Origin of the sequence: Siphonobacter curvatus, assembly GCF_002943425.1 — a bacterium.
In the GTDB taxonomy this organism is placed as follows: Bacteria; Bacteroidota; Bacteroidia; order Cytophagales; family Spirosomataceae; genus Siphonobacter; species Siphonobacter curvatus.
Genome location: NZ_PTRA01000002.1, coordinates 1 through 57,671, shown reverse-complemented (window position 1 = coordinate 57,671; position 57,671 = coordinate 1). Strand labels below are relative to the sequence as shown.

Sequence of the window (57,671 nt, the reverse complement as noted above, 5' to 3'; positions counted from 1 at the left end):
AAAGTGCCGTACGGAGCTGGTTCCGCCCGAAACGTTGATGTTGGCCTGCATCATCGTAGCGGAGGGGCGCAACATTTCATCGAGCCAGTTCACATTCGGATACAAATATTCGTAGGAAGGCTTGCTGCGATCTCTGAATTTGTTGAGGTACTCGTCCGTATACATGGCTGAATTTTTGCCATCGTTATTCAGAGCCGTCCGGTACAAGGTAAGGGCATCGTAGGAATCCAGATATTTCGGTAACCGAGTAGGCATCTGTACCCCCTGCTGTACGGTAGCCGTGATGCTGGAACGGCCTTCCGTACCCCGGCGGGTGGTTACCAGCACCACCCCGTTAGCTCCCCTGACCCCGTATACGGCCGTAGAAGCCGCATCTTTCAGAATCGAAACCGTGGCGACCTCGTTGGCATCAATACTACCAAACGCCCGTTCGACCCCATCCACCAGAATTAGCGGACTCTGGTTTCCGGTAAAGGTTGCCATCCCCCGAATCCAGAGCTGCGAGCCATCGTAACCAGGTTCACCGCTGGTTTGCAGGGTGGTCAGACCGGGCAATCGTCCCGCCAGGGCATTACTGAGGTTGGCAACCGGACTTTGCGTTAATTCTTTCGTTCCTACCGAGGAGATCGCCCCAGTAAGAGCCAGTTTTTTCTGCTCACCAAACCCAACGACGACGACTTCATTGAGATCCTGTTGCTTGTCGATCAAAGTAATGATATTCCGAATTCCCAATACTACTGCTATTTCGGCTGGCTGGTAGCCAATCGCACTGACCTGTAGGGTATCGCGGTCGTTGGCCCGTAGCGTAAAATCACCGTTGGCATCGGATATGGAGCCCCGGGTCGTTCCCTTAACCCGTATGGTAGCTCCGATGACGGGCGTTTTCGTGTCTGAAACCACGTGTCCCCTTATCTCAGCAGTCTGAGCGGAACCAAATCGGGCACTCAACAAAAGGAGTGTAACAAACAGTAGATTTTTCATTCATTAGAGATTAATTGAGATGTGCATGCGATCGTGTTGAAACTCGCACGGTTTGAATGGGCAATAGGTGGATACGCTCATTCCTGAACCTGAATGAGCTAATGAATTGGTCATTCGTTTCCTGCACCGTCCGATCGCTATCGGCGGATGCGTTTTAGAAAACCAATGCTGTATTTCTTGCCGCCTGTTCAAAAAGCGGACATTTAAACTGAAATTCTAAAGGGAAGAATGTACTATCGTTCGGTTAGGTACTGTTCCGCTATAGCGACCAAAGGCGGACCAGGCTGATGTACATTTCTGAAAATGTGTGATGGGATACGGCAGCCTACTGACTCGTTGTTGAAAAAGTGTTCATAGGTAGAGTAAAATGAATGGTTTGGTGTTTGAATGGATAAATCGTGTGGCTCTGTAACGAAGCTTAAGTCAAATATAGAAGACGTCTTACCGTTTGATGCGTAGCGTTTTTGTAGCTTTTGATACAATTTTCACTTCTTCCGCTAGGCGGCCATTTTTGTATCAATTTGCGTAGGGATTATGCAAAATTTGGTAAGCTCTTACGCTTTACTTTTCTAATTCTTCAGCAAAATCACCCGCTTCTTTCAAATTAAAAAGATCATTTTTGTGCATTTAGCCATACAGTATTCTGTACAAAAGAATATGTTCCAAATGATATAGCTATTTTCTGTCGCTTCGGATATGTTAGAATTGTATTACTATTAGTGAATCTTTGAGATAGATGATTTTCGTCTTTCAACGAATTTTACCAATAGGCTTTGTTCAGAAATTGACAAAAATGAAGCTTCACTAGAACGGATACGTTCTAAAGCAGACGGAGTTCATTTGCTTGGATAACGACAATCAATATACGTTAAAGTTTCTGCGATTTAAAAGTCTTCGAGAGGTTCGTTTGCTAGGGGTTTCTGAAGCGTATGCTAGGGCAACGGTTTCCTCTTTATTTCAACGGGTGAAGACGTTTAATCGTAACGTATCAAGCAGCATGAACAAGCAGGAGAAATTTCTACAGCCCAGCTACCTCTAGTATACTACCTAAGCCATTACCGGTAAAAATACACGTGCTCTATTCCTTCACATTATATCGTTTTGATAGTTATGAAACCACTACTGTTTCGGGTACCCAGTGTGGATCAGCGGTCCTTCCGCATTCAGGTAGACGACGGCTCTGCCTTCTATGCTCAGTTGCATTTTCACCCCGAAGTACAATTGACCTTAATTGAACGGGGCGAGGGGACGCTGATCGTAGGGGATCGGATTGATCATTTTCAGCCCTATGATGTCTTGTTGCTGGGCAGTAACTTACCCCACGTACTTCGGAGCATTCCTCCTGGCGGTCAGGAACAGGATCGGGTTACTTCCACCAATCTGTTTTTTCTGACCGAGGCCATCGAGCAGCACTGGATGCAATTTCCGGAAGTCATGCATCTGCAACAACTTCTCCACGAGGCCAAGTACGGGGTGCGACTTCGCTGTCAGGAAGACAATGCTCTGCTGGAAGAATTTCGGAAGTTACCCCAACAGCGGCCCTTCCATCAGTTTTTGTTCTTACTGAAGATTCTTGATAAACTGGTCAACGACGAAGCTCGGGAGATTTTGTCACGAACTTCTTACGGACGTCCCAGTCGTCCGAATGATCATTTTCGACTGGAGCGGGTGTTTTCCTTTCTCTTACAAAACTACGCCTCGCCCATTGCCCTGGAAGACGTGGCGAATGTCGCCAACCTTACCCCAGGGGCGTTTTGCCGCTTTTTCCGCCAGCATACGCGAAAAACGTTCTCTCATTTGCTCAATGAAATCCGAATTGAGAACGCCTGCCGATTACTCCGGGAGTCCAACGAACCCATGAGTCAGATTGCCGAGTCCTGCGGGTACACCAACATGTCGAATTTCAATCGGCAGTTTAAACAAATCGTTGGTATGCCCCCGAGTCAGTACGTTCGTACGTATCGGATGTAGTGAGATTGGTACAGAGCAATAGTTTCATTAGGTTGCCTTCAACAGACTTGATTTCGTCCCGTAAATCCGGCTGGGTAGTAGTCCACGTGACTTACATACCGGTAATTCCCTTGGGTGCCTCACCAAGACTGAGTATTGCATGAGGGGCCATCCCATAACGGTAACCGCCAGATTCAGGCCACTGCGTTGCAGCTGTCAGAGGTCGTTCAGTTGCTTCATGGTATAGCCGCCCTATGGAATGACTTATAGGCGGGAGAGGTTTTCTCTTCTATCCCTAGGTGATGCTTGGGCATTTTTAGTTTTAGACCAGTTACTCTGAAGGCGGCATCCATTCTGGTTCTATTCTATGCCCGGCATGAGATGCGTATGGTCTCAAAGAACAGCAGCGTCTGCGGAACGAAAAAACGGCCTATTAGTGTAGAAAAGGTGGGGCAGGAGTTCTAGGCCGAGTGCTTGATAAAGTTCAAAAACGGCCTTGGTTAAGGCCAGCAGCGGATCAAGTAGAAACAAGAGGTGGACTGGACGCTTACTGACCTCTTCCTGAGCTATGGCCCTAGCTAGCCAGTTTGCCAGCTCTGGCTTTGTTGTTAGGTCGGCTCAATAGTTCAGATCAAAGAAAGCCTCCAAAGTGGGGTGGCCAATCACTGAGTAGGCAAGGTGGGCGACGGCTCGCTCTCCGTTAGTGGTTTACTTTTCAGGAAATCATTGCCTCCAATATGATTTGCTGGTAATAAATCAACTAACTAGCTCTAAGTAGCAGCACATTGCTCAAAGTAGTGTACGAGCGTGGAAGCGAGTGCCTGGCAGTGATAACCCTCAGGGTTGCCCTTTAAATCCCCGGAGAGGAGCTCCCAAAGCAGAAAGCGGCATTCGGGGAGTCGGTAGCCGCCCCAGAAGCTTTCCATAAAGGCCCTGGGATCCTGTTTTTCCGTCTCATCCAGCCAGACGGGTAAGCGGTCCGAATCAATGTAGGTCGTTTTTCGCATGGTAAAAAAGAGGCGTTTTTAAAACCATGAAGGAAAGCTAGTCAGGCGGGCGTTTCTAAACTATGCCAGTAGGGGATAGTTTAGAAGCCGATAATGCGTAATTTAGCTACGTAGAAGTCTTTCACCCACCATAGCTACCTTTGCCATGCAACCAACGAAAAGTCACATGCCTATTCACCACGGAAGAAATGTCAAACGGTTTCGGGAGATGCTCGGCCTCAAGCAGGAGGGCCTGGCCTATGAGCTAGGCGAGGAGTGGACTCAGAAGCGGGTTTCACTTTTGGAGCAGAAGGAAGTCATTGAGCAGGAGCTCTTGGAGCAGATTGCTCAGGTATTGAAAGTACCCGCCGAAGCCATCAAAAACTTTGATGAACAAGCTGTTATTAATATGATAGCTGATACTATTAATAACAGTGATCAATCTGGTTCAATATTCTATAATCCTACCTTCAATCCAATTGACAAAGTACTTGAGTTAGTAGAAGAGAACAAAAAGCTGTATGAAAGGCTGTTAGAGTCAGAGAAAGAAAAGGTAGCACTTTTAAAGGAAGTCCTATATCAAACCAAATGATGGACCTATTTATTAAATAGGTCCATCATTTGGTTTTCAGTAAACATTATGTATCAAATTTATATAAATTATGTGAGTCGGTCTCTATTCTGGTGACAACGTCCGGTTGCTATTCAAGCGGCCGTTGATGTGTTCTTAAAAAATAGAGCAGAAGAGGTCAGGCGGTTCACTGATATTGAGTCGGGCCGAAAGAATGACCGCTCCGAGCTTCAGGCCGCCATCGCGTATTGTAAAGCTCATCGAGCCGTTTTTCTCATTGCCAAACTAGACCGTCTCACTCGTATGTTTCTTTCGTATTTACCTTTCGGGATGCGGGCGTGGAATTTGTCTTCGTGGATATGCCCGAGGCTAATACCCTGACCATCGGCATGATGGCTACGACGGCTCAGTACGAACGGGAGCTGATTGCAGAGCGAACCCGGCTTGCTCTGGCTGAAAAAAGAAGCGAGGCGAGAGGCTGGGAAATCCTCTGAAACTAACGGAGGAAAGCAGGCGTAAAGGTCGAATCGTTCAGCAGACCAACGCAAATAACCGCAAAGCCGGACTTCTTGCCGAGTCGCTTCGCAAGGGCGGACACAGCTGGGCTGAGATCACCCGGATCTTTAATGCTAATGGCTTCTTAACTTGCCGAGGAAAAGCGTTTACCATTAAACAGGTCCAACGGGTGGTCAAGCTATTAGAAAGGGGATCGGAAACGCAGTTATGCCTTTACTCTTCTGTATAAACGTTTTGAATAAAGGATTGAGTTGATTGAATCGATTGACATTTTAGTCGGAGATGCTAAAGGCCAAAGTTACTCATAGCTACTGCTTAAAAACACTCATTAGAAGTTCATCTGGAAAAAGTTATCTTGAATACAGATATCTCCCTACTTAGGAGGAATTAACATAAGGATTGATTCTACAACAGAAAAGAATGAAAGCTGCTTTACTCGACATACCATTCCAGCAAGATCCGCAGAGCGATTTAGTGATCAATATGGGGAAAGGCATTTGTGAAGTAACCTTTCAACTATGGGATCTAGCGGATCAAGAGATCGAAGGGTATACAGGTAAAGTCAGTTTTGACCATGGTTGGGCCTGTGAATATGTAGGAATAGAAACCTACCCCTATTCAGAACTGAAAGTACGATGCTCGTCCGAGGTGTTCCTTTGGAAAATAACTCAATCGGGCTGGTTTCATGAGAAGATCAACCAGCGAAAAAGAGCTTACCCGACTTGGCTTGACTGGGACAAAAGAGAATACCATCATTATTTGATAGAGGGACGCAACGATTATATTCAACTAATTGCAAGTAGTTTCAGTATCAGTAGTTACCCTAGTTCAACATAAAATTATATAACAAGAGAAGTGGTCAGAAGAAGTATCTGAATAATTAAGGCTATGAAGCTGTCTCCTTCCTATTTCACTTTATGTAAACTTTTGGTCGTATGATTTTTCATGATCTAATCCCTTATCTACTTGATCCTGATAGACTTGAATCCCTCTATGAACCATATACCCTGAATAAAGAGGCTGAATACATACTAGTGTATGCAATTGAAGACTTAACTCTTGATGCCGAAATCGTCTTTTTCGATCCTGAAGAAACTGATGACTATTTAACCTTTGAGAAGGATGGGGTAAAATACGTTCAATTTTTTTCCATTGATCATGCGATTGACTTGCTAGATCAGCTGGAGCTTAGAGGTAAACCTATTAAACAGATAGCTAAAAGGCTTTTGAAGTATAGGATCTATGATGCTTAACTACATCCTCCAAGATTTAACACATACAAATAGTAACGTATTATAAACGACCCGCTAGAGTATGTAAAATCGCTTATTGCAGGTAGAGCAAGTAGATCATCTGATAGACAGGCGGCTCTGATTTACGGTATCGTATTGCTTATGACCATTGCCGTAGCCTGGTGTACGTGTCATTACAACTAGCAGCAGGATATGGAAAAGTGATTTATTAGCAAGCCAGTAATGAAGGGGCGAAATTATTACTATCAGCTGATATAGGAATATTAGCATAAATACCCGAAATATCAGGAGTTTTCCGGGTTATGATGATCAAGGATTTTGGAAGAAATTTAAATAATTATGGTTAATAGAAACAAATTTAATGCTAATTAAAGGCTTATCTCACAATCGATATGATGAATTAGGATTAACTTTGTCAGGATCTTTATAAAAGAATCAGTGAAGTGGTGCAGTAAAAATGATAAAAAAAAGATACTCCCAATTTTACCAATACTTCTATTAGTTCTTATCGAAGTATTTACACTCATCAATGTCTATATTTTTAAAAATGGAGAGTTAGATACTGAACAATATATAGCTATTTTGTGCCTAGTATTTAATATCTTAACTTATATGAAAAGTTATGGAATAGGTGTATTATTAACAGGAATTATATTAGTACTAGCTACCTTTAATATAAGGTGTTTTTTTACTGTTATTAAATATAACAGGTTGTCTTTTTTTGTTAAAATAAATAATGAAAAGAGTCAAATAAGCACTCCTGAGTTTCATGCAGAAACTTTATTTATATTTATGCTCTATATAGTATTAAACTACAAAATATGGTATAATATTATTAGAAAAATTAAAAATTTATCTTTTTAATGGTATTTATTAGTAATAAACAGAATTATTCTTCTGAATTTGGGGGTATTCTATTTACCGAGATAAATATCTATACAATATTATTGACAGTCAATTGATAAGAATTGACACTTTATTGTATAGCAGTTTAATGCATTACCATATTATAAATCTGATATATAAAGCCTCAGTAAAAAATACTAGAAGCAAGAAACGAAATCATTATTAATAAAGCTATTCCTGCTCTTCAAGAGAAAGGTTTTGAAAAATCACCTTTTTCAACAGCTTGGTTCGGCAAAAATGAATTTGGCGGGTATTCATACGAATTGTGTAGAGTATCTTCTGAATCTTTATTATATAATTTTTATCTATGATTTTTGTTCGTAAGATTTTATAAAGGATGCTCTTTAGTTTTTGGTAAGAAATCGTATAGATTTAAACATGTTCAATATTTCAATCTGTATATCACTATCTATATTTGAAACAGACATACTTAGCTTGTTACCAAAAGAATCCACTTTATAAAAATGAATAGACATTCTTCCTTGACCAGAATTTTTAGGAATACCTATTTTAGCTCTTTTATCATCTATATCTTCATAATAATAGTATTCTTTTAAATACAGTCCTTGATCTTGATCGATTTGAGGTCTTATTGATACAACGGCTCCTGGAACGTATTCTATACCTAGAGAGTCTAGTTCTCTTGCCATGGCAAGAGATATTACAGGGATAACTTCTTCAAATGGGTCAGAATATCTTCCATAATCAATACGAATAGTATCATTTTTAGAAGTAATTATATTGCCCGCTGCTGAATCCATACCTTCTTGCTGATTAAATGTCCATCTGCTAGGAATGTCAAGTTGTATGTAATCGAAGATTACAGTCCTATTTATTGACGGTTTACAAGAGGCCAAGATCAGTAGTAGATAAATTAAATAAGTATGAATAGTAGCTCTATGAAAATTCATATGAGAATGAGGTTAATAGATGAAATTAACTTTTGCATTCTTCAGAGGATCATTCAAGTAACTTAAAATAGAAAATAGGTCATCTAATACATAAGCAAATATCGTATTTTTATCTTCGTCTATAGCGACTTATTATGGAAGATACCATCAAATATAGAGTCGGGACGATGGTCAAAGACCCACGCTCGATGACCAAGCAGGAAAGAGCCAACTGACAGAAACAACTACTTGACAAGGCAAAGGCTTACTTGTTTTCAATCAATCAACCCTTAGTATATGCCCGTGAAGACGGGCACACCGTAGCCGAGTATAAGAATGGAACGGTCCTCATGATTCGATGAATATTTATGTCATTGCAGGCCCGCCCGGAGTTGGAAAAAGTACCAACGCCGTCAACTTTATTCCGGAGCATGTTCCCATTATCGATCAGGATCTGGCCGGCTATCAGTATAAAAAACAAGGCTTTTCGGATTACAAAGATCTGGCTTCGGTTAGTGCAAATCAGAAAATCAGGAGTCAACTCTTCGCTAGCGAGGATTTTGCCTTAGAATTGAATCTGGGCCTTCAGTCCCACTAGGATTACCTGAACTCAATTGCGGCCTTTGATCGATCCAATCCCATTCGCCTAATATTGTTCTTTACCGATCAAGTGCAGCTATGTCTGGACCGGGCTAGTCTTCTTTTCCTGAGTGGTGGCCATGTAGTAAAGCCGCAGATCATTCACGAGATGTGCTAGGCTACTGTGCCCTTGCCCCTCGCTTATCAAAGCATGTTTACTAGCGTTCGTATCATCAACGTCGATAATTTAGAAATAGGCGAAGTACTCAGCAGTGAAGAGTTTGTACCAGCTTGGGTTATAGACCATGGCTTAAAGCAGAATTTAGCTTATCTAGGTAAAATGAATAAAGGCTCCCTTAATCAAGCATTCTTAAACATTTATTTGCAAATGTTAATATATTATAAAATTTAATAATGGGTTAGTAATTTCGTAAAATCATTCCTTGTATTAACATATTGATGTCATGGCACTTGTCATTTTTCCGTTCTTAGTTTTAATATCATTTGTCGTAATCTATTCAATTATAGAATCCTTGAAAATAATCAAGACAAATAAAATATCTGAGAAGAACTTGGCTGTAGCCCTATTTATATCATTAGGCCTCTATATAGTTATCATAATAAGTTATTGGGGTGAAAGCAGAACTTGGATATTCAATCCCTACTTTAAAATTCCAACGCTAGTGATACTCGTTCCTTTTATTATTAAGTCCATATTAAACAAGAGTAAAAATATTTCTTTAGTAGCTCTTACAGATACTTTAACAGTAAGCATAGCCTTGAACGGAATTATTGGGATATTGTTCCCAAGTATAAGTTTTGAAATACTTGATTTTATGAGCATAGAAAAATATTATTGATAGTTGTAAAGCATGAATAGTCATCTTTTGTAAAACGTTATAAAGCTTACTTATAAAATAATTTGTTCATCCTAGCTAGTAATACCTTATTAAAGTCAAGTTGAAGTAGAAATATCAAACACTTTCAGTAAAAAGCAGTCCTAATATCAGCCCTATATTACCAGAGTAAGTAGTATAGGAAACGCCCTGATAGCAGTGTTTTAAATTGACGTAGTCTAGATTTAGTAAGAAAGATTCCGCTTAATATGTTAGTTATTAGTTGGAAGAACAGAAATGTAGTCCAATAGTACATAGCTGTTTTATAAGTGTCTATATGTTGAATAAGGATTTCCACCAGTTTTTTTTCTCGACTGCAATAAATTCATCTTCGCCATAATAATATCTGAGATAGCTTCCTCCATTGAGCCTACCTGAATCTAGATCCAAAGTAAAAGTCACCCATTCCTTGGGCTTACTTCTGGAATCATAACTATAGCCATGTACTATTCTTCCTTGGTAGCTTAAATCTTTGATGGCAGATTCACCTCTTACGTCAGATTCTGTCGTTTCAGAAACTAGTTTGTTAACCAGTTCTTCTCCTTTGGAATTAATAACGATAAGGGAACCACATTCGACTATAACAACTTCAGAGCTATCGATCCGCAGTGCTTTGGTTATACTATAGCCAAAGAAACTAAGGGGTTTGAACTGATTCCGATTCATCGCATAGCCCATACCGCCAGCGATTACTAGTATTACATCTGTCTGAGGAAATTCAAATACCTGATAAAAAGAAGTAGCGCCTAAAGTGAAGTTAGCCACCCAACTTTCTTCAGAAGAAGTAAAAAAACGTACGACAAATCCTTCGCTATAAGGATTGTTGCTCCTCGTATCATTGGGAGTGAGGGGTATATACATTGGACCGTAGGGAGGAAGGCTTGGTAATATTTCATATTGCTTTTTCATAGGGCTCGAACTGATGTATAATCTGTATTATGTTAAGTATTCCCTATTAGGTATGAGTAAAGATCAAGAAAGATCTTTCAGTAAGTGTTTGATATAGGCATCCGTCACCGTTTCTCGCTCCGACTTAGCATAAATCGAAAGTAGATAGACTGATTCACTTGTGATGCGTACATAGGTAATCAGACGGCCACCCCCGCTTTTGCCTTTACTCTTGATTGCTAAACGAACCTTATAGCAATTCTTAAAGACTTCACTTCCTTGGGTAGGGTTTTCCTGTAAGGACTGGCCCAGAGCCCATAAGTCTTCCTTGATGGGAGGGACTTTTTTAAATCCTTTCTCGAAGTTTGGCGTCAGAATGATTTTTATAGTTCATCTAAGAAGCTATCTAAGGTTCTAATGAGCAGACTTCCTTTTTCGATTCGCTGCATTGCTTCGTAGCCAGTCTTGATGCTCTCAGTCCTAGTAAAGGCTTCCAGCTTTTTAGACACTTCCTGCCACTCTTTTAAGGGGAGGTGAACGACAGTTACCTTTCCCTGAGTATTGGAGACATATTTTACGTTCATGACTATACGTATAAAACAAATAGTTAGCTACTGATACCAAAGTTAAAGAAACGTTTGTTTGATTCTTGCCATTGCCCTAAAAACTAATCCAGTCAGCAACTACATCCAATGCACATGCATAGAGATAGCCTACCACCCTAACCTAGCTTATTGAGATTCACGGCTTTCAGATGACTATAGAATATTAGGTTAATCCACTGTCATTTAAAAGATTAGAGTCAAACGATGGGTTTCGTGTAACATTAAAACCATTACATTTTTCTCGTCATATAAATTGTAATACCATTACACATTGCCTTCTACGAAATCAAATTACAGTTAATCAAACTTGAGATGAGGTTCCTGTAAAGGAATATAGGTTCTGTTTACAATGAATAGGTACAAATTAAAAGGCTGAAGAAAGTACGTGTGCATCTGGCAACGGGCCAGGTTCGGGTTAAAAAAATCGTTTGTTGTGCCGATGCCGGAACCATTATTAGTTCTAAAATCGCTGCCAGTCAGATGATTGGAGGAGCAAGGGGCGGGATAGGCATGGCACTCACTGAAAATGCCGTGATCGATCACCGTTTTGGCCGCTATGTAACGAAAGACTGGGCAGATTACTACGTACCCGTTCATGCCGACGTAACAACATTGACGTTTATTTTGTCAACAAGCCTGATCTACTGGCTGATCCGGTCGGAAGTAAAGGAATAGGTGAAATTGCCATCATCTGCGTCGCAACAGCGATCGCTAATGCTATCTTCAATGCAACAGGCAAGCGAATCAGAAAATTGCCTATAACATTAGACAAGTTAGTTTAGACTTACCATTGATTGATAGAGTAAACGCTGGTAAAGCCCTTCGAGTACATGTTCCCAAATGGCTTTACCAGCGTTTACAGATTAACGTTAAAGAATGAGTTGGCTGAGATACTCTCCGATGAAAACTAAAGAGCCAGTAGTCACCCGTAACCAAGTAACAAGAATTCTGTCCCTATCCATGAGCTTACTTAAGCCGGATCGGGACCCGCATGAGCAATCATCGCCTCAATATCAATACCTAATAGGTTGATGGGCGCGTACCCAAGTTGACTCACCAGCTCGTAAACATCCAGGGCTACATTAGTTTTGGCGTTGCCTGAGTTAGGCTTATCGGAGGTGCCCGGGACCCTTAAATCAGGTGCGATACTGGATAACCCTGGCAGTTAGTTAGTAAATGCTTTTATTCCTAAGAAGAGAAAACAGAAAAGAATAGATTCGAAAAGTATATCATGAGTTCAGTAATGGTGCTTTGCATAAAATATACCTCTCATTTATAACCTTTGCTAGTTATTCGTATTGTTTAATGATAAGGTAGATAAACCAGGTATACGTATGAAATAAGGATTTGAGATGTTTGGTGTACCATCATTTTAAGATATAAAGGAAGCTTGGTAGGCAGCTACGTAGTAACTCAGCCTACATTGGCCCCATTTTTTTATTGAATAAATACGGGTCTCAAACATTTAAAAATTTATAGTTAAATCAACGTTATAGCTGACCTAACTAGCGAAAGTTAGATAAAGGCAAGAACGCATACGATGATTTGAAATGATGAACAAGGTATTGAGAGAAAGGACTAGATGATTCACATCTAAATCCGAGTGAGATCATGTTTCATACCATACGTATTTAAACCATGGAAGTAAATAACATTTCAAGACGCAATCTGGTCAAAGGGCTGGGGGCTACGGTATCAACTCTTGCTATCAGTGCCCCACTTAGTGCAAAAAATACGATGACGAACGCTGCTATTACTGAAGCAATCCCCCTGGAGGATCCCAGATCAAAATATCCTCAACCCCCTTACTCAAAACAGTCTCAGCCGCACCCAGGGTTGGCCTCTCGTATGAGTCCCGTACCCGATCATGGCGAAAAGTCTTACAAGGGAAACAATAGACTGGCGGGGCGTAAGGCCCTGATCACTGGCGGTGACTCAGGAATTGGTAGAGCTGCTGCGATAGCTTATGCCCGGGAAGGGGCCGATGTGGCGATTAATTTTCTTCCTGCCGAGGAAAGCGATGCCAAAGAAGTTATTGCCTTAATCCGTGCTGAAGGAAGAAAAGCGGTTGCTGTACCCGGTGATATTACAGACAAAGAATTCTGTAAAAAGCTAGTGGACGAAACGGTTAACCAGTTGGGAGGTTTGGACATTCTTGTCAATAATGCAGGTTATCAGAAGAGCAATCTGTCCATTTTGGATATTAGTGACGAGAGTTTTGATGCCACTATGAAAACGAATATCTATGCTCTGTTCTGGATCACGAAAGCGGCCCTTTCGCATCTAAAACCGGGATCCTGTATTATCGCTACTACTTCGGTACAAGCCTATGACCCGTCAGAAAACCTTTTTGATTATGCCCAGACGAAAGCTGCCAATGTTGCTTATGTAAAGTCCTTGGCAAAACAATTAGGACCAAAAGGTATCCGAGTAAATGGTGTAGCTCCGGGGCCAGTTTGGACACCGTTGCAGGTGTGTGGTGGTCAAGAACAGGAGAAATTAGTCAAATTTGGCGGCGATACCCCACTAGGCCGTGCGGGTCAGCCGGCAGAGTTAGCTTCAATTTTTGTTCAATTAGCAGATAATGCGGGCAGTTATTCGACAGGACAGATTTTTGGAGCAGCGGGTGGGGGTGGTCATCCCTAATGATTACTAGTACGATACTCAAGTCTTCAAGGCGATGACAGCAATCAAATCTTTGGTGTGTAATACGTTGGATCGGTTTTATAAATGCATGAATTGCTTGGTATAACTGGTCTTTGATAAAAACAGGGAGCCCGATTTTCAATCGGGCTCCCTGTTTTTATCAAAGACCAGCGGCGAAGAGTAGATACGATTGAAATAAGTTTTGATTTATTTATACATCGATTGAATCTGAGCTTGCGTCAACTGGATTGAGGGTTTAAAGGCAGCATAGTTTAAATAGAGCGTTAAATTATGCTGAAACTGCCTGACTACCGGACGTTCGCTCAGGTTAATAGAAATTCCAAAGTAGCAAAAATTGAGTTGTCCATGCCCTACGTTCGCCTCAAAACACGAGCTAAATTTCTGTTGTTGACGAAGTAGTCAATTTGCGGGAATTTATTAATGCTCTATAGATGATCAGGTAGTTAGGTTTTAAATACATAAAGTAATAAATGAGCTCAAAATTCGATTACGCAAAAAGATGATTGCAATAAAAAAGAGACTCTTTTAACCATGTAGTCTTCTTTTGGTTGATTTGACTACAACGTTAAGAAGGGTAGTGGCCTGCATTAGAAGCTTTTTAGGGTATGGTTTACTGTCTTGTTATTGGCCCTGAAATTGGCAATTTAACGGTCTTTCGCTTATTTCGCCACCAGAGTAAAAAGCCCGTTACGGATAGTAAACCTGGCGTTAAGCCAACAATTACGTACAGGATTTTCACGGGCCAGCCGCCGTAATTGCCCACGTGCAAAGGAAAAAAAGTGCCCTCTATCCGCTCGCCTAGCGGTTTTTCTGACAAGCGATGTATAAAAATTATTTCACCCGTCTGCTGATTGATTTTTACAGAATTTCCATTACCCCAGCCTTTCCATTGATTTTTAGTATAGCCCCGAACTTCAAATGTTCGGGTGGGTTGCGTTGGCAAATACACGTAGGTAGGGTCCAGGCCGGGGAAAGCCAACAAGGCCTGTTGCAACAGCCGGTCGGGCGATACGGAGAGAAGCGTATTGGGTTTCGTGGGAATCGTTTCTGACCGCCAGCTTTTGGCCTGAAACGCAAACAGATTCATCCAGAAGCCCGTAAAGAAAATGACCGCGTTAAGCAGTAAGGACCAGACTCCAACCACGCGGTGGAGGTCTGAGCTGATCGTACGCCAGTTTTTTCGGTTGATTTTTACTCGAAAAGTCAGGACTCTCCAGATCATTTTTCGGTACACCACCACACCCGTCAGCAGGGATACCAGCATGGTGAGACCAAACACCGCCGTTAGGGCCGCTCCCGGAATCCCTAACTGAAAGCTGAAGTGGAATTGCAGTAACCACTCGATGAAACTGGGTGTGAAATCAGCCGATGGCCCTTCCCGCAGAATGGCTCCGGTGTAGGGATCGAAAGAGATCAGGGCCAGATCGTAGGTAAAGAGACGTGTATCATTGAAATAGAGTCTGAAATTATACGCCTCGGTGGGGCTTGCATCGGGGTTGAGCCAGGCAATCCCGTCCAGATTGGGATACCGACGGGTGATCGTGTCGTAACACTGCTGCAAGGGCGAGGAGCGAGTACCCTGGGGCGTTACCTGCAACAGTTCCCGGTTAGCCCAGGTGTCCAGTTCGTGTCGGAATACCAGAATCGAACCGCTTAATCCCAATACAAGCAGAAAAAGACCACTGATCAGTCCCAGCCAGCTGTGGACTTTAAAGAGCCTTCGCGTCAATTTTACTTTTCCCATAACTGGTAAAATTCAAAGAATAGGGGTGCTCATTTTTTTAGCCAACGGGTATGCATCCATCCGGGCTTCCAGCCAGAAACCCGGATGGACACGTTTACCACAACTGATAACCAAGTCCGATTCGTACGTTGAATGGATCACCTAATCCACCCGTGGTGGTACTCGACCGACTTCCGGTGAAGTAGTGTCTATTCGTTAGATTGTAGGCATTGATTTGAAGCGAATACCGACTTTTTTGGTACGAAACAGCGGCGTCGAAAACGGTGTAGGCTGGGAAAATGAAGTTCTGGTTGCTCAACAGGCCCACCTGATCGCTCACGTAGCGAACCCCCGCCGCAATCCCCCATCCTTTCAGTACGGGAATCGATGGCGTGTACTTCGCCCAGAAATTGGCAAGGTGTCGGGGGGCGTTGGCAAAACGGTCCCCCTTTTTTCCGTAGCTACTCGTACTGATTAACACGTGGTCATTGAAGGCGTACCCGGCAATCAGACTCAGGTTTTTTAAATGACCAGCTAAAGAAACTTCCGCCCCCCGACTGCGGGTGCCGTCAATGGCTGCCTGACGGTGAGAGTTTTCTTCCGTTGGAGCCGCCGTCAGAATATTGGCATAATTGATTTGATACAGGGAAAGGGTGACCGAAATCCGTTCATTAAATAGATCCGCTTTTGAACCGAGTTCATACTGCGTCGCTTTCCGAGTGGGAAAGGGACCGCCAGCCCGCACGTTGTTCGACGTCTGGGGATTGAATGACTTGACGTAAGTCCCGTAAAGGGATACCTGGGGCAGCGGTAGGTACACCAGACCTACTCGCGGAATCCAGCCCGAAGCCTGTAGGGCATCGCCCTGCTTGTTGTCGCGATCCGAAAGCGGGGTTTCTTTCCCATTGTAGCTATCGTACCGTAAAGAGAGTAGCACTTTGAGTCTTTCCCCCAAACTAACCTGATCCTGTAAATAGGCACCTACCAGGTTAGTCACGCGTCGGTTATCGTCGGACTCTTCGGCGGGTGTCGAAGCGGAAGGTACGCTATTCGAATAATCCGGATGGAAAATAGAAATGCGGGTAGAAAGCTTGTATTGATAGTCATTCTGCGTCCAGCCGTAGCGGTTGTAATCCGTACCGCCCATCAGTTGATGACCGATAGCCCCCGTTTTTGCCGTATAGCTAACAAAAGCTGTGGTTTGCAGACTGAAGCGGTCCGTTTCCCAATCCTGATACGCCCGGCTGATTGAATCATTTCGGATTCTTCCCAGCGGGATATGGTCGGTATAGTCGAGCACATTCCGAACGGCCCGTTCCACTAGGGTCAATTTAAGTTTGTTGCTGAATTGGTGGTTAAAGGTTAAAGTCGCAGAGGCGTTATCGGTGCGGCCGTAATCCGTCGGGCTTTGAATGGTCAGATGATTCGGGTAGCGGTTGAAATCAAAGGTACCGTCGGATCGCGTATAGATATAACTACCGTTGTCGTATTGCTGAACGGACTTCTGATGAGCGTAATTCAGCTCTAACGCTAATGATGTACGATCGCTGAAAAGATAGGTGAGGGAAGGAGCGATGAAAAGATTCTCTTTGTCCTGGTAATCCCGAAAACTCTTCGATCGATCGTAGCCGATAATGGCCCGGTATAAAAGCTTTTGGTTTCGGGACAGCGGACCCGTGAAGTCAACCGAGGCTCGCCGAAACGCCCAGCTGCCCAGCGATACATCGATACTCGCCCGTTTCTCGGCCAGGGGTTGCTTCGTGATAAAGTTGATGACGCCACCCGGGGAGCCTTCGCTAAACAAAGCTCCCGAAGGACCGCGAAGCAGTTCGACCGATTCGATGTTATACAAAAGCGGTTGCTGACTCCAGAGAAACAGGTTGCCACGAACGCCGTTATAGAGCAAAAAGCTGGCATCATTGGGTGAATAGGCCGTAAAGCCCCGGATTTGAAAGGACCCGTTGCCATTATTGGCTTTCATGCCCGTAAAGGCACTGGAAATTTCATTGAGCGTAAAGGCCTGTCGGTCCCGCAGGATTGCCGAAGAAACCACCTGCACGGACTGAGGCGTTTCCAGGAGCGGTACATCCATCCGCGTCGCGGTGGAGGATTGGAGTACCTGATACGCGTTTCGGGAGGTGCTGACCACGACTTCTTTCAATTCCTGTCGGCTCTCGGAGAGCTGAAGGTTTAGAAAGGGATTTTTTCCAGCAACGATCCGGATGTGCTGGGTATAAGCCGTGTAGCCAACGTTGGATACGACGAGTACATACGTTCCCGCCGGAATGGAGGAAAGGTTGAATAGCCCTTCCGCATCGGTGGTGGTACCGAACCCCGTGTTTTGCAAGGTAACCGAAGCCCCGGCGACGGCTTCATGCTGGAAGGTGACGATACGACCTTTAAGACTTCCCAGGTCCGACTGGGCGTGGGACGTAATGCTTAGAAACAGGCACAGAAAAAGAAGTAAATGGGGTTTCATGAATAGATGAGAAAGGGGATCGATTCATTCGCAGGGTGTACGAATGAAATCCTCCCGTAGAATTCAAAGGGAGAGTAACAGAAGGAACTTACCTTACACAGATACAGGAAGTTCCGAAGCTTCTTCGACAAGGGCATTAACCAGCGATCAGCGTGGAATCGTCGGTTTTGAGAAAAACCGTGAATCCTCTACAGCCATTCCAAGCTGTACTGCAGATCAGTATTTGCAAAAGACGGTTAATGGATTAACCATCAGTAGGTTACAATCCAATACAAAAGCGTTGGACTGAAAACCGACAACAGCAAACTAAAAAAATGCCCTTACGCAAAGAAAGAAAGAAGCTTGGGAGGACGAAAGATGCCCGTGGGTAGACTGGAAGGAAAGAAACACGCGTACGCCGGAGCGGATACGGCCTGCCAGAGAACGTAAGCGGAGGGTTTGAATGAAATGGCGAGTTCGGAAAGCTCAGCAGGCATTTCAAGCAGTTGGGATAAAAAGCGTTGGCTGGCCTGTTTTTCCTCGGATTCCTGCGTAGCTTTTAGTTTTTTAGCCAGATAACAGGTACCATCGCAGTGCAATTCCGGACGAGATCGATTCTCGCACAGGTACGTTTTGATGTACTCCTGACGCAGGCTGAAATCCAGAAAAACCATCGGCACCACCAACGTCCTCACCAGCAAAAGGCCGGTCAGAAAGACAACGCTAATGGATTTGATGAAAGGAGGCATGGCGGCAAAGGTAAGGCCCGCGTTCGGGTTATTTCCAAAAAAAAGGGTCCGACTTTTGAAAATTTTCCCTGAAACCCACCTCACGGTTTAGCCTAAACGTGTACGAAATACTTAGGGAATGAAACTTTGAATATGGGTAATCGGGCATGGATCTGCCGCCTAGCCGCTGCCGTTATACGGGTCTTCAAAACGGATGGTTGAGGAAAATAACCCGTCTTCGAATACAAACCGGAAAGGACTGTTATACATTTAATCCATGATTCATACCTTTTGGATCGTCCGTTTACGAATTTTCCTCCGTTTCAAATGTCTAAGGTTATATTAATTACAGGGGCTTCTTCGGGGTTAGGGGAGCAAATCGCAACGTATTTGGCTTGTAAAGGGTATCAGGTCTATGGAACGTCCCGATCCATTGAAAGTCAGACCAAGCCATTCAAAACACTGAATATGGACGTTTGTGATTCGATGAGTATCCAAAACGCCCTGGAGCGGATTTTGAAGGAATCGGGTCGTCTGGATGTGCTCATCAATAATGCCGGACTGGGCATTGCCGCTCCCCTGGAGTACTTGCCCATCGATGAATTTCAACGCGTGATGGATACAAACCTGATGGGAAGTTTACGTACCATTCAGGCCGTTTTGCCTACCATGCGAAAGCAGCAAAAAGGGTATATCATCAACATCTCATCCATTGCCGCCGAAGCGGGACTGCCTTTTCGAGGGGGCTACAGTGCCTCAAAATCGGCTCTGGATCGCCTGACCGAAACGTTACGGCTGGAGCTGACTACGTATGGCGTGCAGGTTTGCTCCATCCAACCCGGCGGCGTGAAGACCGATATCAACAAGAATCGGGTCAAGGCAAAACTGGCGGATGACAATATTTACAAACAGGATTTTGATCGTACGTACCAGATGATTGACGAAAGTGTTGATCAGGGCATCAGTGCCGATGTGTTTGGACCCTTGGTAGGTTCCATCATTGAAAGTCCAAGCGTAAAGCGAATCTACCGGGTTGGGAAACCGCTTGAAAAACTCTCGGTCCTGCTGAAACGAATCCTGCCCGAATCGACCTACGAACGGATGATACGAAATCATTACAAACTTTAGGTTCGTATGCCGAAGGGTTTACGTTTTAGCGTAGCGTTATTAGTAGGATCATCGTATAAAAATGGGCTAAAGATTCCCTCTCACTTGTATACGCTTGCTATTTTGTTTCACAGAAAAACCATTCGGTTTGAAGCGTTGTATCTTGTGTTGTTAAATGAATACTTTGGTTCAGTAGAAGACGAACAAGGAGCGTATTACAAGTTAAACGCCAGATACTTACCAGCTTGAACGAATCATGAGCACAATCTTACGTATTGCAGAATGCATCGGTTTTCCAGCAGGTTTGATCGCTTATGAAGCACAACAAACGGTTTGATACACGCCTGAGTGGTTTGAAATGAGAAGATATACATACGGATTATTCGCCCTTTTCTGCCTCTTATCCACGTCCGCCTACAGTCAGTTCGGGCTGTATGTGCACGGGGTGGGTACGAAGTCCTCATGGCAGGATGAAAAGTTCAGCTACGGCGTCGGAGCTGCCGCGAAAGTACAATTAGGCAAAGTAGCCATTGGTGCTGCGGCCAAATACCTGACGATGCCCAGCCTTAGCTCTACCCAGTCATCATTCCAGCAAAGAAATACAGTGGTTCCGTTAACGGGTTTAATCGAGTACTCGTTTACCCGGGGAGTCATTCGCCCGTACCTGGGTGTAGAGGCGGGTAAGTACCAAATCAAAAGCCGGATTACCAGCCAGAATGAGCGTGAACTCACCCATGGCAGTGATCGGTTTGGCGTGGCCCCGAAACTGGGAATCGTCGTATCGCTGATCGGGATTGGGGTGTTTGCCGAAGGTAGCTATCACCGGATTATGGGCAGTGATCAGGAGGTAATTAGCCCTGGTTCTACGGTTGTCTGGGTAAACCCAAACGCATTCTGGACCGTTAACATTGGTCTTAAGTTTGGATTGCTTTAAAGAAAACAGCTAAGGGCAACAGCTCATAAGGAAGATGTACCCATCGCATCAGTCTTTTTGACGTAAAACGCAAGAAATGCCATGCGATGGGTACCGCTATTTCTAGCCTTTCTTAGTTCAGGAAAGCTTTCAGGGCTTTTGTGGGTTTGCCATCAGCTCCCCAGGCACTCAACGCGTAGTGACTCCAGCTTTTTGCTCCCTGCGGTACCCAGTAAAAAACGCCTAATCCTTTTCCATTCGGTACAGCTCGAACCGTATCCAGTACGGCAACCAGCATAGTGTATGTGTTGTCAACGGCCGTATTTTCACCGCCCACTTCGGTAATGATCACCTCCTTGCCGTACTGGGTTACCAGATCCGTTAGGTTTTTCTGCAGATCCTGAATCGATTCGGTATAATCCTGTTTTAGCCAGTAGGGGTAATAGGAGAGACCAATGACATCGTATTGGGCTCCGTGGGCGTTGATGCCATCAAAAAAATCCTTAAAGTAGGCTTTATCATTCCTCCGATCCAGGTGAACGATCACTTTAGAAGAAGGACTCACCTTTTTCACCGCCTGGTAGCCACTAGTAATGAAACGGGCCAATTGCGGATAATGATCCGTACTGCCTTCGGGCCGCAGCATGCCCCCACGAATTTCGTTACCAATCTGTACCCATTCCGGACGCACCCCCGCTTGTCGCAAGGCCTGCATCATCTCCAGGGTGTGGTCGTAGACATCCTGGTTTAACTGCTCGACGGAATGATGAGCCCAGGCGGCGGGTTTCACCTGTTTGCCCGGATCCGCCCAGGAATCGCTGTAGTGAAAATCAATCATAATCCGAAAGCCCATTCCCAGGGCTCGTTTTGACATCGCTACCACTTCTTCCTTCCGGCAATGACCATTTATTTTATCATCATTGGGATTCACGAACACGCGTAAACGAATGGAGTTGATGCTGTGATCCCGGAGAATCGCAAGACAATCCCGCGGATTCCCTGCTCATTGTAAAAAACATAACCCGTGGCTTCCATCTGCTGAAGCCAGCCCACATCAGCCCCTTTCGCAAAAGATTGGGCCTGTATACTACCCGCAGCCAACAGCGAAAACACCAGGTAAAAGAAGAAAAGCGGATTAAGGTAAGGTTTCATACGTAGCGAGAAAAGGAAGCGTAATTCGCAACAAGGATGATTAAATTTTTTTAATCCCTGCTCGTCTGGAGAGGTTATTTCTACATATAAAAGAATTGCTACCCAAGAAAAAGGTAGCCGTATGCCTGACTGATTTTTACGAATGCGTACGAACGACATCTTACGATATACTACCGCAGTTTATATAAAAGTGCAGTTAGAAGGTACGCTTCGTTGCATTGTTTTTTAGCATACTGCCCGAACGCTTTACCGATAACTAGCTACCGCGGGTTGACGCTAGTCTGGTACTAAAGCACCCGCAAATCTAGATCCATATACACCCTAATACATAAGCTATGATGAAAACAAAAACGCTTTTTTATGGGCTGGGGGCATTGATGCTACTCACCACATCCTGTAAGAAAAACAAGCGGCCGGATAGTGTCCATATTGGCAAGAACAGTACCGCCACGGGCATCGCTTACAACGCAAAAGAAGGTTTTTCAACACCTAAAAGCTTTAAAGGCCAGCCGACCGGACCGAACCTGGTATACATCGAAGGCGGTCGCTTTGTGATGGGTTCGCTGGAAGAAGATGTGGCGGGGGTTCACAATAATGTGGATCGGACCGTAACGGTGCAGTCCTTTTTTATGGACGAAACGGAAATTGCCAACGTTCACTACCTGGAATACCTTTACGCAATTCAACGCGATTCTTCGCAGGAGTTTTACGAAGCTGCTTTGCCCGATACCACGGTCTGGGCCAGCGAAATGGCCTTTAACGATACCTACGTAGAGCAATACTTGCGGTACCCCGGTTTTCGGATGTATCCTGTCGTAGGCGTATCGTGGGTGCAGGCTCAGGACTATTCGGCCTGGCGTACGGGAGCCGTCAACAACGATCTGGCCCGTAAGGCAACCGGTGGTGGTAAAAAAGGAAAGAAAGGAGCCGAAGCACTAGCGGAAGCCACTGCACAGCAGTATTCGGGCGGGCGAGCGGCCATCGAAACGGGGTATGTCTTACCGAACTACCGCCTGCCCACGGAAGCCGAATGGGAGTACGCAGCCAAAGCCCTGATCGGAACGCAGTATCTGGACGAAAATCAAACCCACCAGCGGGTTTATCCCTGGGATGGTTCTTCGCTTCGAAAAAGCTCAGGCCGGAACAGAGGTACGATGCTGGCTAATTACAAACGTGGTCGCGGCGATTACGCGGGTATTGCCGGAAGAAGCAACGACGGGGCCATCATTACGGATGAAGTCTACTCGTATCCTCCCAACGATTTTGGTCTGTACAACATGGCGGGCAACGTCAACGAATGGGTATGGGATGTGTACCGTCCGACCTCGTTCCAAGTGTTTAGCGATCTCAACCCTGTTCGTCGTGATGGGTATTTGGACCAGGCGAAAAACTACGATACGGAAGACTTCAATTCGCTCATTTCGAATCGCTCGCGGGTGTACAAAGGAGGGTCCTGGGCGGATATCGCGTACTGGCTGGCTCCGGGCACGCGTCGTTTTCTGGACCAGGATTCTTCGACGGCTACGATTGGTTTCCGCTGTTCCATGATTGCGGTAGGAAAGAAGCATTAACGTCTTTTTAACAGCTATAAACGGTATAAGCCCTGACCCGGCGGACTATAAATCCGCCGGTCAGGGCTTGGTAATTTCTAATGATTACGTACAAAGCTGTTTCATTCAACAAATAGGTTGTTTTCAAACGTTCAACAGTACTATTTATTTACGAGTTAACTTTTAATCCCTTCAACACCGCCATCGCATCGAGTATTCCTTTTCACCGCTTGCAGTGTCTACAGTCTCTGAATGTATTTCAAAACCGTTTTTCTGGTAGTACTGCACACTCTGCTGATTCTTCTGATAAACGTTAAGCGTGAGTTCGGAACGAATGGTTTTTGCGTAATTTAAAAGCTGGGTGCCGTATCCCTTTCCCTGCTCAAAGGGTGAGATAAAAAGGGCCGCCACGTGGTCGTCAACCAAAGCCAGGAAACCGCATAGCCTTCCTCCACAGTCGATGACGTAAACTTCCGAAGCGGGTAGATACTCCTGAAGCATCGCGGCTTTATTATCTCGCCAGTACGCTCCAGGAATAAAAGGATGGGCGATCAGGGACGTCGTCAGCCAGAGATCGACTAGCTCTGGCAATTCGTAGGGCTCTACTTTTCTAAGGATACGCATGTTCTATGACGAAGGGTTTGGGGAAAGCTTCTGCGTTAGCATCGTAGTGAAAAGCTAAGCAGGAGTCCGCAAAGAAAATGCCTTTTCGAACGCTAATAAGGCACTCGTACTATCTCTTCCCAGCATTCAGGTCTGCTGGCCATGAAAACCCTGTCAAAATACCGCATTACCGTCGATTCTTACCGTTTTCGAGAACTATTCAGGCCGTAGGTTTGTCGCATCCATTCGCAGTACCTGACACCCGTACTACGCTGGGCCGCCTACTTGATTTATCACCTAAATCCATCGAATCGTATGAACAGTGCAACCACGCTTGAGGAACTCAAACCCGTTCCCTATGCACAGGATCCTCATTTGTCGCAGGGGGTAAAAGCCTTTTTGAAAATCCTGAATTCGGCCGGAGGGCCGCCGCTGGAAACCCTGTCACCCCAGGAAGCCCGCCAGGTACTGATCGACGCCCAGGCGTCTGTACCGGTGGATTTGTCGGGGATCGACGAAGCGGAACGGGTGATTACGGCGGATGACTATACTATCAAGCTCAACATCGTACGGCCCGCGGGAATAGCGGAAAAACTGCCCGTGTTCATCTATATTCACGGGGGAGGCTGGGTACTGGGCGATTTTCCCACACACAAACGACTAGTCCGTGATTTAGTGGTGGCGTCTGGATTCGTAGCTGTCTTCGTCAACTATACGCCCAGTCCGGAAGCTCAGTACCCCCAGGCCACCAATGAAATCTACGCCGCTACTAAATGGGTGGCTGAACACGGCGATGAAATTAACGTGGACGCCACCAAGCTGGCCGTAGTAGGCAATAGCGTGGGTGGCAATATGACTGCCGTAACCTGCCTGAAAGCGAAAGAAAACGGCGGTCCCGATATTAAATGTCAGGTACTGTTCTGGCCCATTGTCGATGCGGATTTTGAAACTGATTCGTACAAACTCTTTGGAGAGGATCGTTTCCTGACTACCCCGCTGATGAAGTGGCTGTACGATCAGTACACCACCGATCCGGCGGAACGCAAACAGATTTACGCTTCTCCCTTGCAGGCTACCGTTGAGCAGCTCCAAGGACTTCCACCGGCCCTGATTCAAATCGCTGAAAACGATATTCTACGCGATGAAGGCGAAGCTTACGGACGCAAACTAGATGAAGCAGGCGTGACCGTCACGACCATCCGGTACAATGGGATGATCCACGATTTCGGATTACTCAATGGCTTAGCCGATCTCCCGCCCGTGCGGTCGCTCTTTACGCACGCCGCGGCAGAACTCAAAAAATACCTTCGTTAAATCCTCCCATTTCTCTTCTACGCATGGGAACACTCAAACGCGTCGTATTCGGCGTACTAATCACTTTACTTATGGCCGCAACGGAAGAATCGATGGCTCAATCAGCCACCACTGGCGTTAAAAATGTAGTACTGGTGCACGGCACCTGGGCCGATGGCTCCAGTTGGTCAAAGGTGATTCCGCTTCTGGAAGCCAAGGGCTTGCACGTGGTGGCGGTACAAAACCCTCTGACTTCGCTCGGCGAAGACGTGGCGGCAACTAAACGGGCCATTGAGTTACAGGAGGGGCCGGTACTACTGGTGGGCCATTCCTGGGGAGGTGTCGTGATCACCGAAGCAGGCAATCACGATCAGGTTGCTGGACTCGTCTACGTAGCGGCGGCGGCTCCCGATGAAGGACAGTCCTTTCTGGAACTGGTCCAAACGGCCCCGGCCACTCCCGGCAATGATGAGATTCGGCCCGATAAGTACGGCTTTGTCAGCATGTCGCCGAAGGGTATTTTCGAAGACTTTGCTCAGGATCTACCCGAATCCGAGCGAAAACTGATTCTGGCCACGCAAGGACCGCAGGCGTTTGCAGCCCTGAAAGAGAAGATTTCGAAAGCGGCCTGGAAAACGAAACCCTCCTGGTACATCGTGGCGGCCAATGACCGTATGATCAACCCTGATCTCGAACGGACGTTGGCTAAAAAGCTCAAGGCTACTACGGTAGAAGTGTCCACGAGTCACGTCGCGATGCTGGCTCAACCGGAAAAAATTGCTTCGGTTATTATTGAAGCGGCCAGCAAAGTCAAAACCAAATAAGGACTAGAACGCAGCGGGCGTCGATGGCTACACCCGCTGCGTTCTGTTTATTTTTTATGCCAGAGAAGCGTTGCGAACTTCTCTTTTTACCTCTTACCTTATGAATAGCTCCATTTTAGGTCTGCATCACATTACGGCTATTGCTAATAGTGCGAAACGCAACTATGATTTCTATACCCAAGTGCTGGGCTTACGCATGGTCAAAAAAACGGTCAATTTTGATGACCCGACGACCTATCATTTTTACTACGGCGATGAGCAGGGTACGCCCGGTACCATTCTGACTTTTTTCCCCTGGGAAGGAATTGGACCGGGTCGAAATGGCATTGGCATGGCTACGGAAATCGGATATTCCGTTCCAAGAGATAGTCTGGATCAATGGGCCGAGCGCTTTCGGAAGCTGGGTGTATCCATGGGGGAACGGACCGAACGTTTCAGCGAAACGGTACTTCCGTTTTCAGACCCTGATGGACTGGCCATTAGCCTGTTGGCTACGAATCAACCGGAGAAACCGGCAGTCTGGGAAACGGCAGAAGTAAAGCGGGATATGGCAACGCAAGGTTTTCATAGTGTAACGCTCACCCTGCAAAACATAGAGGCTACGGCTAAAATCCTGACCGACGTATTTGGGTATCGTCAGCTTGCTCAGGAAGGGAATCGATACCGATTTCAGACCGATGCCGTATCTACTGCGTCGATTGTGGATTTGCTGGAAGAACCGAAAGGTATACTCGGACGCAACGCCGCCGGAACCAATCATCACGTAGCCTTCCGGGTCGCTAACGAAGCGATTCAAATGGAATTTAGGGAGAAAATCCTAGAAAGTGGCTTACAAATCACCTCCAAAATCAACCGGGATTATTTTTTCTCGATGTACTTCCGCGAGCCTGGAGGCGTCCTGTTTGAAATTGCAACCGATAATCCCGGTTTCACCGTTGACGAGCCATTGACGGAATTAGGAAGTCAGCTGAAACTGCCTCAACAATACGAAGGCTCACGGGCAAAAATAGAAAAAGGGCTACCGCCGCTGGATACGAACTAAACGAGTTTAGATGTTTCACTTACCGCTCCGAATTTGGTAAATAGTTTGTCAATCAACCGTATTCTTACCTTCTTATGAAAACGATTGGACTTTATGGATTTGGCCGGATTGGCCGGCAATTCCTACGAATCGCTCTACAGCACCAGTGGTTTGTACCCACCGCTATTGCGGACATTCGCGATGAACCTACCCTGGCCGCTTTGTTTGCCGTTGATACCAATTACGGTCGATGGCCGGAGCCCGTTTCGGGCAGTGAAGGTCTACTTACCATCGGCGACCGAAACATTCCCTACTACAATTCCGCGAAGGAAGTACCGGACTGGTCAGCTCTGGGCGTGGATCTGGTGGTGGACTGTACGGGCCGGGCTACAACGCGGGCCGGAGCCCAGGTTCATCTGGATCGGGGAGCTAAATACGTACTGGTGAGTGCTCCCAGCAAAACGCTGGCCGATTGTGATGCAGTACTGCTAAAAGGGATCAATCTGGATACGTTCGATGCGGCAAATCACCGGATCATTAGCATGGGGAGCTGTACAACCAATGCTCTGGCCGCCGTGGTCAAAGTGATCCTGGAAAACTTTGGCATCCAATACGGACTCTTCTCAACGGTTCACTCGTATACCAACTCCCAATCACTGACCGACCAGCCCATGAAAGATCGCCGCGATTCCTGGGCGGCAGCGGAGAATATTATACCCTCGTCGTCGGGGGCTGCCCGGGCTCTTCAGTTTATCTGGAAAGACCTGCAGATCACGGGTAAGGCGTACCGCGTTCCCACCCGCACGGGGAGTATTGCCGAACTGAATCTCATTACTGAAAAGGATTGTACAGTAGCGGAAGTCAATGATGCATTCCGTAAAGCGGCCACCGATGGGCCTTTGCAAGGCGTAATGGACGTCCTGGAAGATCAGTGGGCTTCTTCTCGTATCGTCGCCGACCCACATTCGTCCATCGTCGATTTACCCCTGACGGCCAAAGAAGGCAAATTATTGTCCGTAGCCGCCTGGTACGATAACGAGTGGGGCTTTTCCAATCGTTTGGCCGAGGTCGCGGCTTTTCTACGGGAACGAATTTAAAAAAGATCCTTGAAAGGGCTTGATCATTAGTAGCTGGGAAGGCCCTGCAAAAAAGAGGTTAATCCTTCTTTGCAGGGCCTTCCCAGATTCGCGATGGGTCGGATTATAGGTGCAAATATTAAGGTTGTACAGCAAGCGGTTCAGTTAGTAAGTAGGTGTCTACTATGGTAAGTTCAAGGCTTGTCGCTAGGTCTGGTTCGTTATCTTCCCAAATCACGTATAAGAGACCCGGAAGGGACCCCAAAGCTTCTAGATAGGAACCATAAGCCCTGGCTAATCCCTAACCTAACTTGCGTGGAAGCTCGTATATTTATTGTGAGCTATTTTTGTTTGTGGCCACTTCTAACGAGCAGTGCTACTGCCGCTTCATCGAATGTATAACGATTGGCAAACCATTCAACGAATCAGTACGGGAAAACCTACGCGTTCAGTTCTTGTCTTGGGTCTGATTTTGTTCAGCTTATCGGCGATTGGACAGAACATCAACCGACCCATGGTCAATCAGTTGTTGCTTCAGTTACGCCACAGTAAAGCGGACGAAAACCGGGTGCATGTGTTGATGGAACTTGGCAAGTTTCATATCTATAAGCCGGGGGAGGCCAAAATTGATTTAGATAGTGGACGAACGTATCTGAATCGGGCTAAAAAATTAAGCGACTCCCTGCACTTGTTAAGCTGGTACCATGATGCGGAAAGTATGCTGGTAGTGGCAGATTTGGAAGAAAGAAATACGCAGGGTGGTCAGGCTCGGTTGATGCGATTAATCCATGATTGTCAGCGAACCGGCGATCGGCTGGGGGAGGCCAATACCCGCTTCAGGTGGGCCGTTTGGTTACGGAATAGTAGTGAGGATTACCAACCGGTCTTTGCTAATTTCCGTCAGGCGGCCGCCATATATCGGTCTTTACCTAGTCCTGAAAAGGAAATCAGTGCCCTGAAAGAAATGGCCGATACCTATCTCTATCAGGGAGATCTGGACAGTGCGGAGGCGGGTTTGAACCAGGCATTAAATCGCTACAAAGCCATTAAATACCCAAAGCTCCATTACACCTATAATTCCTTATCCAGTGTAGGTATCCTGAAGGGCGATTATGAAAAAGGCTTACGCTATGCTCTTCTTAGCATTGAAAACATGCATCAAACGGGAGATACGGCTTCTGCCGCCGCCTATTACAGTGACTTAGGGCGTATTTATGAGGAGACGGGCAACCATCCGAAAGCCTTGGAATGGTACAAAAAATCACTGGTGAAGTGGCGACAGGAAAAGTTAGCCAACTTTGCCATGTTTAACACCGCCGGATTCATTGCCAAGGATCTGATTGCTCAGCATAAACCGAAGGAAGCTCTTCAGTTTCTGAATAAACTGATTCAGGAAATCCCCACCAATACATTTATTCAAAAAGCCTGCGTGGCTCAAAATTTAGCCTATTGTTACGATGCCTTGCATCAGTACCCCGTAGCCGAACACTATTACAAAGAAGCCCTCGCTTGGTACGAAAAGAATAAGCTGGATTTTGAGGCTTCTCAAAAGGCCGAGCAGGACATTGGGACCTTTTATTTGAAGCAAAAAGACTTCGCAAAAGCCGAATTTCATCTTCGCAAAGCACTGAGTTTTTCTCCGCAAAAAAACGCCCGTTCCACCATCAAAGATATTCACCTGCTCTTATTCAAAGTGGACTCGGCCCGGGGTAATTACGTCTCAGCCATTCAACATTTTCGGCTACACAAAGCATTGAGTGATTCGCTGTTTAATGAAAAGAAAAGTAAGCAGATCGCCAGTTTGCAAATCAAATACGATACCCGAAAAAAAGAGCAGGACATCGCCTTACTTCGGGAACAAAGCCGACTCCAGCAAATTGAGCTTAGCCACGAACGAACAACTCGCAACGGCATTATCGTCGGGGCCGTTCTCCTGGCCGGATTATTAGGCGTTAGTTACCAGCAGTACCGGCTCAAGCAGCGGAGTAATCAGCTTTTACAAACGAAGCAGCTCGAAATCAATCGTAAAAATGATTCGCTGGAGCAAATTCTACTGGAGAAGGAAAATCTGCTGGAAGAAAAAGAATGGATGCTGAAAGAAATCCATCACCGGGTAAAAAACAACCTGCAGATTATTTCCAGTATGCTCAATACTCAGTTGAATTTTCTACAGGATTCTAACGCCCGCACGGCCATCAAGGATAGCCAGAACCGGGTACATGCCATGGCATTGATCCACCAGAAACTATATCAGTCGGAACATCTGGCTTTGGTAAACATGGCCGAGTTTATCCATGAAATCGTTGATTACCTGATGGAATCCTTCCCGCAAACGGAGCGTATCCGAACCAAACTGGATGTGTCGGGAATTCAGATGGATGTTGCCCAGGCCATTCCCATTGGGCTGATCATTAACGAAGCCGTAACCAACTCACTTAAATACGCCTTTCCCCACAATCGTCCGGGATTAATTGGGATACAACTACAGTTGTTACAACCGCATCAGTACCGCGTGAGGATTTACGATGATGGCGTAGGCTTCCCCCAGGAACTAAACCTTGAAGATTTACCCACGCTTGGACTCACCATGATTCGGGGCCTGAGTCGACAAATTGGAGCCGATCTAGTGATCAATCAAGCGACTGGGGTGGAGATTTGTTTAGAATTTGGCGGTACACCCAAAGCGGAACGAGCCAAAGAAAGGCAGGTTGTACTGGATAGGCCGGTTTAGCTGTTGGTCGGTTTAGTATACCCGCTGATGTTTAATTTCTTCATCCGGGCTTCGAGCGTGGTAGGTTTCAAATTCAGTAGTTCCGCCGCACCACCGTTACCCCGAATGCGATTGCCTGATTTAGCCAAAGCCGCCAGAATAGCCGTCCGCATGGTTTTTTCAATGGGCTGTACCTGCTCTGCCGAAGGGCTGGAAAAAACCAGTACGCCAGATAACGGACTCGTTCGTAAAGGTTCCGCCAGCTCCAGCGTAGCGGTAGGAGATAAGATGGCGGCTCGTTCCAGGACGTGTTCCAGTTCACGGATATTCCCCGGCCAGTCGTAGGTAAGCAGTTGTTGCAGGGAAGTATTGGCGATGCTCGTCAGCGGTTTGCCTAATTTCTTACTGAGACGCCGGAGAAAATGCATGGATAAGGGGCGAATATCCTCAGGTCGCTCACGGAGCGGGGGGACGACAATGGGAAATACAGCCAGACGGTAGTATAAATCGGAACGAAATCGCCCTTGGGCTACTTCCTGCTGCAGGTTCCGATTCGTAGCGGCAATGATTCGGGTGTCGATCTTGATCGGACCTTTACCCCCCAACCGCTCAATTTCTCGTTCCTGAATGGCCCGTAGTAATTTGGCCTGTAATTCGAGTGGAAGCTCCCCGATTTCATCGAGAAATAGGGTACCGCCATTCGCTAATTCAAACTTGCCAATCCGCTTTTCAGTGGCCCCGGTAAAGCTTCCCCGCTCGTGCCCGAACAACTCCGATTCGATGAGTTGGGCCGGTAAGGCGGCACAATTGACTTTGACAACCGTTCGGCCTTGTCGCGTAGATCGGTTGTGGATGGCTCGGGCTACCAGCTCTTTACCCGTTCCGGTTTCACCCAAAATCAGTACCGTTGCGTCGGTTCGGGCTACCTGGCTAATGTTGGTGAACACGGCTTGTAAGGCAGCACTGGAGCCAATAATCTCTTCGAAATTATGGCTGGTCTTGATCTCTTCGGTGAGGTAGGTTTTTTCGAGTTCGAGCTGCTCACTCAGGGTTTTGATGCGTTCAAAGGCCAACAGGTTTTCCAGGGCCATTCCCATCTGAACGCTAATATCCTGTAAGGTGCTGAGATCTTTGTAGGTGAAGGCATAGGGGGCCCGACTGGCCAGTACCAACGAGGCCATGGCCTGATCTTTGATGAAGATGGGCACGTACATGACCGAAGGCAAACCCAGTTTCTGGTAGAGATCACTCACGGCATTACCGGATGGGCCATCCGTAAACTGGCTGCCGACGCAAAGGGTGGGTTTCATAAGCCAGTAGGGCATATCGGACAAAGACTGTTGCCAGTCGGCGGGCTGCAGGCCGTGCCGTTGCATCAGTTCCTGCTCGGTTACGGTCACAAAAACACCGACTTCTTTCTGAGCTATACTCGTCACGGAAACCGTTTCCGGAGCTGGACCAACCCGGTACAGGGTAACCATATCTACGGGCATTCGTTCGTTGATACTACCCGCCACCTGGGCCAAAACGGACCGGACATCACTACCATTTCGAAAGGCATTGACAATCGTTAGTTCGATGGCTTTCAGCTGGCGGCGAGCCTCTAATTCTTCGTAAGCCAGTAAATTATCCAGAGCCAGGGCAATCTGAGGCGTAATCAGACTAACGGCCTGGTACTCTTTCGGCGTAAAACCCTCCAAGGACGTACTAGATACAATAATCGTAGTTCTGGAATTACGCTTGAGCTGAATGGGAAAGAGCATCAGCGATTGTACCTGAAAATGATCCCGGCAGGAGCGGGCGGTGATGTAATGCTCACAGAGTTGCTGAAAGTCTTCACCGACAAAGATTCCCCTTTGTTCACCCAGTCGATCCGGAGCTTCCCGATCCAGTTTGTCCAGCATTTGCCCATCCGTTTGGCTGGGTAACAGAGCGGTTGGGTTGATCCGTACAAACGTATGTTCTGACGTTTTTTCCAGCATCAGCCAGTAAAAAGAGGACTCATCTGGTAAGCCAATCCGCAGGTTAAGAAAGGAAAAGGGGACGAGTTGATTAATCTGCTGAGCAATGGCCAGACACAGCTGATCCCGATCCTGAATGGTAACAATAGCGTTGTTGACGGCAATCTGAATGGCCTGTTGCTGCCGGAGCTTGGCTTCTTCGCTGTGAGCGTGACGATAGCGGGCTAGTTCCAGCGTGGTCAGTACGTCTTTTTCGCGAAACGGCTTGGTCAGAAAGCCGAAGGGCTGGGTACGTTTGGCCGCTTCGAGCAGCTCGTTGCTAAGATTAGCCGACAGGAAAACGAACGGTATGGCCTGTTCTTTCAGCCATTCTGCCAGATCAATACCCGTTTCTGGCCCAATGAGTAAAATGTCCAGTAAAACAATATCCGGTGTTTGCTGGGCCATGCGTTCCTTGGCTTCCTGTACGGAGGCCGCCAAACCTAACACATCATACCCCGCGTTAGTTAGTATCCGTCGAAGATCGTGGGCAATCAGAAACTCGTCCTCCACCACTAGTAGGGAAGGGAGTCGGTTCAGTTCACCGTAGTAAGCCATAGCCGTTTTGTGAATTTAATGCGGAGTAAAGATACAAGAGGCGATTTACTCACAAACGAAGCTCCAATATATTGGAGGCTCTATTCTATTGGAGGTGAGTTTTAGCAGCGTGTAGGTCTTAAAGGTTTGACTGTCAGGCAATAGTGTTTTGGAAGGTCTATTCATGACCCTTGGCATTGTGTTGGCGAGCGTATCACTAGCTGATGCTCTATCTTTAAAAATCCAAAACTATGAAACGCTTCCTTTCTAACGAGTCTCTTCTTGCCCAGCAATTTGAAGCCAACCATTGGCCTATGTCGGTTAATAGAGATCCCTCATACTCATACGAAATTGTGCTGATTCAGGCCGGTAGTGGCTCCTATCAGGTGAATGGAAATCAGTCTAGGTACCAGGTTGGGGATGTGTTTTTTCTGGGACCCTCGGATAGATACAGTTTCAAGATTTCTCAAAAGACCTGCTTTTATAGTCTGTTGTTCTCCATTCCTTACGTAGCCAGTCTGATGCCGACAGCGGGTCAGGGGTGGCCATACGTCGTCGACTATAGCGTACCGTTATCGGGTACACTCATCAGTAATTCTAGTGAGCAACGAAGTCTGCTGGCCTTAGTAGAAATTATTCTGGCGGAACAGCAGCTGCACGGCGTACTGGCGAATTCGGTCGTTGAATCGCTGATGAAAACCATTTTGAGTTTATTAGATCGGTATCTTGCTCAACATTCGGTTAGCGAATCTGCCCGGTCGGTAAGCCCTTCGGCGTTTATCCAACGCGTACTGACGTACATCGGTCAGCACATTACGGAACCTCAGTTGTTGCGAATGGAAAACATGGCGGAGGTATTCAACTATTCCGCCAGTCACCTAGCGGCCCTATTTAAGCAACAGGTGGGCGAGTCCATTCAGCAATACATCATTCAGTACAAACTCAATCGGGTAGCCACTCGGTTAAGTCTGAGTACCCTGACCATTTCTCAAATCGCAGATGAATTCGGTTTCTCCGATGTTTGTCATTTAAACAAACTTTTCAAACGACATTACCAGTACACCCCCACGGACTATCGCCGGAGTTTAGCAGTATCTTGACCGCACGCGTTTTTATTCGTGAAGAACGTTTCTGTAGCAGTTGAACTTTGGAGTGGTCTACCGTCGTTTCTGGTTGGACAGACTATTCGCATCCAATAGTACTTCTCTCCCAGGTTTGTCTTTCCGCAGGGAAGCGTGTATTTTTAACCGTATCACTTTTTGTAAACAGCAGCCATGTCTACGATCCATTCATTACCGGAGGGCTTCAGCCAAAACGATCAGCTACCGATCCGAATCGTTTCGCCGGATTTTGGTCATCTATCGCCGGAGGTCGCGGATCAATACGGTCTTACGCATCGCTTACCCTACTACTTTTTTATTTTTGTACTAGAGGGGTCAAGCCAGTACGGCGTGGATCTGGATACGATCGACGTTGGAAAGCACGAGGTACTGTTCTGCTTACCCCACCAGATTCAGCAGCTTCCCATTCATATTCACGCGAAGGATTATTATAAACTGGGCTTTGATGAAGCCTGCCTGGCCCAACTACCGAAGCCTTATCCGTTCTTGCTGAATCCACTGAACCAGCAGAAAATCCGATTTTCACCCGCTGCTGCTGGTCGGGTACAATCCATTTTCGAAATGCTCCAGACGCTATTACGCAGCCCGGATACGGAACCTGAATTGATTCTGGCCCATCTGAATAGCCTGCTTACGGAGTTGAACACCGCCTATTTTGCAGCGGACAAGAAACCGACGGATGACCGACTCGCAAAATTCATTGGCTTTAAAGTATTTGTTGAAAACAACCTGATCGATCATCCGAGTATCAAAGCGATTGCCGAGGAACTGGCCGTGAGTACCGACAGCCTGTGCCAGATTGTCAAACACTATTCCGGTCGATCGCCCAAGGAATTCATTACCAACCGTCTTATTCTGGAAGCCAGACGTCGGCTGTACTACGGTGAACGCTCGTCCGTAAAGGAACTGGCCTTTGAACTGGGCTTTAATGACCCGGATTACTTCTCCCGGGTATTCAAAAAGGAAACGGGGAAAACGGTTGCCGCGTTTTTTCAGGATTTGTCCTGAACCCATCGGCTTTCGTCCGGCTCCGCTAAGCGTACACGCCCGAATTTTGTTCCGTATTTAAATCATACGTAGATGAACAAGCCATTCGGAAAAATACTGTTAACGGGTGTAACCGGTCTGGTGGGAGCACGCCTGCTCCCCCGTCTCATGGAAGCGGGTTGGGATTGTCGGGCACTGGTACGTGCGGGCAAAGACGTACCGACCGGCGTGTCGATTATGGAGGGCGATTTGTTTGACGAGGCCTCGCTTATTCAGGCCGTACAGGGGGTGGAGGCCATCATCCACTTGGCCGCCGTCTTCCGTACACCAGACCTGGATTTGATCTGGAAAAGTAACCTCGAAGGTACGCGAAACCTGATTGCTGCCGCTAAAATCCACGCTCCCAACGCCCGATTTATTTTTGCCAGTACCACGCACGTCTACGATGCCGGCAGTTCGCATCCCGGTCGCGAGGACGATCCTGTTCATTCGGAGCATCCGTACCCCGCGAGCAAAGTGGCCGCCGAAAAAGAAGTACAGGAAAGCGGTCTGAACTGGTTGATTCTGCGATTTCCGTTCGTGTATGGCGATGGCGATGGTCATCTGGAAACGCTCCCTCAGCATTTGAAAGCTACGCAATGGCATCCCGCCATGCGAATGAGTACCATTCACCACCGCGACATCGCTACGGCCATGCACCTGGGCCTGGCCGGGGCTTTCGATGGCCGCATAGTCAATATTGCCGATGAGGGTCCCGTTTCGATTTACGAACTGGTGCAGTTAGTAGGCGAAACCCTGGAGGATTCAGCGGAGCCGCTTCCCAATCCCTGGTACCTGCATGCGGATGCTTCACTGGCCCGTAGTTTGGGTTTTCAGCCCGTCGTCAGAACGGTTTATCAGGCCGTGCAGGAAAAGTTACTGTAAGACAGGTCTGAACTTTGAAAGTGATCAGGGCGTACCCAATTCTTGCCGGGCAAACTCAATCCAGCTCGTTTGGGCAGGGACCTTACGCATGGGAGGGATGCCCGTATACTCGTACTGAACCAGAGCCGGATTTCGGGTCGTGGAGCTTTCCAGTACGTAGGCTGAATTAGGAACCGGTATCGTCATGATATTGCCGTAGCCAATGTATCCCCCGGAGTTTTCTCCGACGGTAACTACTTTTTTACTCCGCATACCCGCTAACACGAACGTTTCGCAAGAGCTGCCGCAGTTACGGTTATACAGAATCAGCACTTTTCTGGGCTTTTCCAGGCGGATTTTAGAGGTGCTATCCGCTTTCGGCTGATCCTGACGCAGGCGTATAAACGTTCCTTCCGGCACTTGTTTCATTTGCTGAATCAGGTCCTTTCGGTAGCTGGTCAGGGCTGGATTGGGACTGTTTTTTAGCAAGTTTTCGTACTGTTTGATGATGCCCGATGTAGCCAAATATTCCGTAAACGAATCATCGGTGGATGGGTGGGTATACAGCAAGGGAAGCAAACGTTGATAAGCCAGCGAACTACCCCCGCCATTGTCGCGGACGTCGATGAGCAGATACGGCGTTCGTTGCAGAGCGGGCGTCAAGGCCTGAAAAGTAGAATCCAGCGTGGAAAGATACTCCCGACTAAAGGTACTGATGCTTAAGTAAGCCGTACTGTCATCCAGTAGCTTAAACGTAGTGAGGGCCGTAGGAATGGAATCCTGGGTATGTTTAGAAGCAGTCGTAGCGACGGGATAGAGTTTCGTCCACTCGCCAATCCGGGTGACGGGCTGATCAATGGTTAACAATTCCAGAGATAAAGAATGGTCCTGCAGATACCCCTGATACTGGTAGGTGTCTGCGGCCATTCTTTTGAGTTCAAGCTTTACCTGGCCGGGCTTCCAGGTCGGACTTTTGGTTTGCAACAAGACGCCATAATAATCCCGATAGGCGTTCTTGTTTTTCTGAATTAGCACCTGATATGAGCCATACAGGTCATAAATACCTTCCACCGGATCGTTTGAATGTTTGACATAGTTGTACGCCTTTGCCGAATCCACAGCTACGGTTTCGGTGTTGCGAAAGGCGGCTGAGGCCAGGAATGCTTTGAGTTGATCGGGATCACTGACATCGAGGGTACTTGCCGCATGCACCTGCGAGTGATGATCCTTGAAATAAGCCATGTACTGATGTAAAAACAAACTACAGCGGCGTTTCCCCTCTTTCTGTATTTGCCGGCGAATGCCCCGTTTGAACGTTTCATACGCGGGTCGTTGATCAGCGGTTACGACATGCCGGAAAGAAGCCTGATTTTTCTCTACGTAATTCGAAATGAAAGTAAACGCTTCCAGACAATCGCAATCTGCCTTTGGGGTCGTTTGGGCGAAAACCGTTGGGTCGGAGACTAAACTACCAAGCAGAAAAATCAGACAGAAAAACGGGTGTTTAACGATCATTTTCAGTTGATTATACTGGTGAAGCATACAAAATAAGAAATGTATGCTTCTTAAATGAAGGTTTGTAAAATTTTGTTTACCTAATGTATGCTTTCAAACGGTACTGATGAGCTAGAAAGAATAGTGGATAAGAACGGCAATTCTCAAGAAAATCCGCTACAATCTCAATCAATACCGACACTCAGAATCGAGGTGCCGAGTCTAGTTTTGACTTACGAAACAGTTGGTCAAAACCCTTTCTCCATTATGGATTATTCATCCCTACTCCGTCAGTTGTATCAGGATTTCAACGCCCGTCAGATTGACCGCGTACTAGCTCATATGCACCGCGATGTGGCCTGGCCCAATGGCTGGGAAGGCGGTTACGTGTCTGGTCACGACGAAGTACGAGCGTATTGGCTTCGACAATGGCAAGAAATCGACCCCCATGTGGAACCGCTTGCGGTGGAAACCCGACCCGACGGTCAACTCGCCGTTCACGTACATCAGGTGATCAAGGATTTAAACGGTCAGGTCGTAAACGATACGAAACTGTATCATGTTTACCGTTTTGAAGCGGATAAAATCCAAACGATGGTTATTGAACACGAATAGAGGATCAGAGCAAACTTTCGGGTGTTTCGTACCAATAAAAAGGAAGCAATCGCATGGATCGCTTCCTTTTTATTGGTACGAAAGAAATCACCTACTACACCAGTTTCATTTTAACGGGATCCCAGTGGATGATTTTCTTACTAAAATAACTTTCGTTACAGGCCAGGGCCGGAGCCGCGGCACGGAAACCGAATTCGGCGTCTTCCACTACGGGTTTGTTAGATCGGATGGCTTCGAAGAAATTCGTGAAGTGGTCTAAATGATCGTCGTAGCCCTGCGGTGCTTTAAAAACGATATCTTCCTTTACTTTTCGCTTGCGTTGCTGGGGCGTCCATTTGGCGTCGTACTCTTTCTGCATTTCCTCCTGCATTTGTTTGGAGAAGGTAAAGACGGAATCATAGCCACCAAAACCGGGAGCTTCGGGCAACAGACTGTGCTTGACGGTAATGCTGTTCCCCACCACATCAATCACACCTTCGGATCCTACCAGCCGGATGACTTCCTGACCACCCGTGCCACTGATGAAATTCACCTGTAAAGTCAGCTGGAAGGCGGCGTGCTCTTTGGTTTCGGGATACTGCATGACGCCCGACATCACATCGGGCATATTCCGGCCGTCTTTCCAGTAGCTGAATTGTCCGGTACTGTAAATGCTTTCCGGACCTTTGGAGTTGGTAATCAGGTGCGTACCGCTCAGCAGGTGAATGAACAAATCACCAGCCACGCCCGTACCTACTTCTTTAAACGCCCGCCACCAGAAAAACTTCTTGGCATCAAATGGCATTTTATCCGTTACGGCAATGAAGCGTTCCCAGTCGGTGGTACTGGCGTTGGCATCTTTTGGAATGGTGTATTCCCAGGCCCCAATGGAGCTTTGGCGATCATAAACCGCATTCACCATGTTGAGCTTGCCAATCTCCCCGGCGGCCAGTAATTCCTTGGCTTTCGCATAGCCAATACTACTGACCCGCTGACTGCCTACCTGCAACACCTTACCCGATTTTTTAGCCGCCGCAATGACCGAAGGACCTTCGCTAATTTTATACACCATCGGTTTTTCGCAGTACACGTGCTTGCCCTTGGCCAGAGCGTCCAGGGTCATGCGGGCGTGCCAGACGTCGTGCGTAGCAATGATGACGGCGTCGATATCTTTCCGGTCCAACAGCTCCTGGTAATTTCGGGTCGTGAAGAGTTCTTTCCCGTACTTTTCCTTCGCGTTTTCAATTCTTCCGGTGTACAGATCGCAAATTCCGGCCAGTTCGACACCCGGCACTTTAAGGGCCGTATTTAAGTCAAAGTGGCCCTGCACTCCGTAACCAATCACCCCCAGACGAATGGTGTCATTAGCAGAAATTCTCTTTTCAAACTGAAGAATGCGTTCTTCCGCCTTGGCTTGAGCAGCTAGGGAGGAAAGGGGCGAAGAGGCCGCAGCCAGACTGGTAGCCGCAATTTTTTGCAGAAATTGTCTTCTTGATTTAGAGGAATGTTGATCCATGAGGTGATGACGTTAAATTACTTGACGGCGTAGCTGACAAAGGCAATCTTCCGACTGTCGGGACTCCACGAAGGTACATTGATTGTTCCCTGCCCACCGTAAAAAACGGGTGTAATATCCTGAATAGTTTTGGTTTTCAGATTCATCAGGCGAAGTTTTACGTTTTTGCCGAATAAATGATTCTGTTTTTCATCGGAAGTATACGCGATGTAAACGAGCCACTGATTGTCGGGCGAGGGATGGGGAAACCAGTTGGAATGCGGGTCAGAGGTTAACTGCTCGGGATTGGACCCGTCGGGTCGCATCCGCCAAATCTGCATGTGACCCGTGCGGTAGGAATTAAAATAAATGTATTTGCCATCGCTGGAGTATTCCGGACCGTCGTCGAGTCCCTCCGTATGAGTGAGTCGCTTTTCCAAACCTCCATCCGTACTTATTGCGTAAATATCAAAATTGCCGTTTCGTTCGCCGCAGTAAACCAGGGTTTTGCCGTCCGGACTCCAGCCGTGCCAAAAAGAAGGAACTTCCCGAGTGATTTTTCGAGGTTCCCCGCCCTGAATGGGGAGAATGTAAATGGCCGATTTGTACGATTTAGGCGAGGGGTCCTGTTTATCATTGTGACTGATCGCCAGCCATTTTCGATCCGGCGAAATGCCGTGATCGTTATTACACTGGTTGGCAAATCCGGTGTTCAGTCCCTGAAGGGTTGCGGACTTCAGGGGAAGCGTAAAGAGCTTTCCTTTGCTATTGACGATCAAGTACTGATCCGGGTGCCAGTTGGGAGCTTCGAGGTGTTTTTGAATCCGGAAGATGGTATCGATTTTCCCCGTACCAATATCGACGGTGTGAACGAAACTCGTCGTGTCTTTTTGGGCAATACTCCTTACCGATAGAGCCATCAACGAAAGACATAGAAGGGACCTAACAAGCGTCCATTTAGAAGCTGTGTTTTGCGTTTCCATAAAAAATAGAGCGGATAAAATAAGAGGTTTCTATCAAAAGTGAGTAATTGAATCGTCATCAATCAAAAGGAGATAAGGGTCAAAAATGGTAATTAAAATGGAAATAATAATACTTTTGCAGGTCTATTCATGGGCAGATTTGAAGAACGATGCAAGAATTGGGTGATGAAAAGTATATCTCACATTTGTCCATTGACTGTGTGATTTTCGGTTACGAAGCAAAGGCATTGAAAGTACTGATTGCCAAATTCAAGTTTGGGGAAGGCGTGTTTGCATTGCCCGGCGGTTATGTCCGTAAGACGGAAGGAATCGATCAGGCGGCCAGCCGGATTCTTCGGGAAAGAACGGGACTGACGGATATATACCTGGAACAGTACCGCGTGTTTGGGGATGAAAACCGTATTATCAAGAGTAAGTACCGGGAAACCATCAAGTCTCAGTTGCAACGGTTTGATCGCCAGCGATTCGATACTGGAGTAGTGGAATGGTTGACCAGCCGCTTTATCAGTATTGGCTACTATGCATTGGTAGATATTACGAAGGTAAATCCGCAATGTGGCGAGTTTGATGAATACCTCGAATGGCGAAACATTGAGGACATTCCTGAAATGATTCACGATCACGGAGAAATTCTGGAATACGGATTGCAGGCACTTCGCCAGAACTTGGATCAGAAACTGATTGCCTTTAATCTTCTGCCGGAAACCTTTACGATGCGGGAAGTACAGGAGCTTTACGAAGCCGTCTACCATCGCTCGTTTCCTATCAATAACTTCCAGAAAAAAATCCTGGATCTGGGGGTTCTGGAACGCCTTCACAAAAAATACACTGGTGCGGCTAATACGGCACCGTATCTCTATCGCTTTAAAAAAAGCAGTCAATAGCAGGTGTTGTATGCGTAATAATTAAAAGACTGAAATTGAAAAGGTTACTGTAAAACTGGTAACTTGGCAGAAGCGGGGAGTCTTACCCGTACCTTTTTCATCCTCTAATATTGAACCTTATGAAATCGAGCTTCCGCTTTGCATTAACACTACTTTTCGTTTTCAGTATTTCATCATTGACTATGGCTCAGGCAGACAAAAGTCAGCGACCCAGCCCACCGGCCACGGCTACGGGAAAAATTGGTACGGCAACCGTAACCATTCAATACAATAGTCCTTCGGTGAAAGGACGTACTGTTTGGGGCGAACTAGTCCCCTACGGTAAAGTATGGCGGGCGGGAGCCAACGAGGCCACCACCTTTGAAACGGACCAAGCGATTCAGGTCGGAGGAAAAAGCTTGCCCGCGGGTAAGTACACCCTATTTGCCATTCCCGAAGAAAAACAGTGGACGTTTATCTTTAATTCACAAACGGGCCAGTGGGGAGTGAAACGGACGGGGGAAGCGAACCTGGACCGGGCAAATGACGTACTGACCGTGACGGCCAAACCCAAAGCAATGGCCTCTGCCAGTGAACGGCTGATGTATGAAGTGACGCCCCAAGGATTTACCTTGAAATGGGCTACGCTGGAAGTACCCGTTTCACTGAAAGAATAAGCTTCATAACTAAGCCGCGGCAGCCCAATGGAGTTTGCCGCGGCTTAGCTGTAATTCGGACGAAGAACTTACAATTGCAGACCTCCCGACACCTCAATCCGTTGAGCATTGACCCACTTGGCTTCGGGTGTACACAGAAAAGCAACGACACCCCCAATGTCTTCGGGCTGACCGATCCGGGGAATCGCAGTAACACTTTTCAGGTGCTCTTGTAGTTGCGGGGTATTTTTAAGTCGCCCGCCGCTGAAGTCCGTCGCAATGGCTCCCGGAGCTACCACATTGACATTGATTCCTCTAGGACCCAGCTCTTTCGCCAAGTAACGGGTCAGTACTTCAATACCCGCTTTCATACTGGCATACGTGGCAGAGCCCGGGAAGGTCAAGCGAGTTAAACCCGTCGAAATATTGACAATACCGCCGTTATCATTGAGTAAGAGCAGGAGTTTTTGCGTTAAGAAAAATACGCCCTTAAAGTGGATATTGAGTAGGGTATCGAATTGATCTTCCGTAGTTTCGGCGAAGCTGGGAATGACCAGATTCATACCAGCGTTGTTGACCAGAAAATCAAATTTGTCTGTAGCGAAGGTGTTCTTCAAGACCGTTTGTAGGGCTGAAACAAACGTATTCAATTCGGCAATGGCTCCTACATTGAAAGGTAATACGGCGGCTTTCTGTCCGCGTGTTTCAATCTCAGCGGCTACGGCCAATGCCTTTTCCGGCTGGGTATGATAGGTAAGGATAACGTCTATTCCTTTTTGGGCAAGGCGAAGAGCCATGTCCCGACCGAGTCCGCGACTTCCGCCCGTAACGAGTGCAATTTTGCGTGTCATAGCGTGTGAAATGTTAGGCTACAAAGGTGATAGGTTGACCCCTGATGCCTTTGTAAACATCAAACCGATGTTTGCAAAATTCAAACGCTACTCATTTTCGAAAGCTTACCGGAGACCAAGACGTTTGCTTTCGAAAGAAATTGGAAAAATGGGCTACTTCTTCAAATCCCAGACCATACGCAATCTCTGAGATATTCCAATCTGTGTGTTTCAACAAGCGTTTGGCTTCCTGGATAAGTCGCTGGCTAATCAGATCCGTAGTTGTTTTGCCCGTCGTGGTTTTCAACGCCCGATTAAGCGAATTAACGTGGATGGATAGACGATCGGCAAAGTCCTTGGCCGTTCGTAGGGGAAGCGGCTGGTGAGGGGATTCAATGGGGAACTGCCGTTCGAGTAATTCCACAAACAGCGAAGAGGTCCGAGCGGTACTCGTATGACGGGCCGCCGTAAGGGGTTGAAGCTTTTGCCCCCGATGGATAAGTTCCAGTAAATACGCTCGGATCAGATCGTACTTGTAAACATAATCCGAAGCAAGCTCTTGATGCATTTTTTTGAAAATCAGCTCTATCTGTACGGATTCTTCTTCGGAAAGCTGAAAAATGGGATACGCACCGGCCTGAAAAATGGGTAATTCGTCGAGCACTACGCCTCCTTGGGTCGCTAACAAAAATTCTTCGGTAAAGACGCAGAAGTACCCGGCTTGTTCCAAATCCTGTGGCAACCAGTGATAGGGTATTTTGGGCGTGGCGAACAACAAAGCACTGCTTTCAATTTCAATGGTTTTATCCGCGTACTCGGCCCGATTATGCCCTTGGATAAAGCTTATTTTGTAATACGAACGGCGATTGTAAGGCATCGCTACTTGCCCCGTCTCCCGAAACGTTTGAAATACTTCGTGTATACTGAAGACATTGAAATGTCCGATTTCTTTTGAAATACCCGGGGGTAAAAAGGCTTCTAAGTTACGATGGCCTGAAGTAGCTACGGCCTGATAGAATTCGTCGAGGGTACGCGTTTTCATAAATGCCCTGGTTGCAATCATTAAAGGTACGCTAATTTTCAATAGCCATTCCTACGGCTTGATCCGAACAAGCGAGACGGGGTATTTCAATTCGTACCAGCACTTACATGCCTCTGCGTCTGATAACCTTTGTCCGGTTGGAGGGATATGCAAGAAAAAGGTTTGAAATCAGTTTGTTAGAATAGCTGCCATTCCAGCAATACGTGTATACTTGTACCGCCGCTACTACCCGTATGAAAGCCCTCCGCTACTGGTTCCAAACGGGTACCTACCTTTTCTCTTCAACCGTCACGCCGCGTGCTAAAACCTTATGTCTAGCTCAAGAGCAAATTATGCCCTCTTTTTTACTTACACCGTCTTCGTAATTGTCAGTTTGTGGCAGCACGAAATGTGGCGGGACGAACTACAGGCCTGGGGTATTGTGGCCAGTACCGCCAACCCATTCGATTTAGCGGTTAATGCCCGGTACGAAGGTCACCCTTTACTTTGGTTCGTTCTGCTTTGGCCCCTGGCTCAGCTTTTCGATCATCCCAATGTGATGCAGGTACTGCATGGAGCTCTGGCGTTGGGCAGTGCGTACCTGATTATCTTCAAAAGCCCTTTCCGGTTTCTTGAAAAAATCCTTATTCTGTTCAGTTACTATTTCATTTATGAATACGTAACCATCAGTCGGAACTACCAGATTGGTGTCCTTATCATTTGTGGCATATGCGTACTTTGGCGAAATCCGCAGAAAAATCTCTTGGCGATTAGTGGCTTACTATTTCTTTTACTGCAAACCAATGTTTTTGCCTTTCTGGTGGGTTTAGGATTGGCCGTTGGATTGCTCGCCGAAGAAGTGTACGCCCGGCGAATCTGGCCGTTGCGAAGCAAATCCCTGTTAGCGGCTTTAGTAATTCTGGCGGGAGTAATGGGGACCGCTCAATCGCTGCCCCCCGCCGACTCGGGCTTTCTGACTCAGTGGACCAGCCGTTTCGATTCGGGTACCTTTTTATTTGCGGCAGCGGGGGTAGCTCATGGATTTCTCCCATTAAGCAGTTTTTCTGAATATCATTATTGGAATTTTTCTCTATTTCCGTTTGGATTGGGCGTGAAGCTGGCCCTGGGTTTGGTTCTGGCTGTACTCGCTATCTTTTCGAAACCCAAGTCTTCGGTAGCTCTGATCATACTCGTAGCCTCTGTTTTCTTCATTTTTATCTTTACTTACGAAAAGCCCCGAGGTCTGTTCCGCCACTTTGGTCATTATACGCTGGCCCTGATTGCCGCCTACTGGATTGATGGGTATAAGCAATCCTCCCGACCCGTCTTTACGCTGGGTTATTTTGGTGTCGGCATATTACTGCTTCAGGTCTTGGCGGGGATGAATGCCTGGTACCGGGATCTGCGGTATCCCTTTTCTCAAGCCGAGGCTATGGCCTTGTACCTTCAGAAAACGTATCCGGCTTGTACACCCGTCGCTGGTGTTTTTCAGGATTATATGATTCCTTTAGAATGGTTTTTGGGCAGATCTATCTACTGTCTGGATGTACAGCAGGAGCGTCCTTATGTGCTTTGGAGCAAAAGTCACTGGAATGACACCTTGAACAACCAGCCGGATTCTCTAACCTACCAACGCTTTATTACCTATCAGCAAAGCCATCCCGAATCGGTACTTGTTATGACGTATCATACATCGAACCATCCCGAAGTAGGGCAACAGGATACCCTTCGTTCGGCCGAAGGTACCTACGTATTTACTTGCCTGAAGAAGTTTGACGGCTCCATCACAAGTGAAGATTACTACTTGTTTAATACTAGGAAAGTCGACTCTAGGTAAACGCAGACCTGTTAGAGCTCATTTAGTAGAAAAATGGAATTGCTATTGAATGATGATAAAGTACGCCATCTCGTTGAAAAGATGCTACTATGCATCGGTTCAACAGGAGTGTACTTTTTATGCGAAATGAATCTGATTGCCCGTTGATCAAGGCAAGGTTTCCGGGCAGGCCGCTACTTCTTCAAACCTTCGAAACCTAGGCTTTGTTTGGATAAACTGTAGTTTCTAATTGTAGAAAGACGTAAGAGAAAATAGGCAAAAGATATAGGGATTGAAAAACGGAGTTTTTAACTTAAGACTTTAAACCTCATACATTAAACTTCTCCTCCCATTCAAACGATGTCTAAAGCTCTATTTATCTTTTTCGTAACAGGATTAGCTCTAATGAGCCGACATGTGCATAGCCAGGTTCCTCACCTGGCAGGCGATATTTATGTATCGCTAGAACAGGGGACGATGAAGGCCGATCTGTCCGTTTCTAATCTTCCGAAAACCAGCAATTACTCCATTCAACTAAATAGCGGATTGAATATAAAGTTTTTCCGGGATAGTACGGATCGTTTTTCGTATTCAGCAGAACGCGAGTACCAGCCGGAAAAATCGTACGAGAGTTTTCAGTACTGGTTTCCCAGTAACGATCGGAAAAGTCGCTATCTGCCCGCTCATTTTAAAATCAGTTACCTAGGAGCTTTTCCCATCCACGCTGATTCCACGAAACTAAGTGAGCGGGGAGACTGGAAGGGAAATATTGCTCTAAACGGGAAAACGATTCGGGTAACGGAACAGTCAGCCTGGTATCCTATCCTGTATAACCTGGCAGAGGATAAAACCTACACCAGCGTAACGTATGATTTGACCATTCACGTCCCCGGAGCCAAGGCGATTTACCTTAATGGCCAGCCTCCTCAGAAGGGGTCAGTAGCTCATTTTCAATCGGATCAACCTTTTCCATTACTGCTGTTTGCTGGCGACTTTGACTTTAAAAAAGAGCAAAATACGTACCTCATTAATACGACCTTGAGTCAGGGACAAACCCAAGTACTGGATGGCTGGTTTACCCGGATTAAAAACTATTACCAGGACCATCTGGATGTTCCCTACGGAGTCGATGTTACTTTGCTGGCCAGTACCCCCGTTTCCCAGCGAAACGACTGGTTGTTTGTTACCTATCCCACTGTTGCTTCCGTCAGCCCCAAGAATTGGCTAAACACACTGGTAAATCCGAAAACCCAGACTATTTCGGATTCCAATTATATCTCTCTGATTTCTCACGAGTTAGGCCATTATTACTTTGGCACGGTCTTTCGACCTAACTCGACTTTGTACTGGGCTTTTTTGGAGGGCGTAACCGAATATATCTCTTTACAGGCCGTCCGTGATCTGGTGGGAAAAAGCTATTACGACCGCAAAATTAGACAGTATATAACCGCCAGTCGGAAATTGCAAAACTTTAAAGGGTTAGCAGAAATCAACAGTCCGAGCGAAATTAATGAGACCTATCGCTATCAATATATTCCGCTGTTACTGACGGGATTGGAAGCAAAGCTCGGACGGCCTCAATTATGGAAATGGCTCCGAAGTATCCTTCAGACGGAAAAGCCCCTAACCAACTACGCATTCTTCAAGGAAAGCCTGCTGCAAAGCGGCGTAGATGAGCGAACATTCGAAGATTTGGAAAGCCAGTACCTACGTTCGTCGGCTGGCTTACCAAATCTGCTGGCAGCATTCCATTCCTATGAAATTCCTAGCCAGTCGAATCCTACTACGACTTATGCTTACTACTGGGGGGTAACCGGGCAGAGGCAGTCTCCCAATGCAGCAGCAAAACCGCAGGTTTTCTATACGGGCGTCAAGCGCATGAAAGCTGGAGAAGATCTAACGAAGGTAAGTCAGCGGTATTTTGATTTTGCTAAACGTAAGTGCTCCGATCTAGAGGAATGTTTTAGCGACTTTAATACCTACGAAACCTTGGAACAAGCTCAGAAGGCCCAGAAAAACTGGTTAAATCGCTTATTGGCAACGCACGAGTTAAAAGCGGTTGATTTTTAAGGGTAATAGGAAAGAGCCGGCGGCTAAACGCATTACTCCGCTAGTCCTGTTTGAACGACTATTGTACCAAGGCAAACTCATGTAACGGTAGTCTTACTTTTTTCAGGTTGGCATAGGGATCCTGTTCGGCATCGCGGTAGCCTAAAGACAACAACACTACACTTTTCAAACCCTTCTCTGGTAAACCCAACAATTGGTCCAGTTTTTCGTGATTGAAACCTTCCATAGGAGTCGTATCTATTTTCAACTCAGCCGCGGCGATGAGGCCGGTTCCCAGTCCGATGTAAGCCTGCCGGGCTGCCCAGCTAAAGTTGGCTTCGGGTGTTTGAGTCAGCATGTGCGTTTCCAGGGCTTGTTTAAAACCTGCCAGTTGTTCCAGGGGTATTTCACGAACGGCTGCCACGTGGGCCATATAGTCATCAATGATGTCCTGCGTTATATTTTCGAAAGCAGCAAAGACGAGTAAATCGGAGGCTTCCAGAATCTGGGCATTGAAGGAATCTTTGGCCAGCTCTTCCCGTATGGCCGCATCTTTTACCACAATCACGCGGTACGGTTGCATACCGGTGGACGAGGCACTAAGGTTAATAGCGTCCAGAATAGTTTGAATGGCTTCGTCAGACACTTTTTGGTTGCTGTATTTTTTGACTGCGTATCGCCAGGTAAGGCTTTCTTTGAGAGACATAATCTGATTACTTTTTTGTGATGGGGCAAATTTCTGCGACACTTGGTTTACTTTTGTCATCAACTAACTAAAAGTAATGGTGACATTTAGGTAACCAGCTTAGACACGCATGGACCAACCCATCATAAATAACAGAGCCTGTTTTACTACACCCCATGATCCTCAGGCCTGTAACAAACGAATCATGGCCATCCACGATACCTTGTACGTACTGGGTGGTAAATGGAAGATTTCGATTATTACCAGTCTGGGATTTGGCAAGAAACGGTATTCGGAACTACTCCGGGAAGTAAAGGGTATTTCCGGCAAAGTTTTAAGCCGGGAACTAAAAGAAATGGAAACCAACCTGCTAATTACACGAACCGTACTGGATACCCAGCCCGTAGCCGTGGAATACGAGCTTTCCGAGTATTGCGAAAACCTGTTACCAGTCATTTTCAAACTGGCCGAGTGGGGGACGGAGCATCGGAAAAAGATTGTCAGTGTACCATAGGTTTGTCGGGTACTAGGTATGAAGTTTATAGTTTAAAGTGGAAGAACGCGGCTGACCTGCGGCGTGCAAAGAAGAGTATATTCGGCTTCTGTACGGCATCAGACAGCTCATGAATCGACTGGTCCGGGACGGGGTCAGACCGCCGAATGCTCTGGATGGTAGTGATAAATTTTGATCCGTCTATACTGTTTTGGAAGTGGTGAGTAGGGTTTTGTGGTACAGGGTTTTAACCTGGTAAAGAGGCTGGCATGTGTGTATTTCTCGGGATGACTATCCAGAACACACATTCTTAAATCTTTACTGGAGGGGAACTATCCTGCTCCTACGGGGTTAGGCTAAAACTCAGTTTAAATCATCGCACTGTATGCAGTGGATCAATGACGCTTTAAATGTTCTGCTGGTTGAGCAGGAACAATACGTGGAATTCTCGCTCAAAGCAAAACTTCTGCTGGTCTTTCTCCTGGTTCTGATCGTCGCTATTCCTTTTCTCCTTTAACTTTTCTCCTCCGTTCAATCGGCTCGCGATGGGATTCAAAACCTAAGGTCGCCGTCCATTCCATCAATCCTCAAGGAGATTTTTGCCTCGTGATACACGATACAAGAACGGCCGCGGGTAGGGGAGTATAGGCTAACGTAGGGGTTCTGCATCATTTTTTGTTTAGTTTGTCCAGTACCCTTCAGCGAACGAACTCATTAAGCATTCATTCGCTCTTCAACAACCAATCCTATGAAAATTGGCTTTCTCGGTTTAGGAAACCTTGGTACCCCCATTGCGGAAAACCTGTTGCAGAGCACGCAGCAACTGTATGTCTACAATCGTACGGCCGCCAAAGCACAACCGCTGGCAGATCGGGGTGCCGTCATTTGTTCTTCCGTAGCTGAACTGGCTACGCTGAGTGATGTAGTTTTTACCCTGGTTTCGGACGATGCTGCCCTTCAGGCGGTTACTGCGGGTGAAGAAGGCATTGCCGCAAATTTAAAAAAGGGCGGTGTTCATGTTTCCTTAAGTACAATCCTGCCCGCCACGGCTACCTCACTGGCTCAGCTACACGACGAGCACGGTTCCCACTACATCGCCTGTGCTATTCTGGGTCGGCCGGAAGCGGCCCGGGCTAAAAAGCTTAACCTGCTGGTATCGGGTAATACGGATGTCTTTGAAACTATCAAACCCGTACTTGAACAATGCGGTGCGGCTAATATCTGGGCATTTGGATCCGAGGTGGGAGCGGCGAATGTCGCCAAATTATGCTCAAATTTCCTGATCGTCTCCGCAATGGAATCCATGGCCGAAAGCATTCATCTAGCCCGGCAAAGCGGCATCGATGCCGAACAATTGATGCACATGTTGACCCAAACGCTTTTTGCTTCACCGGTATATTCCACATATGGTAATAGCTTATTGAAAGAAGCTTTTCTGCCCGCTGGTTTTACTTTAAAGCTCGGCCTGAAAGATGTTAATCTCATCAACGAACAAGCCTCAACCGTAGGTGTTCAACTGCCCTTCGGTAAGAAAGTACAGGAATTGATGAATCAGTGCGTAGAGCAGGGCCTGGGCGAGCACGACTGGACGGCCATTGCTCTGGCCTCCCGGTAACGAAGCGTGCTGATCGATCGCCGAAACGGTTTTGACGGATCGTAAGACGAAAACAGGGTACGAGTAAAAAAGGGCTTTCTCCACGAGAAAGCCCTTCGAACGCTTAAAAAAGTACAGCGGTCATTAAAGCCCTAACTCAAGGCCAAAAGAACTGCCGGAGACGTGACTTGCCCTGGGTATTTTTTCCAGAAGAGATGGCTTACTGATTAGCCTTGGCCGAGTTAATCATCGCTGATAACTCTGAAACAGCAGCCTCGTTACCTCCCGAGAATCCCGTCAATTTATAGCGAATTCGGCCCTTGCCATCAATCACAAACTTCGCAGGAATGCCATTTACTTGAAAGGCAGATACCGCCTCATTCCGCTTCGTCTTTGCATTTTTGATGTCCATGTATAGATCTAAATCGTAGTGATTAGCTTTCAGGTATTCCTGAGCTTCGGCGGTTGGATTGCCTTGCCGTTCCCAGGTATGGATAAAGAGGAATTTTACCTGTGGATCCTGCTTGTACTTATTCACTACCATTTGCATGGCGGGGAAAGAAGCCTTACACGGACCGCACCACGTCGCCCAGAAATCAAGAACAATCGTCTTTCCTTTAAAATCGGCCAACGATACCTGTTTGCCCGAAGCGTCTGTAACGATGAATGAGGGAGCGGGCTCGTTAATCATTAATTTAGCTGCCTCCGTTTCGTATTTACTCGTTAATTTCTGGTCGAGGGAAGCCAGGTATTCCTTCTCATTTTTTCCTGGATAAAGCTTTTTGTAGATAGACGCCAGTTCCGCTCGTACGGTTGAGTCGGCTAAGCCACTGGTTACCGTCTTTTCCAGTAATGGAAAGGCTTCCTGATAATTACCACGCTTACTCAACAGAAGACCGTAGTTTTTGATTAAAGCGGGGCTTTTTCGCTCTGAAGAGATGTATACTTCGTGCAAGTACGTATACGCTTTTTCATAGTTTCCATTCTTAGCCAAAATTTCGCTGTACAGACCCAGCAGGCCATTAGTGCTATTTTTTAGATGATTTAGTGCCCTAGCCGAAGTATCGGTAAGATTTGTAACCTCGCGGATGGACGCTAACTCCTGGGTAATTAATTGCTCGGCTTCTTTGCTATCGTAAGCAGCTATGGTACTGGCAACGCTATGAACCGCAGTAGGCTTAAACAAGGGAGACTTTACTTTCTTCAGATAGGACAGGAGTTTTGGCTTGTTCCTCGCTTGTGTGTACGTATAGGCTACGGAATAATAGGCCATATCCAGATCAGCACCCGGAAAATCTTTTTCCATTTGAGCCAGCATCCGTTCCTGGGTAGGTCCATCCTTTTCAGCATTCAGTCGGTTTATCGCCATATTACAGGCAATGGTGCCTTTGGGAAACCTCTTAACGGCCAGTTCTACGAGCGAATCTGATTTGGCTGGATTACTTTGATAAAAACTTAAAAGCGTGAAAATATCCGCTTCCGAACCGCTTTCAAGCTTCTTTAACTTTGACTGAAGTTGAACCGGATCTTTTTCACTTTTGAGTGAATCCAGGGTGGCATTTTTAGGTCGCTGAGCAAAGGCCAGCGTACCAGAGAGAATGCCCAGAACGATCAAAACTAGTTTCATGATGAATTTTTTTGGATGAAAAGGATAGCGTAAAAAATAGAAATGGCCTCTCTTCGGAGGTGTGCCTAAGGTTACTGAACATCAAAGGGCGGTGTGATCAGTAAGCAAGCGTCGATTCATTATAGGGCCTTGCTAGGAATGTAGTTAACGTTCGCTTGGCGTTAAGCTCTAGTAGAAGGTATGATTACGCAGGCAGGTATACTGAGCATTTTGAAGTAAGGGGTAGTATACCCAGATATCTACCCGTTCGTTGTATACGCTACTTTACTCCTGATAAGCAATGACGGATATTTCCACGGAAACGTCCTTGGGTAAACGGGCTACCTGTACCGTTTCTCGGGCGGGAAAATCGCTCGTAAAAAATTCGCCATACACCGCATTGACGACGGCAAAGTCGTTCATGTCTTTCAGAAAAATGGACGTTTTAACAATGTTACGGTAGTGCATACCTGCGGCTGCCAGCAATTCACCCAGGCTTAACATAACTTGCCGGGTTTCGGCCTGAACGCCACCCTGATTCGCTGCTACGTCGGCCGCTATCTGGCCGGATACGTACAGGACGGGCCCTACCTGAACGGCCTGCGAATACGGACCGATGGGGGCTGGAACATTGGGGCTGAAGATGATTTGCTTGTTCATGATAGGAGTTGTTAAAAGACAAAAATTAAAAAAGGAGCTAGGTCGGCAAACCCTCCAAAGCTTTGCTGGCGTGGTTCTGGACAACTAGTTGCTGCAAACCGAAACCGGACCAGCTTGCCAACACCATGGGGATGATCATCGGTAGGAGTGAGCCGTTACTGAAATAACTGACCAGGGCCGAGAAGCTGGCACCCAGGATCATTTGTACGCAGCCAGCCAACGCAGAGGCACTGCCGGCATTTTGCCGGAACGGCAGTAAGGCTAACGTAGTGGCATTGGGATTAATAAAGCCATGAAACAGGAGGTAACTAAAAACCAGTAAAAGCAGTAGCGTAGCCGTTAACAGGTCCAGGATTCCGAGCAGGCCTAAAAGCAGAGCAAGTCCTGCCTGCAGGCGGCCTGCTATTCGTAACAGTTCCGGGGTCGTTTTCCATTGGTGAGCAAAGCGGTTAATCTGGCTTCCGAGTACTAAACCACCCGCACTGAATCCGAATGCGTAGCTAAAATCCGCCTGCGAAAAATGATAGGTATCCATCAGAAGTTGAGGCGAACCCGCAATAAACGAAAAGAGACCGGCGGAAGCCAAGCCCGCCACCAGGGCATGAACACTAAAGGCCGACGAGGAAAGTACCTGAATATATTCGTTCAAAATTTGCCTTGGCCGTAGGGAAATCGACGCGTCGGCTGGTTTACTTTCCGGTAAGGTGCGAACTACCAGAACTATTAAACTTATGGACAAAAGGGCCATACTGAGAAAAATAGCCCGCCAGCCCGCCAGTTCCAGAATCAAGCGTCCAACCGTTGGAGCCAGGATGGGGGAGATGCCTAAAATCAGTAACAGCGTCGAGAGAATTCCCGCGATTTCTTGCGGTTGGTACAAGTCCCGCACCATCGCCCGGCTTGCTACCATGCCCACACAACCACCGACCGCCAATACAAAACGCAAGCCAATCAGCCAGTGAACCTCCGTAACATACGCACAGGCAACCGCAGCGAGCGAATACAGAAACAGACCCGCCATCAAGGGCTTTTTTCGGCCAAATCGGTCCAGCAGCGGCCCGCAAAGCAGCTGACCCACCGCTAAACCCAAAAAGAAACTCGTCAGTGAATAGGCTACTGCCGAGACGGTCGTATGCAATTGCTGAGCCATCACTGGGAATGCCGCTAAATACGTGTCAATCGAAAAGGGGGCCAGGGCCATCAGAAGGCCCAGCGTGAGGAGCGAAAGAACGTTTGGTTTCATAGGCTCTGAAGTTCGCCCAGGGCTTTAACGAATAGCTGCATCTCCTCGAGCGTACCCAAACTCAGGCGGCACCAGAACGTGCGGTGCATTTCCATCGTTTTTACCCGGATGCCTTTGGCAAGCATCTGCTTCTGAAAAGAGTCCCCCGGTAGGGGCAGAGCCATCAGGATAAAGTTCGTATACGAAGGAATGAAGGCGTAGCCCAGTCGGTTGAGCTGGCTGTAAATGTATGATTTGACCCGTTCATTCTGCTGTACGTAGTGTAAATGAAAAGCGACATCGTCCAGTGCCGCCGAGGCCGCATACAAGGCCAGCGAACTAATATTGAGGCCCGTCATGGTATTTACCTGATGAAACGGAGCCAAAAAGGCGGGTTGGGCGAGGAGATAACCCACGCGTAAACCGGCTAAACCAAAGCCTTTCGAGAACGTCCGTCCAATGATGACATTTTTCTTTTGAAGCAGCACGCTCACCATACTCTGCGTATTCGCTCCTAGGGCTAAATCCAGGTAGGCTTCATCGATAAAAATGGGTACGCGTGGGGAAACGCTCTCGCAAAACCGCAGTAACGATTGCCCATCGGTAATGCTGCCCGTTGGGTTGTTGGGGTTACAGATATAGACCATCCGGGTACGCTCATCGATGGCCGCTTCCATCCGCTCTAAATCGTGAGAACCATCGCTTCGGCAGGCAATGCTTTTGCACTGGGCACCGGTCGCTACTACCGCGTCCAGAAAGAGAGGAAATGTAGGCAAAGGGCAAACCAGGTTATCCCCGGGCTTGAAATAAAGCAGAGCCGTCTTTTCGAGTAAATCCGAAAGTCCTGCCCCCACCAGGACCTGAGTGGCCGACACCCGTTCCCGGGCCGCAATTTTAGCCATGAGCACGGGCAAATCGCTAAAGACGTAACGATTCGCTAAGGGGAGTGCGGCCAGGATGGCCTGTTGTACGGTGGGAGAAATGCCGTAAGGATTTTCATTCGAATCCAACCGAATCAACGTTTGTGCGGGCCCTTCCCTGGAAGTAGATGACCCTTGAAAGGCTACCGAATGCGGAGGGTATACAGGAATGGATTTCATAGATTCATGACTAGGCTATGATTACCTAAATGGATTGTTGATGAAGTAAGGAAGTCGCTGGAATCGGGGCAGCATGATAGTATCTGCCCCGACTCCAACCTATTGTTTAGATTCGGGTAATAGGAAAGCCTTCACGCAATTCGAGCCCAATACCTTTTTCGCCAGACTTTGTACGGACTCTTTGCTGACCTGGTCAATTCGCTTCATCTGCTGGAGAATCTCCTGAGGCGACTGACCGTATTGATGACTGGTAACCAGGTGATTCATCCAGTACTGATTATCCTTGAGTTGTAATTCCAGCTGACGTTTACTTTCCATCTTAAACTTGTCTACGTCCGTTTGCGAGGGACCGGTAGTCTTCAAATGCTCTAATAAGTCCAGCGTTTTCGTGGCCAGTTCTTCCACGCGTCCGGGACTAGTACCATAGCTAATGGCTAGTGTATAGCGGGGCTCGGGTAGTTTAAAAGCACTGGCGGAGGCTCCAATAAAATAGACCCCGCTTTCTTTTTCACGAATCTCTTCGACCAGTTTAATATTGAGGATTTCCTTGATAGCCGTCAAATTGATGGCGTTTTCGGGCGTGTAGGGTAACGCTCCGGAATAGATGAATTGAGCCGATGCTTTTTGTTCAATTCCCCGAAAAACGCTTTTAGATACTTGTCCCTCCAGGGGCCGAATGTGAAGATCGGTATAGGTTTCTTTTTTGTTCTGAGAAGGTAGGCTGCCCAAGTATTTTTCAAGCAGGGGCTTCAATTCTTCTACTTTAAAATTACCCACGAAGAAGTAGGTAAAGTCCGACGCGTTCGCAAAACGCTCCCGGTAGATTTGATACGCTTTTTGAACATTAATTTTGTCTACATCCGAAGGCTTTACGGGCATTCGACGCGGATGATACCCGCCCATGACTGCCGTTAATGTATCCCGAAATACGTTCTGCGGATTAGGAGTCGCCTGATTTTGCTCAAGTTCGTCTTTCAGATTCGTTAGAAAACCTTGGATAACGGCTTCGTCCTTACGGGGTAGTGTTAACCTGGCGTGCATGAGCTGAAAGGCCGTTTCCGCATCTTTGGGTGCAAACGAACCCGATAGCCCTTCCGCTGTTTCGTTGATGAAGGTAGAAACGTTCACTGCTTTTCCTGTCAGGTATTTGCGGAGCTGCGTAGAGGAAAAATCGGCTACGCCTCCCTGACTAACCAAGTTATTCGTAAACCGGGCCGTATTGAAATCGTCGTAAAGAGCAGTACCGCCAAAGCTATAACCTGTGAACAAAATCTCATCGTTTTTGAAGTCAGTAGGCTTGAGTGCCACTTTTATGCCATTCGATAGCGTCAGCTCCGTTGCATTAATTTCAGGGAGAGGTTTCTCCGCAGTAATTTTCCCAGCCTTAGGCAGACTAGTTAGCAGGGATTTGGAAACCACCTCATCCACGTACGGCGTAAGATTTTCGGGGGTATGATCAATCCAGGCTAATAACTGGGCTTGCGTAGGTAACGTAGCTTTTTCTTTTTCGGGAGCCATTACAATAACGGCCCGGTTTTCCTTCGTCAGCAGCGTTTTAGGTAAGGCATTGACTTCTTCGAGCGTAATACCGGGCAATTCGGCTTTAACAAATGTGGCGTACGAGTCAATGCCCATCGAAGTTTCATCGCCTACGAAATCGTACATATATTCCATGGCCAGCGTTTGGGAGGAGGTCTTGTCTTTTTCCTTCAATCGTCTCTCCACGTCTGATCCGAAATTCTGCTTGGCCCGTTCCAGCTCCGTAGCCGTAAAGCCAAATTTGGCCACACGAGCATTTTCGTCCAGTACCGCTTTTAATCCTTTTTCAATGCCGCCCGTCTTGGCTACTACGCCGCTTACATAGGCATCGTAAGTACCCACAAAGCTACTCGTGGAGCTAAACCCATTTTGAAAAGGGGGATCGGCCCGTTGGGTCAGTTCCCGCAGCCGACTGCCAATCATTTGGTTGAACAAAGACCGCTTGATTTTCTCACGGGTATCGGCGAAGGTCTTTTCTTTCAACTCGGGCAGTCGCGTCAGAATCTGAACAATCGTGTACGGCTGTTCTTTATCGGTTACGATGGCCACTTTCGTATCGCTGTTGGCCGGAATCGGG

Annotated in this window: 50 protein-coding genes and 1 pseudogene (1 of these 51 running past the window's edge); 29 read left to right on the top strand and 22 right to left on the bottom strand. The window is 46.8% G+C overall.

All coding sequences use genetic code 11. The features are described from left to right. Positions 1–981, bottom strand: partial view of a SusC/RagA family TonB-linked outer membrane protein gene (locus tag C5O19_RS15610; RefSeq protein ID WP_104714252.1) — the 5' portion only. It extends 2,067 nt beyond the left edge of the window; only the first 981 of its 3,048 coding nucleotides appear in the window; the start codon lies at positions 979–981; its stop codon lies beyond the left edge, outside the window. 1,110 nt (positions 982–2,091) lie between these two features. Here C5O19_RS15610 and C5O19_RS15605 point away from each other — a divergent pair. After that, entirely contained in the window at positions 2,092–2,952 is an 861-nt protein-coding gene (locus C5O19_RS15605) for a helix-turn-helix transcriptional regulator (protein ID WP_104714250.1), read from the top strand. 749 nt (positions 2,953–3,701) lie between these two features. Here C5O19_RS15605 and C5O19_RS15600 read toward each other — a convergent pair. After that, positions 3,702–3,938: a hypothetical protein gene (locus C5O19_RS15600; protein WP_104714248.1), complete on the bottom strand. Its 237-nt coding sequence runs from the start codon at positions 3,936–3,938 to the stop codon at positions 3,702–3,704. Positions 3,939–4,104: 166 nt separating this feature from the next. Between C5O19_RS15600 and C5O19_RS15595 the strand changes: the two genes are divergently transcribed. The 4 genes and pseudogenes from C5O19_RS15595 to C5O19_RS15575 all read left to right on the top strand — a co-directional run bounded on the left by C5O19_RS15595 (position 4,105) and on the right by C5O19_RS15575 (position 6,257). Beyond that, positions 4,105–4,509 carry a helix-turn-helix domain-containing protein gene (locus C5O19_RS15595; protein ID WP_104714247.1) on the top strand — a complete coding sequence of 135 codons (405 nt, stop codon included), beginning with the start codon at positions 4,105–4,107 and terminating at the stop codon, positions 4,507–4,509. A 129-nt stretch (positions 4,510–4,638) separates the two neighbouring features. Next, a pseudogene (locus tag C5O19_RS15590) lies at positions 4,639–4,982 on the top strand (recombinase family protein). Between the two features lie 442 nt (positions 4,983–5,424). Then, positions 5,425–5,841 (top strand): hypothetical protein, encoded by a 417-nt coding sequence (locus C5O19_RS15580; RefSeq protein WP_104714241.1) that lies wholly within the window; start codon positions 5,425–5,427, stop codon positions 5,839–5,841. Between the two features lie 98 nt (positions 5,842–5,939). Beyond that, positions 5,940–6,257 carry a hypothetical protein gene (locus tag C5O19_RS15575; protein WP_104714238.1) on the top strand — a complete coding sequence of 106 codons (318 nt, stop codon included), beginning with the start codon at positions 5,940–5,942 and terminating at the stop codon, positions 6,255–6,257. 1,250 nt (positions 6,258–7,507) lie between these two features. On the opposite strand, the gene C5O19_RS15565 is transcribed toward C5O19_RS15575, so the two are convergent. After that, on the bottom strand, positions 7,508–7,924 hold the full coding sequence (locus tag C5O19_RS15565; RefSeq protein WP_133163377.1) for a hypothetical protein: 417 nt from the start codon (positions 7,922–7,924) through the stop codon (positions 7,508–7,510). A gap of 487 nt (positions 7,925–8,411) precedes the next feature. Between C5O19_RS15565 and C5O19_RS15560 the strand changes: the two genes are divergently transcribed. Further along, positions 8,412–8,651: a hypothetical protein gene (locus C5O19_RS15560; protein ID WP_104714230.1), complete on the top strand. Its 240-nt coding sequence runs from the start codon at positions 8,412–8,414 to the stop codon at positions 8,649–8,651. 445 nt (positions 8,652–9,096) lie between these two features. Further along, complete coding sequence (locus tag C5O19_RS15550; protein WP_104714225.1) at positions 9,097–9,492, top strand: hypothetical protein; 396 nt, start codon at positions 9,097–9,099, stop codon at positions 9,490–9,492. Between the two features lie 309 nt (positions 9,493–9,801). On the opposite strand, the gene C5O19_RS15545 is transcribed toward C5O19_RS15550, so the two are convergent. After that, positions 9,802–10,437: a hypothetical protein gene (locus C5O19_RS15545; RefSeq protein WP_104714223.1), complete on the bottom strand. Its 636-nt coding sequence runs from the start codon at positions 10,435–10,437 to the stop codon at positions 9,802–9,804. Between the two features lie 971 nt (positions 10,438–11,408). Between C5O19_RS15545 and C5O19_RS15530 the strand changes: the two genes are divergently transcribed. The 3 genes from C5O19_RS15530 to C5O19_RS26380 all read left to right on the top strand — a co-directional run bounded on the left by C5O19_RS15530 (position 11,409) and on the right by C5O19_RS26380 (position 14,087). Then, the gene (locus tag C5O19_RS15530; RefSeq protein WP_243406414.1) at positions 11,409–11,696 is read left to right on the top strand and encodes a molybdopterin cofactor-binding domain-containing protein; all 288 of its coding nucleotides are present in this window, start codon (positions 11,409–11,411) and stop codon (positions 11,694–11,696) included. 1,062 nt (positions 11,697–12,758) lie between these two features. Beyond that, positions 12,759–13,667 (top strand): SDR family oxidoreductase, encoded by a 909-nt coding sequence (locus C5O19_RS15525; RefSeq protein ID WP_394341791.1) that lies wholly within the window; start codon positions 12,759–12,761, stop codon positions 13,665–13,667. Between the two features lie 291 nt (positions 13,668–13,958). Further along, on the top strand, positions 13,959–14,087 hold the full coding sequence (locus C5O19_RS26380; RefSeq protein ID WP_262509728.1) for a hypothetical protein: 129 nt from the start codon (positions 13,959–13,961) through the stop codon (positions 14,085–14,087). Positions 14,088–14,298: 211 nt separating this feature from the next. Here the strand turns inward: C5O19_RS26380 and C5O19_RS15520 are convergent, their stop codons facing one another. The 3 genes from C5O19_RS15520 to C5O19_RS15510 form a co-directional block, all read right to left on the bottom strand. Continuing rightward, the gene (locus C5O19_RS15520) at positions 14,299–15,432 is read right to left on the bottom strand and encodes a PepSY-associated TM helix domain-containing protein (protein WP_104714217.1); all 1,134 of its coding nucleotides are present in this window, start codon (positions 15,430–15,432) and stop codon (positions 14,299–14,301) included. Between the two features lie 94 nt (positions 15,433–15,526). Then, positions 15,527–17,890 (bottom strand): TonB-dependent receptor, encoded by a 2,364-nt coding sequence (locus C5O19_RS15515; protein ID WP_104714214.1) that lies wholly within the window; start codon positions 17,888–17,890, stop codon positions 15,527–15,529. A gap of 320 nt (positions 17,891–18,210) precedes the next feature. Beyond that, entirely contained in the window at positions 18,211–18,618 is a 408-nt protein-coding gene (locus C5O19_RS15510) for a hypothetical protein (protein WP_133163376.1), read from the bottom strand. Between the two features lie 306 nt (positions 18,619–18,924). On the opposite strand from C5O19_RS15510, the gene C5O19_RS15505 reads away from it, so the two are divergent. Both C5O19_RS15505 and C5O19_RS15500 read left to right on the top strand, forming a co-directional pair. Further along, positions 18,925–19,725: an SDR family oxidoreductase gene (locus C5O19_RS15505; RefSeq protein ID WP_104714600.1), complete on the top strand. Its 801-nt coding sequence runs from the start codon at positions 18,925–18,927 to the stop codon at positions 19,723–19,725. Between the two features lie 337 nt (positions 19,726–20,062). Then, positions 20,063–20,638, top strand: a complete 576-nt coding sequence (locus tag C5O19_RS15500; RefSeq protein ID WP_108724064.1) for an outer membrane beta-barrel protein — start codon at positions 20,063–20,065, stop codon at positions 20,636–20,638. Positions 20,639–20,750: 112 nt separating this feature from the next. Here the strand turns inward: C5O19_RS15500 and C5O19_RS15495 are convergent, their stop codons facing one another. Continuing rightward, entirely contained in the window at positions 20,751–21,566 is an 816-nt protein-coding gene (locus C5O19_RS15495; RefSeq protein ID WP_243406427.1) for a glycoside hydrolase family 53 protein, read from the bottom strand. Then, positions 21,545–21,769, bottom strand: coding sequence for a hypothetical protein (locus C5O19_RS26295; RefSeq protein ID WP_243406413.1), 225 nt, complete (start codon positions 21,767–21,769; stop codon positions 21,545–21,547). Before C5O19_RS26295 ends, C5O19_RS15495 begins: the two co-directional genes overlap by 22 nt. Positions 21,770–22,104: 335 nt before the next feature. On the opposite strand from C5O19_RS26295, the gene gldJ reads away from it, so the two are divergent. Next, positions 22,105–23,340, top strand: coding sequence for a gliding motility lipoprotein GldJ (gldJ, locus tag C5O19_RS15490; protein WP_104714206.1), 1,236 nt, complete (start codon positions 22,105–22,107; stop codon positions 23,338–23,340). Positions 23,341–23,511: 171 nt separating this feature from the next. On the opposite strand, the gene C5O19_RS15485 is transcribed toward gldJ, so the two are convergent. After that, positions 23,512–23,943, bottom strand: coding sequence for a GNAT family N-acetyltransferase (locus tag C5O19_RS15485; RefSeq protein ID WP_104714204.1), 432 nt, complete (start codon positions 23,941–23,943; stop codon positions 23,512–23,514). Positions 23,944–24,237: 294 nt separating this feature from the next. On the opposite strand from C5O19_RS15485, the gene C5O19_RS15480 reads away from it, so the two are divergent. From C5O19_RS15480 to C5O19_RS15460, 5 genes are all read left to right on the top strand, one after another. Beyond that, positions 24,238–25,236, top strand: a complete 999-nt coding sequence (locus tag C5O19_RS15480) for an alpha/beta hydrolase (RefSeq protein WP_104714202.1) — start codon at positions 24,238–24,240, stop codon at positions 25,234–25,236. A gap of 23 nt (positions 25,237–25,259) precedes the next feature. Further along, a complete protein-coding gene (locus C5O19_RS15475; protein ID WP_104714200.1) occupies positions 25,260–26,039 on the top strand; it encodes an alpha/beta fold hydrolase in 780 nt (259 codons plus the stop codon). A gap of 100 nt (positions 26,040–26,139) precedes the next feature. Beyond that, positions 26,140–27,081: a ring-cleaving dioxygenase gene (locus C5O19_RS15470; RefSeq protein ID WP_104714198.1), complete on the top strand. Its 942-nt coding sequence runs from the start codon at positions 26,140–26,142 to the stop codon at positions 27,079–27,081. A 74-nt stretch (positions 27,082–27,155) separates the two neighbouring features. Next, positions 27,156–28,157 carry a type I glyceraldehyde-3-phosphate dehydrogenase gene (locus C5O19_RS15465; RefSeq protein WP_104714196.1) on the top strand — a complete coding sequence of 334 codons (1,002 nt, stop codon included), beginning with the start codon at positions 27,156–27,158 and terminating at the stop codon, positions 28,155–28,157. 373 nt (positions 28,158–28,530) lie between these two features. Further along, positions 28,531–30,867, top strand: a complete 2,337-nt coding sequence (locus C5O19_RS15460) for a tetratricopeptide repeat-containing sensor histidine kinase (RefSeq protein WP_104714194.1) — start codon at positions 28,531–28,533, stop codon at positions 30,865–30,867. Here C5O19_RS15460 and C5O19_RS15455 read toward each other — a convergent pair. Continuing rightward, positions 30,864–33,404, bottom strand: a complete 2,541-nt coding sequence (locus C5O19_RS15455) for a sigma 54-interacting transcriptional regulator (RefSeq protein WP_104714192.1) — start codon at positions 33,402–33,404, stop codon at positions 30,864–30,866. The two genes, C5O19_RS15460 and C5O19_RS15455, sit on opposite strands and share 4 nt — an antisense overlap. Positions 33,405–33,634: 230 nt before the next feature. On the opposite strand from C5O19_RS15455, the gene C5O19_RS15450 reads away from it, so the two are divergent. From C5O19_RS15450 to C5O19_RS15440, 3 genes are all read left to right on the top strand, one after another. Beyond that, a complete protein-coding gene (locus C5O19_RS15450) occupies positions 33,635–34,483 on the top strand; it encodes an AraC family transcriptional regulator (protein WP_104714190.1) in 849 nt (282 codons plus the stop codon). 174 nt (positions 34,484–34,657) lie between these two features. Continuing rightward, positions 34,658–35,512, top strand: coding sequence for an AraC family transcriptional regulator (locus C5O19_RS15445; RefSeq protein ID WP_104714188.1), 855 nt, complete (start codon positions 34,658–34,660; stop codon positions 35,510–35,512). 72 nt (positions 35,513–35,584) lie between these two features. Continuing rightward, a complete protein-coding gene (locus C5O19_RS15440; protein WP_104714185.1) occupies positions 35,585–36,415 on the top strand; it encodes an NAD-dependent epimerase/dehydratase family protein in 831 nt (276 codons plus the stop codon). Between the two features lie 24 nt (positions 36,416–36,439). On the opposite strand, the gene C5O19_RS15435 is transcribed toward C5O19_RS15440, so the two are convergent. Further along, positions 36,440–37,936, bottom strand: a complete 1,497-nt coding sequence (locus tag C5O19_RS15435) for a S41 family peptidase (protein WP_104714183.1) — start codon at positions 37,934–37,936, stop codon at positions 36,440–36,442. A gap of 219 nt (positions 37,937–38,155) precedes the next feature. Between C5O19_RS15435 and C5O19_RS15430 the strand changes: the two genes are divergently transcribed. After that, positions 38,156–38,503: a nuclear transport factor 2 family protein gene (locus C5O19_RS15430; RefSeq protein WP_104714180.1), complete on the top strand. Its 348-nt coding sequence runs from the start codon at positions 38,156–38,158 to the stop codon at positions 38,501–38,503. 94 nt (positions 38,504–38,597) lie between these two features. Here the strand turns inward: C5O19_RS15430 and C5O19_RS15425 are convergent, their stop codons facing one another. Together C5O19_RS15425 and C5O19_RS15420 are read right to left on the bottom strand one after the other, a co-directional pair. Then, a complete protein-coding gene (locus C5O19_RS15425) occupies positions 38,598–39,998 on the bottom strand; it encodes a Gfo/Idh/MocA family protein (protein ID WP_104714178.1) in 1,401 nt (466 codons plus the stop codon). Between the two features lie 17 nt (positions 39,999–40,015). Then, positions 40,016–40,897 (bottom strand): TolB family protein, encoded by an 882-nt coding sequence (locus tag C5O19_RS15420; RefSeq protein WP_243406412.1) that lies wholly within the window; start codon positions 40,895–40,897, stop codon positions 40,016–40,018. Between the two features lie 212 nt (positions 40,898–41,109). Between C5O19_RS15420 and C5O19_RS15415 the strand changes: the two genes are divergently transcribed. Further along, positions 41,110–41,844: an NUDIX hydrolase gene (locus tag C5O19_RS15415; protein ID WP_104714174.1), complete on the top strand. Its 735-nt coding sequence runs from the start codon at positions 41,110–41,112 to the stop codon at positions 41,842–41,844. A 119-nt stretch (positions 41,845–41,963) separates the two neighbouring features. Next, positions 41,964–42,500, top strand: a complete 537-nt coding sequence (locus tag C5O19_RS15410; RefSeq protein ID WP_094810020.1) for a DUF2911 domain-containing protein — start codon at positions 41,964–41,966, stop codon at positions 42,498–42,500. A gap of 68 nt (positions 42,501–42,568) precedes the next feature. Here the strand turns inward: C5O19_RS15410 and C5O19_RS15405 are convergent, their stop codons facing one another. Then, positions 42,569–43,330 carry an SDR family NAD(P)-dependent oxidoreductase gene (locus C5O19_RS15405; protein WP_104714172.1) on the bottom strand — a complete coding sequence of 254 codons (762 nt, stop codon included), beginning with the start codon at positions 43,328–43,330 and terminating at the stop codon, positions 42,569–42,571. Positions 43,331–43,421: 91 nt separating this feature from the next. Beyond that, on the bottom strand, positions 43,422–44,351 hold the full coding sequence (locus tag C5O19_RS15400) for a helix-turn-helix domain-containing protein (RefSeq protein ID WP_104714170.1): 930 nt from the start codon (positions 44,349–44,351) through the stop codon (positions 43,422–43,424). Between the two features lie 310 nt (positions 44,352–44,661). Between C5O19_RS15400 and C5O19_RS15395 the strand changes: the two genes are divergently transcribed. Then, entirely contained in the window at positions 44,662–46,167 is a 1,506-nt protein-coding gene (locus C5O19_RS15395) for a hypothetical protein (protein ID WP_133163375.1), read from the top strand. Between the two features lie 339 nt (positions 46,168–46,506). Further along, complete coding sequence (locus C5O19_RS15390; protein WP_243406411.1) at positions 46,507–48,216, top strand: M1 aminopeptidase family protein; 1,710 nt, start codon at positions 46,507–46,509, stop codon at positions 48,214–48,216. A 58-nt stretch (positions 48,217–48,274) separates the two neighbouring features. Here C5O19_RS15390 and C5O19_RS15385 read toward each other — a convergent pair whose 3' ends face one another. Further along, positions 48,275–48,901: an NAD(P)H-dependent oxidoreductase gene (locus C5O19_RS15385; RefSeq protein ID WP_207766441.1), complete on the bottom strand. Its 627-nt coding sequence runs from the start codon at positions 48,899–48,901 to the stop codon at positions 48,275–48,277. Positions 48,902–49,010: 109 nt separating this feature from the next. Between C5O19_RS15385 and C5O19_RS15380 the strand changes: the two genes are divergently transcribed. The 3 genes from C5O19_RS15380 to C5O19_RS15375 all read left to right on the top strand — a co-directional run bounded on the left by C5O19_RS15380 (position 49,011) and on the right by C5O19_RS15375 (position 50,988). After that, the gene (locus C5O19_RS15380; protein ID WP_207766440.1) at positions 49,011–49,394 is read left to right on the top strand and encodes a winged helix-turn-helix transcriptional regulator; all 384 of its coding nucleotides are present in this window, start codon (positions 49,011–49,013) and stop codon (positions 49,392–49,394) included. Between the two features lie 364 nt (positions 49,395–49,758). Beyond that, entirely contained in the window at positions 49,759–49,890 is a 132-nt protein-coding gene (locus tag C5O19_RS26375) for a hypothetical protein (protein WP_262509727.1), read from the top strand. Positions 49,891–50,121: 231 nt separating this feature from the next. Continuing rightward, positions 50,122–50,988, top strand: a complete 867-nt coding sequence (locus tag C5O19_RS15375; protein ID WP_104714163.1) for an NAD(P)-dependent oxidoreductase — start codon at positions 50,122–50,124, stop codon at positions 50,986–50,988. Between the two features lie 199 nt (positions 50,989–51,187). Here the strand turns inward: C5O19_RS15375 and C5O19_RS15370 are convergent, their stop codons facing one another. From C5O19_RS15370 to C5O19_RS15350, 5 genes are all read right to left on the bottom strand, one after another. Further along, a complete protein-coding gene (locus C5O19_RS15370; RefSeq protein WP_104714160.1) occupies positions 51,188–52,594 on the bottom strand; it encodes a redoxin domain-containing protein in 1,407 nt (468 codons plus the stop codon). 264 nt (positions 52,595–52,858) lie between these two features. After that, positions 52,859–53,233, bottom strand: coding sequence for a Rid family detoxifying hydrolase (locus tag C5O19_RS15365; RefSeq protein WP_104714158.1), 375 nt, complete (start codon positions 53,231–53,233; stop codon positions 52,859–52,861). 37 nt (positions 53,234–53,270) lie between these two features. Further along, a complete protein-coding gene (locus tag C5O19_RS15360) occupies positions 53,271–54,476 on the bottom strand; it encodes a multidrug effflux MFS transporter (RefSeq protein ID WP_104714155.1) in 1,206 nt (401 codons plus the stop codon). After that, positions 54,473–55,555 carry a pyridoxal phosphate-dependent aminotransferase gene (locus C5O19_RS15355; RefSeq protein WP_104714153.1) on the bottom strand — a complete coding sequence of 361 codons (1,083 nt, stop codon included), beginning with the start codon at positions 55,553–55,555 and terminating at the stop codon, positions 54,473–54,475. Before C5O19_RS15355 ends, C5O19_RS15360 begins: the two co-directional genes overlap by 4 nt. A gap of 99 nt (positions 55,556–55,654) precedes the next feature. Next, a partial coding sequence (locus C5O19_RS15350) for an insulinase family protein (protein WP_104714151.1) occupies positions 55,655–57,671 on the bottom strand: 2,017 nt, incomplete at its 5' end.

Bases quoted from the DNA above. Each gene is read 5' to 3' on its own strand.
- C5O19_RS15575 (WP_104714238.1), top strand. From the start codon at position 5,940: ATGATTTTTCATGATCTAATCCCTTATCTACTTGATCCTGATAGACTT.
- C5O19_RS15455 (WP_104714192.1), bottom strand. From the start codon at position 33,404: ATGGCTTACTACGGTGAACTGAACCGACTCCCTTCCCTACTAGTGGTG.
- C5O19_RS15360 (WP_104714155.1), bottom strand. From the start codon at position 54,476: ATGAAACCAAACGTTCTTTCGCTCCTCACGCTGGGCCTTCTGATGGCC.
- C5O19_RS15420 (WP_243406412.1), bottom strand. From the start codon at position 40,897: ATGGCTCTATCGGTAAGGAGTATTGCCCAAAAAGACACGACGAGTTTC.
- C5O19_RS15500 (WP_108724064.1), top strand. From the start codon at position 20,063: ATGAGAAGATATACATACGGATTATTCGCCCTTTTCTGCCTCTTATCC.
- C5O19_RS15520 (WP_104714217.1), bottom strand. From the start codon at position 15,432: ATGGGAAAAGTAAAATTGACGCGAAGGCTCTTTAAAGTCCACAGCTGG.
- C5O19_RS15365 (WP_104714158.1), bottom strand. From the start codon at position 53,233: ATGAACAAGCAAATCATCTTCAGCCCCAATGTTCCAGCCCCCATCGGT.
- C5O19_RS15435 (WP_104714183.1), bottom strand. From the start codon at position 37,936: ATGCTTCACCAGTATAATCAACTGAAAATGATCGTTAAACACCCGTTT.
- C5O19_RS15505 (WP_104714600.1), top strand. From the start codon at position 18,925: ATGTCTAAGGTTATATTAATTACAGGGGCTTCTTCGGGGTTAGGGGAG.
- C5O19_RS15550 (WP_104714225.1), top strand. From the start codon at position 9,097: ATGGCACTTGTCATTTTTCCGTTCTTAGTTTTAATATCATTTGTCGTA.
- C5O19_RS15470 (WP_104714198.1), top strand. From the start codon at position 26,140: ATGAATAGCTCCATTTTAGGTCTGCATCACATTACGGCTATTGCTAAT.
- C5O19_RS15375 (WP_104714163.1), top strand. From the start codon at position 50,122: ATGAAAATTGGCTTTCTCGGTTTAGGAAACCTTGGTACCCCCATTGCG.
- C5O19_RS15425 (WP_104714178.1), bottom strand. From the start codon at position 39,998: ATGGATCAACATTCCTCTAAATCAAGAAGACAATTTCTGCAAAAAATT.
- C5O19_RS15580 (WP_104714241.1), top strand. From the start codon at position 5,425: ATGAAAGCTGCTTTACTCGACATACCATTCCAGCAAGATCCGCAGAGC.
- C5O19_RS15560 (WP_104714230.1), top strand. From the start codon at position 8,412: ATGAATATTTATGTCATTGCAGGCCCGCCCGGAGTTGGAAAAAGTACC.
- C5O19_RS15515 (WP_104714214.1), bottom strand. From the start codon at position 17,890: ATGAAACCCCATTTACTTCTTTTTCTGTGCCTGTTTCTAAGCATTACG.
- C5O19_RS15605 (WP_104714250.1), top strand. From the start codon at position 2,092: ATGAAACCACTACTGTTTCGGGTACCCAGTGTGGATCAGCGGTCCTTC.
- C5O19_RS15440 (WP_104714185.1), top strand. From the start codon at position 35,585: ATGAACAAGCCATTCGGAAAAATACTGTTAACGGGTGTAACCGGTCTG.
- C5O19_RS15380 (WP_207766440.1), top strand. From the start codon at position 49,011: ATGGACCAACCCATCATAAATAACAGAGCCTGTTTTACTACACCCCAT.
- C5O19_RS15460 (WP_104714194.1), top strand. From the start codon at position 28,531: ATGTATAACGATTGGCAAACCATTCAACGAATCAGTACGGGAAAACCT.
- C5O19_RS15475 (WP_104714200.1), top strand. From the start codon at position 25,260: ATGGGAACACTCAAACGCGTCGTATTCGGCGTACTAATCACTTTACTT.
- C5O19_RS15385 (WP_207766441.1), bottom strand. From the start codon at position 48,901: ATGTCTCTCAAAGAAAGCCTTACCTGGCGATACGCAGTCAAAAAATAC.
- C5O19_RS15395 (WP_133163375.1), top strand. From the start codon at position 44,662: ATGTCTAGCTCAAGAGCAAATTATGCCCTCTTTTTTACTTACACCGTC.
- C5O19_RS15450 (WP_104714190.1), top strand. From the start codon at position 33,635: ATGAAACGCTTCCTTTCTAACGAGTCTCTTCTTGCCCAGCAATTTGAA.
- C5O19_RS15465 (WP_104714196.1), top strand. From the start codon at position 27,156: ATGAAAACGATTGGACTTTATGGATTTGGCCGGATTGGCCGGCAATTC.
- C5O19_RS15545 (WP_104714223.1), bottom strand. From the start codon at position 10,437: ATGAAAAAGCAATATGAAATATTACCAAGCCTTCCTCCCTACGGTCCA.
- C5O19_RS15565 (WP_133163377.1), bottom strand. From the start codon at position 7,924: ATGGATTCAGCAGCGGGCAATATAATTACTTCTAAAAATGATACTATT.
- C5O19_RS15390 (WP_243406411.1), top strand. From the start codon at position 46,507: ATGTCTAAAGCTCTATTTATCTTTTTCGTAACAGGATTAGCTCTAATG.
- gldJ (WP_104714206.1), top strand. From the start codon at position 22,105: ATGATGAAAACAAAAACGCTTTTTTATGGGCTGGGGGCATTGATGCTA.
- C5O19_RS15600 (WP_104714248.1), bottom strand. From the start codon at position 3,938: ATGCGAAAAACGACCTACATTGATTCGGACCGCTTACCCGTCTGGCTG.
- C5O19_RS15595 (WP_104714247.1), top strand. From the start codon at position 4,105: ATGCCTATTCACCACGGAAGAAATGTCAAACGGTTTCGGGAGATGCTC.
- C5O19_RS15525 (WP_394341791.1), top strand. From the start codon at position 12,759: ATGACGAACGCTGCTATTACTGAAGCAATCCCCCTGGAGGATCCCAGA.
- C5O19_RS15355 (WP_104714153.1), bottom strand. From the start codon at position 55,555: ATGAAATCCATTCCTGTATACCCTCCGCATTCGGTAGCCTTTCAAGGG.
- C5O19_RS26295 (WP_243406413.1), bottom strand. From the start codon at position 21,769: ATGAAACCTTACCTTAATCCGCTTTTCTTCTTTTACCTGGTGTTTTCG.
- C5O19_RS15410 (WP_094810020.1), top strand. From the start codon at position 41,964: ATGAAATCGAGCTTCCGCTTTGCATTAACACTACTTTTCGTTTTCAGT.
- C5O19_RS15510 (WP_133163376.1), bottom strand. From the start codon at position 18,618: ATGCCTCCTTTCATCAAATCCATTAGCGTTGTCTTTCTGACCGGCCTT.
- C5O19_RS15400 (WP_104714170.1), bottom strand. From the start codon at position 44,351: ATGAAAACGCGTACCCTCGACGAATTCTATCAGGCCGTAGCTACTTCA.
- C5O19_RS15430 (WP_104714180.1), top strand. From the start codon at position 38,156: ATGGATTATTCATCCCTACTCCGTCAGTTGTATCAGGATTTCAACGCC.
- C5O19_RS15480 (WP_104714202.1), top strand. From the start codon at position 24,238: ATGAACAGTGCAACCACGCTTGAGGAACTCAAACCCGTTCCCTATGCA.
- C5O19_RS26375 (WP_262509727.1), top strand. From the start codon at position 49,759: ATGCAGTGGATCAATGACGCTTTAAATGTTCTGCTGGTTGAGCAGGAA.
- C5O19_RS15415 (WP_104714174.1), top strand. From the start codon at position 41,110: ATGCAAGAATTGGGTGATGAAAAGTATATCTCACATTTGTCCATTGAC.
- C5O19_RS15485 (WP_104714204.1), bottom strand. From the start codon at position 23,943: ATGCGTATCCTTAGAAAAGTAGAGCCCTACGAATTGCCAGAGCTAGTC.
- C5O19_RS26380 (WP_262509728.1), top strand. From the start codon at position 13,959: ATGCTGAAACTGCCTGACTACCGGACGTTCGCTCAGGTTAATAGAAAT.
- C5O19_RS15445 (WP_104714188.1), top strand. From the start codon at position 34,658: ATGTCTACGATCCATTCATTACCGGAGGGCTTCAGCCAAAACGATCAG.
- C5O19_RS15405 (WP_104714172.1), bottom strand. From the start codon at position 43,330: ATGACACGCAAAATTGCACTCGTTACGGGCGGAAGTCGCGGACTCGGT.
- C5O19_RS15370 (WP_104714160.1), bottom strand. From the start codon at position 52,594: ATGAAACTAGTTTTGATCGTTCTGGGCATTCTCTCTGGTACGCTGGCC.